This window comes from Thioalkalivibrio versutus, assembly GCF_001999325.1.
Classification (GTDB): domain Bacteria; phylum Pseudomonadota; class Gammaproteobacteria; order Ectothiorhodospirales; family Ectothiorhodospiraceae; genus Thioalkalivibrio; species Thioalkalivibrio versutus.
The window spans coordinates 1-56,431 of record NZ_MVAR01000023.1 but is presented as its reverse complement, the minus strand read 5'-3'; the positions used below and the strand labels follow the sequence as shown (position 1 = coordinate 56,431).

General features: G+C 67.9%; 54 protein-coding genes (1 of these 54 cut by a window edge). 30 read left to right on the top strand and 24 right to left on the bottom strand.

Translation table 11 applies throughout. The features are described 5' to 3' along the window. The 13 genes in view from msrA to def are tightly spaced (at most 42 nt apart) and all read right to left on the bottom strand, a layout consistent with a single transcriptional unit that may run on beyond the window. A protein-coding gene (gene msrA, locus B0684_RS08885; protein WP_018650571.1) for a peptide-methionine (S)-S-oxide reductase MsrA crosses the window boundary here: on the bottom strand, positions 1 to 264 show its 5' portion. The gene continues 369 nt to the left of window position 1, outside the view; the window shows 264 of its 633 coding nt (coding positions 1–264); it begins with the start codon at positions 262 to 264; the stop codon falls past the left edge of the window. An 11-nt stretch (positions 265 to 275) separates the two neighbouring features. Then, positions 276 to 1,436 (bottom strand): PQQ-dependent sugar dehydrogenase, encoded by a 1,161-nt coding sequence (locus B0684_RS08880; protein ID WP_026313099.1) that lies wholly within the window; start codon positions 1,434 to 1,436, stop codon positions 276 to 278. A 42-nt stretch (positions 1,437 to 1,478) separates the two neighbouring features. After that, complete coding sequence (locus B0684_RS08875; protein WP_018650573.1) at positions 1,479 to 2,306, bottom strand: DNA-formamidopyrimidine glycosylase family protein; 828 nt, start codon at positions 2,304 to 2,306, stop codon at positions 1,479 to 1,481. Between the two features lie 10 nt (positions 2,307 to 2,316). Continuing rightward, positions 2,317 to 3,294 (bottom strand): LpxL/LpxP family acyltransferase, encoded by a 978-nt coding sequence (locus B0684_RS08870; RefSeq protein ID WP_018650574.1) that lies wholly within the window; start codon positions 3,292 to 3,294, stop codon positions 2,317 to 2,319. Continuing rightward, a complete protein-coding gene (locus B0684_RS08865) occupies positions 3,291 to 3,650 on the bottom strand; it encodes a tetratricopeptide repeat protein (protein ID WP_018650575.1) in 360 nt (119 codons plus the stop codon). The genes B0684_RS08870 and B0684_RS08865 overlap by 4 nt, the downstream gene beginning before the upstream one ends. A 40-nt stretch (positions 3,651 to 3,690) precedes the next feature. Next, positions 3,691 to 5,145, bottom strand: coding sequence for a TrkH family potassium uptake protein (locus tag B0684_RS08860; protein WP_018650576.1), 1,455 nt, complete (start codon positions 5,143 to 5,145; stop codon positions 3,691 to 3,693). Between the two features lie 13 nt (positions 5,146 to 5,158). After that, positions 5,159 to 6,538, bottom strand: a complete 1,380-nt coding sequence (trkA, locus tag B0684_RS08855; RefSeq protein ID WP_018144642.1) for a Trk system potassium transporter TrkA — start codon at positions 6,536 to 6,538, stop codon at positions 5,159 to 5,161. 23 nt (positions 6,539 to 6,561) lie between these two features. Then, positions 6,562 to 7,941: a sigma-54-dependent transcriptional regulator gene (locus B0684_RS08850; RefSeq protein WP_018144643.1), complete on the bottom strand. Its 1,380-nt coding sequence runs from the start codon at positions 7,939 to 7,941 to the stop codon at positions 6,562 to 6,564. Further along, positions 7,938 to 10,139, bottom strand: coding sequence for an ATP-binding protein (locus tag B0684_RS08845; RefSeq protein WP_018144644.1), 2,202 nt, complete (start codon positions 10,137 to 10,139; stop codon positions 7,938 to 7,940). Before B0684_RS08845 ends, B0684_RS08850 begins: the two co-directional genes overlap by 4 nt. Then, positions 10,124 to 10,702, bottom strand: a complete 579-nt coding sequence (locus B0684_RS08840) for a DUF4390 domain-containing protein (RefSeq protein WP_018168358.1) — start codon at positions 10,700 to 10,702, stop codon at positions 10,124 to 10,126. The genes B0684_RS08845 and B0684_RS08840 overlap by 16 nt, the downstream gene beginning before the upstream one ends. Then, positions 10,702 to 12,060: a 16S rRNA (cytosine(967)-C(5))-methyltransferase RsmB gene (gene rsmB / locus B0684_RS08835; RefSeq protein ID WP_018168359.1), complete on the bottom strand. Its 1,359-nt coding sequence runs from the start codon at positions 12,058 to 12,060 to the stop codon at positions 10,702 to 10,704. Before rsmB ends, B0684_RS08840 begins: the two co-directional genes overlap by 1 nt. Beyond that, positions 12,060 to 13,025, bottom strand: coding sequence for a methionyl-tRNA formyltransferase (fmt, locus tag B0684_RS08830; RefSeq protein ID WP_018168360.1), 966 nt, complete (start codon positions 13,023 to 13,025; stop codon positions 12,060 to 12,062). Before fmt ends, rsmB begins: the two co-directional genes overlap by 1 nt. Continuing rightward, positions 13,025 to 13,558 (bottom strand): peptide deformylase, encoded by a 534-nt coding sequence (gene def / locus B0684_RS08825; RefSeq protein ID WP_018168361.1) that lies wholly within the window; start codon positions 13,556 to 13,558, stop codon positions 13,025 to 13,027. Before def ends, fmt begins: the two co-directional genes overlap by 1 nt. A gap of 142 nt (positions 13,559 to 13,700) precedes the next feature. On the opposite strand from def, the gene B0684_RS08820 reads away from it, so the two are divergent. The 16 genes from B0684_RS08820 (at position 13,701) to B0684_RS08745 (ending at position 29,089) form a co-directional block, all read left to right on the top strand. Continuing rightward, the gene (locus tag B0684_RS08820; RefSeq protein ID WP_018168362.1) at positions 13,701 to 14,867 is read left to right on the top strand and encodes a LysM peptidoglycan-binding domain-containing protein; all 1,167 of its coding nucleotides are present in this window, start codon (positions 13,701 to 13,703) and stop codon (positions 14,865 to 14,867) included. Between the two features lie 21 nt (positions 14,868 to 14,888). Next, positions 14,889 to 16,004 carry a DNA-processing protein DprA gene (gene dprA, locus B0684_RS08815; RefSeq protein WP_077277012.1) on the top strand — a complete coding sequence of 372 codons (1,116 nt, stop codon included), beginning with the start codon at positions 14,889 to 14,891 and terminating at the stop codon, positions 16,002 to 16,004. Then, a complete protein-coding gene (locus B0684_RS08810; RefSeq protein ID WP_018144651.1) occupies positions 16,001 to 16,486 on the top strand; it encodes a Smg family protein in 486 nt (161 codons plus the stop codon). The genes dprA and B0684_RS08810 overlap by 4 nt, the downstream gene beginning before the upstream one ends. Before the next feature lie 139 nt (positions 16,487 to 16,625). Then, on the top strand, positions 16,626 to 19,196 hold the full coding sequence (locus B0684_RS08805) for a DNA topoisomerase I (protein ID WP_018650578.1): 2,571 nt from the start codon (positions 16,626 to 16,628) through the stop codon (positions 19,194 to 19,196). Further along, positions 19,183 to 19,788, top strand: coding sequence for an L-threonylcarbamoyladenylate synthase type 1 TsaC (gene tsaC, locus B0684_RS08800; protein WP_018650579.1), 606 nt, complete (start codon positions 19,183 to 19,185; stop codon positions 19,786 to 19,788). Before B0684_RS08805 ends, tsaC begins: the two co-directional genes overlap by 14 nt. A gap of 16 nt (positions 19,789 to 19,804) precedes the next feature. Then, positions 19,805 to 20,734, top strand: a complete 930-nt coding sequence (gene hemF / locus B0684_RS08795) for an oxygen-dependent coproporphyrinogen oxidase (protein WP_018176250.1) — start codon at positions 19,805 to 19,807, stop codon at positions 20,732 to 20,734. 23 nt (positions 20,735 to 20,757) lie between these two features. Then, a complete protein-coding gene (gene hemB, locus B0684_RS08790) occupies positions 20,758 to 21,774 on the top strand; it encodes a porphobilinogen synthase (RefSeq protein ID WP_018650580.1) in 1,017 nt (338 codons plus the stop codon). Further along, a complete protein-coding gene (gene aroE, locus B0684_RS08785) occupies positions 21,771 to 22,619 on the top strand; it encodes a shikimate dehydrogenase (RefSeq protein WP_018176252.1) in 849 nt (282 codons plus the stop codon). The genes hemB and aroE overlap by 4 nt, the downstream gene beginning before the upstream one ends. Before the next feature lie 102 nt (positions 22,620 to 22,721). Continuing rightward, on the top strand, positions 22,722 to 23,384 hold the full coding sequence (locus B0684_RS08780) for a YiaD family glycine zipper/OmpA-like lipoprotein (RefSeq protein ID WP_018650581.1): 663 nt from the start codon (positions 22,722 to 22,724) through the stop codon (positions 23,382 to 23,384). A 189-nt stretch (positions 23,385 to 23,573) separates the two neighbouring features. Next, positions 23,574 to 24,014: a type II 3-dehydroquinate dehydratase gene (aroQ, locus tag B0684_RS08775; RefSeq protein ID WP_018176254.1), complete on the top strand. Its 441-nt coding sequence runs from the start codon at positions 23,574 to 23,576 to the stop codon at positions 24,012 to 24,014. A 9-nt stretch (positions 24,015 to 24,023) separates the two neighbouring features. Continuing rightward, complete coding sequence (gene accB, locus B0684_RS08770) at positions 24,024 to 24,476, top strand: acetyl-CoA carboxylase biotin carboxyl carrier protein (RefSeq protein WP_018650582.1); 453 nt, start codon at positions 24,024 to 24,026, stop codon at positions 24,474 to 24,476. Between the two features lie 51 nt (positions 24,477 to 24,527). After that, positions 24,528 to 25,874: an acetyl-CoA carboxylase biotin carboxylase subunit gene (accC, locus tag B0684_RS08765; protein WP_018168371.1), complete on the top strand. Its 1,347-nt coding sequence runs from the start codon at positions 24,528 to 24,530 to the stop codon at positions 25,872 to 25,874. Positions 25,875 to 25,905: 31 nt separating this feature from the next. After that, complete coding sequence (gene prmA, locus B0684_RS08760) at positions 25,906 to 26,787, top strand: 50S ribosomal protein L11 methyltransferase (protein WP_018168372.1); 882 nt, start codon at positions 25,906 to 25,908, stop codon at positions 26,785 to 26,787. 228 nt (positions 26,788 to 27,015) lie between these two features. After that, complete coding sequence (locus B0684_RS08755; protein WP_018650583.1) at positions 27,016 to 27,663, top strand: DUF3426 domain-containing protein; 648 nt, start codon at positions 27,016 to 27,018, stop codon at positions 27,661 to 27,663. A 110-nt stretch (positions 27,664 to 27,773) separates the two neighbouring features. Then, a complete protein-coding gene (dusB, locus tag B0684_RS08750; RefSeq protein ID WP_018176256.1) occupies positions 27,774 to 28,766 on the top strand; it encodes a tRNA dihydrouridine synthase DusB in 993 nt (330 codons plus the stop codon). Then, positions 28,763 to 29,089 carry a helix-turn-helix domain-containing protein gene (locus B0684_RS08745; RefSeq protein ID WP_018144664.1) on the top strand — a complete coding sequence of 109 codons (327 nt, stop codon included), beginning with the start codon at positions 28,763 to 28,765 and terminating at the stop codon, positions 29,087 to 29,089. The genes dusB and B0684_RS08745 overlap by 4 nt, the downstream gene beginning before the upstream one ends. Before the next feature lie 55 nt (positions 29,090 to 29,144). Here the strand turns inward: B0684_RS08745 and B0684_RS08740 are convergent, their stop codons facing one another. Further along, on the bottom strand, positions 29,145 to 29,906 hold the full coding sequence (locus B0684_RS08740) for an inositol monophosphatase family protein (protein ID WP_018176257.1): 762 nt from the start codon (positions 29,904 to 29,906) through the stop codon (positions 29,145 to 29,147). Between the two features lie 161 nt (positions 29,907 to 30,067). Between B0684_RS08740 and B0684_RS08735 the strand changes: the two genes are divergently transcribed. Beyond that, positions 30,068 to 30,385 (top strand): DUF2322 family protein, encoded by a 318-nt coding sequence (locus B0684_RS08735; protein ID WP_018144666.1) that lies wholly within the window; start codon positions 30,068 to 30,070, stop codon positions 30,383 to 30,385. Between the two features lie 18 nt (positions 30,386 to 30,403). On the opposite strand, the gene B0684_RS08730 is transcribed toward B0684_RS08735, so the two are convergent. From B0684_RS08730 to B0684_RS08720, 3 genes are read right to left on the bottom strand one after another with little or no spacing between them, the layout of a single operon-like run. Further along, positions 30,404 to 30,988, bottom strand: coding sequence for a histidine phosphatase family protein (locus B0684_RS08730; protein ID WP_018168376.1), 585 nt, complete (start codon positions 30,986 to 30,988; stop codon positions 30,404 to 30,406). Next, positions 30,985 to 31,542: a 1,6-anhydro-N-acetylmuramyl-L-alanine amidase AmpD gene (gene ampD, locus B0684_RS08725; protein ID WP_018168377.1), complete on the bottom strand. Its 558-nt coding sequence runs from the start codon at positions 31,540 to 31,542 to the stop codon at positions 30,985 to 30,987. Before ampD ends, B0684_RS08730 begins: the two co-directional genes overlap by 4 nt. Then, positions 31,539 to 31,922, bottom strand: a complete 384-nt coding sequence (locus B0684_RS08720; protein WP_018650584.1) for a thioredoxin family protein — start codon at positions 31,920 to 31,922, stop codon at positions 31,539 to 31,541. The genes ampD and B0684_RS08720 overlap by 4 nt, the downstream gene beginning before the upstream one ends. A gap of 86 nt (positions 31,923 to 32,008) precedes the next feature. Here B0684_RS08720 and B0684_RS08715 point away from each other — a divergent pair, with 86 nt between their 5' ends. Further along, a complete protein-coding gene (locus B0684_RS08715; RefSeq protein ID WP_018650585.1) occupies positions 32,009 to 34,060 on the top strand; it encodes a UvrD-helicase domain-containing protein in 2,052 nt (683 codons plus the stop codon). Between the two features lie 41 nt (positions 34,061 to 34,101). Here B0684_RS08715 and B0684_RS08710 read toward each other — a convergent pair whose 3' ends face one another. Then, complete coding sequence (locus B0684_RS08710) at positions 34,102 to 35,829, bottom strand: potassium/proton antiporter (RefSeq protein WP_018144672.1); 1,728 nt, start codon at positions 35,827 to 35,829, stop codon at positions 34,102 to 34,104. Positions 35,830 to 35,917: 88 nt separating this feature from the next. Here B0684_RS08710 and B0684_RS08705 point away from each other — a divergent pair, with 88 nt between their 5' ends. Continuing rightward, complete coding sequence (locus tag B0684_RS08705) at positions 35,918 to 36,877, top strand: lipid A deacylase LpxR family protein (RefSeq protein WP_018168382.1); 960 nt, start codon at positions 35,918 to 35,920, stop codon at positions 36,875 to 36,877. A gap of 10 nt (positions 36,878 to 36,887) precedes the next feature. Here the strand turns inward: B0684_RS08705 and B0684_RS08700 are convergent, their stop codons facing one another. Then, positions 36,888 to 37,862 (bottom strand): MBL fold metallo-hydrolase, encoded by a 975-nt coding sequence (locus tag B0684_RS08700; protein WP_018176260.1) that lies wholly within the window; start codon positions 37,860 to 37,862, stop codon positions 36,888 to 36,890. Between the two features lie 173 nt (positions 37,863 to 38,035). Between B0684_RS08700 and B0684_RS08695 the strand changes: the two genes are divergently transcribed. The 3 genes from B0684_RS08695 to dut all read left to right on the top strand — a co-directional run bounded on the left by B0684_RS08695 (position 38,036) and on the right by dut (position 40,620). Further along, positions 38,036 to 38,632, top strand: coding sequence for a DUF502 domain-containing protein (locus tag B0684_RS08695; RefSeq protein WP_018176261.1), 597 nt, complete (start codon positions 38,036 to 38,038; stop codon positions 38,630 to 38,632). A gap of 288 nt (positions 38,633 to 38,920) precedes the next feature. After that, entirely contained in the window at positions 38,921 to 40,138 is a 1,218-nt protein-coding gene (gene coaBC, locus B0684_RS08690; RefSeq protein ID WP_018176262.1) for a bifunctional phosphopantothenoylcysteine decarboxylase/phosphopantothenate--cysteine ligase CoaBC, read from the top strand. Positions 40,139 to 40,158: 20 nt separating this feature from the next. Next, on the top strand, positions 40,159 to 40,620 hold the full coding sequence (gene dut, locus B0684_RS08685; RefSeq protein ID WP_018176263.1) for a dUTP diphosphatase: 462 nt from the start codon (positions 40,159 to 40,161) through the stop codon (positions 40,618 to 40,620). Positions 40,621 to 40,644: 24 nt separating this feature from the next. On the opposite strand, the gene hmpA is transcribed toward dut, so the two are convergent. After that, complete coding sequence (gene hmpA / locus B0684_RS08680; protein ID WP_018176264.1) at positions 40,645 to 41,826, bottom strand: NO-inducible flavohemoprotein; 1,182 nt, start codon at positions 41,824 to 41,826, stop codon at positions 40,645 to 40,647. Between the two features lie 175 nt (positions 41,827 to 42,001). Between hmpA and argB the strand changes: the two genes are divergently transcribed. Further along, the gene (argB, locus tag B0684_RS08675; RefSeq protein WP_018168391.1) at positions 42,002 to 42,880 is read left to right on the top strand and encodes an acetylglutamate kinase; all 879 of its coding nucleotides are present in this window, start codon (positions 42,002 to 42,004) and stop codon (positions 42,878 to 42,880) included. Here argB and B0684_RS08670 read toward each other — a convergent pair. Continuing rightward, a complete protein-coding gene (locus B0684_RS08670) occupies positions 42,870 to 43,538 on the bottom strand; it encodes a DUF4124 domain-containing protein (protein ID WP_018176265.1) in 669 nt (222 codons plus the stop codon). The two genes, argB and B0684_RS08670, sit on opposite strands and share 11 nt — an antisense overlap. On the opposite strand from B0684_RS08670, the gene B0684_RS08665 reads away from it, so the two are divergent. Next, positions 43,531 to 44,292, top strand: a complete 762-nt coding sequence (locus B0684_RS08665; protein ID WP_018168393.1) for a sulfite exporter TauE/SafE family protein — start codon at positions 43,531 to 43,533, stop codon at positions 44,290 to 44,292. The genes B0684_RS08670 and B0684_RS08665 overlap by 8 nt on opposite strands. 233 nt (positions 44,293 to 44,525) lie before the next feature. Here B0684_RS08665 and B0684_RS08660 read toward each other — a convergent pair whose 3' ends face one another. Both B0684_RS08660 and B0684_RS08655 read right to left on the bottom strand, forming a co-directional pair. Further along, positions 44,526 to 46,703 (bottom strand): HAD-IIB family hydrolase, encoded by a 2,178-nt coding sequence (locus B0684_RS08660; protein ID WP_018176266.1) that lies wholly within the window; start codon positions 46,701 to 46,703, stop codon positions 44,526 to 44,528. Beyond that, positions 46,700 to 48,097, bottom strand: coding sequence for a glycoside hydrolase 100 family protein (locus B0684_RS08655; protein ID WP_018168395.1), 1,398 nt, complete (start codon positions 48,095 to 48,097; stop codon positions 46,700 to 46,702). The genes B0684_RS08660 and B0684_RS08655 overlap by 4 nt, the downstream gene beginning before the upstream one ends. Positions 48,098 to 48,213: 116 nt before the next feature. Here B0684_RS08655 and B0684_RS08650 point away from each other — a divergent pair, with 116 nt between their 5' ends. The 4 genes from B0684_RS08650 to B0684_RS08635 are packed head-to-tail and all read left to right on the top strand — an operon-like array spanning position 48,214 to position 53,539. Further along, positions 48,214 to 48,855, top strand: a complete 642-nt coding sequence (locus B0684_RS08650) for a TetR/AcrR family transcriptional regulator (RefSeq protein WP_018176267.1) — start codon at positions 48,214 to 48,216, stop codon at positions 48,853 to 48,855. A 16-nt stretch (positions 48,856 to 48,871) separates the two neighbouring features. After that, positions 48,872 to 49,306: a cytochrome c gene (locus B0684_RS08645; RefSeq protein WP_018168397.1), complete on the top strand. Its 435-nt coding sequence runs from the start codon at positions 48,872 to 48,874 to the stop codon at positions 49,304 to 49,306. A 7-nt stretch (positions 49,307 to 49,313) separates the two neighbouring features. Then, a complete protein-coding gene (locus tag B0684_RS08640) occupies positions 49,314 to 50,453 on the top strand; it encodes an efflux RND transporter periplasmic adaptor subunit (RefSeq protein ID WP_019572052.1) in 1,140 nt (379 codons plus the stop codon). Then, positions 50,450 to 53,539, top strand: coding sequence for an efflux RND transporter permease subunit (locus B0684_RS08635; RefSeq protein ID WP_018650586.1), 3,090 nt, complete (start codon positions 50,450 to 50,452; stop codon positions 53,537 to 53,539). Before B0684_RS08640 ends, B0684_RS08635 begins: the two co-directional genes overlap by 4 nt. 13 nt (positions 53,540 to 53,552) lie before the next feature. On the opposite strand, the gene B0684_RS08630 is transcribed toward B0684_RS08635, so the two are convergent. Further along, on the bottom strand, positions 53,553 to 54,632 hold the full coding sequence (locus B0684_RS08630) for an EAL domain-containing protein (RefSeq protein ID WP_018168400.1): 1,080 nt from the start codon (positions 54,630 to 54,632) through the stop codon (positions 53,553 to 53,555). A 116-nt stretch (positions 54,633 to 54,748) separates the two neighbouring features. Here B0684_RS08630 and msrB point away from each other — a divergent pair, with 116 nt between their 5' ends. Beyond that, positions 54,749 to 55,147, top strand: a complete 399-nt coding sequence (msrB, locus tag B0684_RS08625; protein ID WP_018176270.1) for a peptide-methionine (R)-S-oxide reductase MsrB — start codon at positions 54,749 to 54,751, stop codon at positions 55,145 to 55,147. A gap of 54 nt (positions 55,148 to 55,201) precedes the next feature. Next, complete coding sequence (locus B0684_RS08620; protein ID WP_018176271.1) at positions 55,202 to 56,401, top strand: MFS transporter; 1,200 nt, start codon at positions 55,202 to 55,204, stop codon at positions 56,399 to 56,401. The last annotated feature ends 30 nt before the right edge of the window (positions 56,402 to 56,431 follow it).

The window sequence follows — 56,431 nt, the reverse complement described above, 5'->3', positions numbered from 1 at the left end:
GCATACCTCGCGATAGGTCGGATTCGGGGTATAGCCCCCACCGTAACCGACGCTGGTGGAGTACACCCCGTCCAGCTGCCAGAACAGGCGCTCGGCGCCCCAGAAGCAGCCCATGCCGAACTGGATCACCTGCATGCCCTCGGGGTACGGCGGTGCCAACGGGGTTCCCAGCACCATGTGGCGCCCGGGCACCGGCATCGGCTCCTCGCGCCCGGGCAAGGCCTGCTCGGGCGCAGGCATGCGCGGCTCGGAAAATGCGAACATCGGCGACTCCATCAGTCAGCCGGGGTGAGCCGGATCAGCTCCCCCGGGTTGTGGTCGGTAAGTACGTAGATTGCGCCCTCGTGCACGCGCACGTCGCGCACACGGCGATCCAGATCCGGCAGCACCTCGGACTCATTGACCAGGTCGCGCCCGTCGAAGGTCAGGCGGCGCAGCGTCTGGTGCGCCAGTCCGCCGACCAGCAGGTCACCATCCCAGTCGGCAAAGGCCGGATCGCGCAGGATCGCCATGCCGGACGGGGCAATGGAAGGCGTCCAGTGATGCAGCGGTGACTCCATCCCCTCCTTCTCGGTCAGACCCTCGCCCACCTGGCCGCCACGGTATTCCTCGCCGTGGGTAATGACCGGCCAGCCGTAGTTCAGGCCAGGTTCGATGATGTTGACCTCGTCACCCCCGCGCGGGCCATGCTCGTTCTGCCAGAAGGTGCCGGTCTCGGGGTCCATCACCATGCCCTGCGGGTTGCGCACACCCCAGGCCCAGATCTCCGGGCGGGCGTCGGGTTCATCCACCAACGGGTTGTCATCCGGCACCGAACCATCGTCATGCAGCCGGATGATGCTGCCGATATGGGTGGAGGTGTCCTGCGCATGATCGCGATCGCCGCGGTCACCCACGCTGATGTACACGTACCCGGCCTGGTCAAACACGATGCGGCTGCCGAAGTGGCGGCCGCCGCTGACACCCGGCTCGGCGGTGAACAATGTCTCCACGTCCTGCAGCTCGCCATCCTGGAAGCGCCCACGCGCCAGGCGGGTCGTCAGTCCGCTCTCCACGCTCGCCGAGTAGGTGAAGTACAGCCAGCGGTTGTCGGCGAAATTGGGGTGCAGCGCAAGATCCAGCAGCCCGCCCTGGTTGCGCGCCTGCAGGTCGTCCGGCAACCCCGGGACCAGCGCGCCCCGCCCGTCGAAGGACTCGGCGTCCTCGAACCAGCGCAGGGTGCCCGGGCGTTCGCTGATCAGTGCACCGCCGTCGGGCAGGAAGGCGATGGCCCAGGGGTGATTCAGTTCCTCGTGCAGCACGCTGACCTGCAGATCCTGCTGCCCGCCCTCCAGGCCCTCGGCCGAGACCCCGGAGGACCCGGTGCATGCCACCAGAAGGCTCACGGTCATGGGAACCACCGTTGCACGTCCCAGGATATGTTTGCGCTTGCTCATGGTTCGCTCCTTGTTCGGTCCGATGTCCATTGGTACCTGCGTTCAGGCGGCGGGTTCCCTCGGCTGGCAGACAGGGCACCAGTACGTCGAGCGGCCGTGTTCGCCCAGCAGGGCAGATTCGACCGGTGCGCCGCACTGCCGGCAGGGCTCGCCACGGCGGCCATAGACGTTCAGGAACGCTCCCTCCTCCGCGCGCTCGCGGGTGATGCGCGGACCCGGCTTCAGGTTGCGCCGCAGCAACCGCTCGGCATCGCGGTACAGCCCCGCCAGCACCCGCTGCGACACCTGCCCGAGAGGCCACAGCGGGTGACAGCCTTGCAGGAACAGCACCTCTGACTTGTAGATGTTTCCGATGCCCGCCGCCAGCGACTGATCCAGCAGCACATCCAGGATCGGGCGCGCCGGGTCCGCGACGGTCCGCACCCGTATGACCACGGCATCCAGGTCGATCGCCGGGTCCAGCAGATCAGGGCCGACACGGGCATCCAGACGCGGGACATCCGCCGCCCCCGCCGTGCGCGGGCGCCACTGCAGCTCGCGAGGATGAAAACAGACCAGCACCCGCTCCGGGAGGCTGAGGACGGCCCAGGCACTGGAGGCCGGCTTGTGCCAGGCGACACCCGGGGCGTACTGATGCCAGGTCCCGTACATGCCCAGGTGGGTGCGCAACTGCCACGGCCGGCCATCCGCAGCTGCAAGATCCAGCAACAAGTGCTTGCCCCGGGCCTGCACGGTCCCGGCGGTCATCGCGCCATGCTCGAGCAACGGATCGCCGCGCCGGGTGCGGGTCGCTACCGCAGTCAGCGTTGCGCCCTCCAGTACCGGCCGCAACGCGGCGGCCAGCTTGTGGATCGTGTCGCCCTCGGGCATGAGGGCGGGATCAGCGCTCGCGCGCGGGGTACAGGCGCGGCTCGCCCTCGGGCCGGGTGCGGAACAGGCGCATGGACCACAGGTACTGCGCCGGGGCCTGCTCGATGCCACGCTCGATGGCGGCGTTCATCTGCCGCGCATCGACGGCATCATCCCCCGAGGGATAGTCTTCCAGGGGCGGCCACAGGCGCATCACGTACTGGTCCGCCGCCGCGTCATACCAGGCGAAGCTGGGCAGGACCGCCGCCTTCGACATGCGCGCCAGACGCGCCAGCGCGGTCAGCGTGGCCTTCTGCACACCGAAGAAATCCACGAATACCGCGCCCTCGGCGCCTAGGTCCTCGTCCGGCAGGTAATAGAAGAAGCGACCGCGCTTGAGCTGGCGAATGGCCGGGCGCAGGCCCTGGTCGCGGGCGAAGATATCGCCGGAATAGCGCGTGCGGCTGCGGTGGTTGATCCACTCCAGCACCGGGTTCTTCATCGGCTTGGCGAAGGACACGCCGTCGAACATCTGACTCATGCGCACACCGCCGTAATCCAGCCCCAGGGAATGCGGCGCCAGGATGATCACTGGCGTCCCGCCGGAGCGCAGGCGCTCGTAGTGCTCCAGACCCTCGATGCGAATGCGGGCGGCGTGCTGGCCGGGCTTGCCGAACCACAGCAACCCGTAGTCCAGCGCCGTCTGCGCCTGGTAGCGGTAATAGGCCTCCAGGCGCTGGGCGCGCTCCGCGGCGCTCATCGCCGGGAAGCACAGCTCCAGGTTGCGCTCGACCACCGCCCGACTGCGCCCGGCCAGCCGGCGAATCAGCCGGCCCAGCCCGCCGGCGAGACCGCGCACGGCCGGGCGCGGCAACTCCTGCAGCACCCAGGCCAGGCCCAGCAACAGCCAGCTGCCCCAGTAACGCGGGGCGAAGTGCGCGGCGGTCAGCGGGGCCTGGTAGGCACCAGCGTCCTCGCGCCGCCCGGTTTCGTCGTCGACAGCGCTCATGCGCCCCCGGTACCGTCGCCGGGCCCGTCCGTGGCGGCCTGCTGCTTGCGGGCGCGCTTGGCGTAGACCTCCATCTCCTTCGCGGCCTGCAGATCACCCTTCTCGGTGGCCACGCGGATACCGCGCTCGCAGGTGGACAGGGCCGACTCGGGGCGCTCCAGCTCCACCAGCGTCTTCGCCAGCAGCTTCCAGGCCGCGGAATAACCGCCGTCCAGATCCAGCGCCCGCTGCAGATGGGGCACTGCGGCCTCCAGCTGGCCATCGGTCGCCAGGGCATTGCCCAGCGAGAAACGCAGCATGGCGGAATCCTGACCGCCATCGAGCATATTCTGGAAGCGTTCGATCATGTCGCTCATGGGGTACCTCCCTCGGCGCGTGCCGATACGTACAGTCAGGCTAACGCCGCCAGAAGGCGGGCGACAGAAGCACCAGCACGGTAAAGATTTCCAGGCGCCCCATCAGCATCGCAACCACCAGGACCCACTTGCTGAAGTCGTTGATGGAGGCATAGTTCGCGCCCACCTCGCCCAGACCGGGACCCAGGTTGTTCAGCGAAGCGGCCACTGCCGAGAACGAGGTGACCTGATCCAGACCGGTCACCATCAGCAACAGCATCATCACAACGAACACCATCACGTAGGCCGCCAGGAAGCCCCACACCGCCTGCACGACGCGATCCGGGGCCTCCTTCCCGTTGACCTTCACGGCGATCCGCGCGTGCGGGTGGATCAGACGCTTGATCTCGCGCAGCCCCTGCTTCACCAGCAGCAGCACGCGGATGACCTTCATGCCGCCGCCGGTGGAACCGGTACTGGCCCCGATGAACGAGAGGAAGATCAGCAGCACTGGCAGAAAGCCTGGCCACAGGTAGAAGCTGTCGGTGGCATAGCCCGTCGTGGTCGCAATGGACACCACGTGGAAGATGCCCTTGCGCAGAGCCTCCGCAGGGTCACCGACGAAGCCGGTCCAGAGCATGAAGGTCACCACGATCACGCTGGCCACGGCCAGCAGCAGCAGGTAGGTCCGCAGTTCCTCGTCGTGACGATAGGGGGCAACGGTGGCGCGATGGATCACCAGGAAGTGCAGGGCGAAGTTCATCCCCGCGATGATCATGAAGACGATGGCAACGCTCTCGATCAGGGCACTGTCGAAGTGGCCGATGCTGGCGTCATAGGTCGAGAAGCCGCCGATCGCGATGGTCGAGAAGGCATGTGCGACCGCATCGAAGGCATCCATGCCGGCGGCCCAGTAGGCCAGCGCGCAGGCCACGGTCAGGCCCAGGTAGATGTACCAGAGGTTGCGCGCGGTCTCGGCGATACGCGGCGTCAGCTTGTTGTCGCGGATCGGCCCCGGGGTCTCGGCCTTGAACAGCTGCATGCCGCCCACGCCCAGAAGCGGCAGGATGGCCACCGCCAGCACGATGATCCCCATACCGCCCATCCACTGCAGCTGCTGGCGATACCACAGCAGCGCCCGCGGCAGATCATCCAGCCCGGTCAGCACCGTGGCGCCGGTCGTGGTCAGCCCGGACATCGACTCGAAGGCGGCATCGGTGAAGGACACGTGCAGGTTCGGATCGAGGTACAGCGGTGTCGCCCCGGCGATCCCCAGTCCCAGCCAGAACAGCACCACCAGGATGAAGCCGTCGCGCGCCTGCAGGTCCTGGCGCATGCGGTACAGCGGCGCCCACAGCAGACCGCCCATCAGCAACAGGAGGGCGAAGGCCTGCAGGAACACATACGCGGTGGACTCCCCGTACAGAAAGCCGATGGCCGCCGGCGGCAGCATCGCCAGACTGAACAGCGTCAGCAGGACACCCAGCAGCCGGGCCGTGGAGGCGAGATGGAGCATCCGCGCGCTCCGCCTAGAAGAACAGCGCCGTGGGCTGGAACAGGCGCTGCACCTGCTTCACCTTGCGCCGATCGGTCACGAACAGAATCACGTGGTCGCCGGCCTCGATGACCGTGTCGCGATGGGGGATGATGACCTCCTCGCCCCGCACCACCGCTCCGACGCGAGTGCCCTCGGGAAAGTCGATCTCGTCGATCCGGCGGCTGACCACCTGCGACGTCCGGGCATCGCCGTTGACCACGGTCTCGATCGCCTCGGCCGCACCGCGGCGCAGGGCATGCACGGTGGCGGTTCCGCCCTCGCGCACCCGCGCCAGCAGCGCACCGATGGTCGCCTGCTGTGGCGAGATCGCGACATCGATGGTCCCGCTTTGCAGCAGGTCCACGTAACTCGGCCGATTGATCAGCGACATCACCTTGCGCACGCCCCAGCGCTTGGCCAGCATCCCGGCGAAGATGTTCGCCTGGTCGTCGTTGGTGACCGCGCAGAACACGTCGCTGTGCTCGACGTTGATGGATTCGAGGAAGCGGTCATCCGAGCTGTCCCCGTGCAGCACCAGGACATTGCTGGGTAGCGTCCGCGCCAGATGATCGGCACGTTCGGAATCGCGTTCGATCACCTTGACCCGGTAGCGCTTGCTGAGCGTCTCGGCCAGGCGCTCGCCGATGTTGCCGCCACCGGCCACCATGATTCGCTTGTAGGGCTTTTCCAGCTTGCGCAGCTCCGAGGTCACCGCGCGGATGTTCTTCTTCGCCGCGACGAAGAACACCTCGTCATCGGCCTCGATCACCGTGGAACCATCCGGCTGGATCGAGCGATCCTTGCGGAAGATCGCGGCCACCCGGGTCTGGATGCCCGGCATGTCGTTTTGCAGATTCTTCAGCTCGTGCCCGACCAGCGGGCCCCCGTAGTAGGCGCGCACCCCCACCAGCGAAACTCGGCCCTCGGCGAATTCCAGCACCTGGAGCGAACCGGGGTGCTCGATCAGGCGCTGGATGTGGCTGGTCACGATGGCCTCGGGCGAGATCAGCATGTCCACCGGCATCGCGTCCTGGGCGAACAGCGCCGGGGTCTCGTGGTAGTCGCGGGCCCGCACCCGGGCGATCTTGGTCTCGATATTGAACAGCGTGGAGGCCACCTGGCAGGCGACCATGTTGGTCTCGTCCGAGTTGGTGACCGCGATCAGCATGGACGCGTCCTGCGCACCGGCTGCCTCCAGCACCGAGGGGTGCGCGGCAAAGCCGTGCACGGTCTTGATGTCGAAACGATCCTCCAGCTCCGCCAGCATCTCGGCGCGGTAATCGACCACCGTAATGTCGATCCCGTCGGCGCTCAGCGCCTCCGCCAGCGACTGCCCGACCTGCCCGGCCCCGAGGATGATGATGTGCTTCATGCGTCTCCCGTCCCGGAGCAGGTTCAGCTATCGGTTTTCACGCGCTTGGGGTCGATCCCCAGCGCCTTGAACTTGCGGTACAGGTGCGTGCGCTCCAGCCCCACCCGTTCCGCCAGGCGCGTCATGTTGCCCTCGGAGCGCTCCAGCTGTTGCTGCAGGTATTCGCGCTCGAACTGTTCGCGCGCCTCGCGCAGCGGCAGATCGGGGATGGCGACCGTCCCCTCGCCGCCCTCCTCGGCGCGCTGCGGCTGCCCGCTGAGGGTACGCTCCACCTCGTCGCGGGTGATCTCGTCGCCCGAGCCCAGGATCATCAGCCGCTGCACCAGGTTGCGCAGTTCGCGCACGTTGCCCGGCCAGTGGTACTGCTGCAGCCGTTCCAGGGCCGGACGCTGGAAGGCGCGCGGCGGCAGCCCCTCCTGCTGGTGCAGGTGGCGCATATGACACTCCAGCAGTTCCGGGATGTCTTCGGGGTGCTCGCGCAGGGGCGGGATGGTCAGTGGCAGGACATTCAACCGGTAGTACAGGTCCTCGCGGAAGTGGCCCTGCTTGACCGCCTCGGCCAGGTCGTACTGACTCCCTGCGATCACGCGCACGTTCACGCTGATGGGCTGGTTGCCGCCGATGCGGGTGATGCGCTGGGTATCCAGCGCATGCAGCAACCGCCCCTGGGTCTGCAGATCCATCTCCGCGACCTCGTCCAGGAACAGCACGCCACCCGCCGCCTGCTCCAGCAGGCCATAGCGCACATGTTCTCCCTGCTCGCTGCCGAACAGCTCGGCGATCGCCTCCTCGCCCGAGAGCGACCCCACCGAGACCACGATGAACGGGCTCTCGCGGCGCGCGCTGCGCGCATGCAGCAGCCGCGCGAAGGTCTGCTTGCCAACGCCTGGCTCGCCGGTGATCAGCACCCAGGTATCGTGCTGCGCCATGCGCTGCACCTGGTCGCGCAGGTTCACCATGGTGGCGCTGTCGCCCACCGGGTCGGCCACCGTACCGGCGTGGCGCTTCAGGCCCACGTTCTCGCGCTGCAGGCGTGCGGCCTCCAGGGCATTGTTCAGGGTGATCAACAGCTTGTCGATGGACAACGGCTTCTCGATGAAGTCGTAGGCGCCCAGGCGCGTGGCATCCACAGCGGTCTCGACGTTGCCGTGACCGGAGATCATCACCACCGGGCAGGGCAGCCCCTCGTCATCGCCCCACTCCTTGAGCAGGGAGATCCCGTCACCGTCCGGCATCCAGACATCCAGCAGGATCAGGTCCGGGCGGCGACTGCGACGCTGTGCCTTGGCCTCGGCCACGGAGCCGGCGAGTGCTACCTGATAGCCCTCGTCCTCCAGCACATCCTGCAGCAACATGCGGATGTCCGGCTCGTCGTCGACCACGAGTATGTAGGCTTCGCTCATTCGGGCTCCTCGTGAACCACCGGACCATGCTCCACCGGGATGCGGATGCGGAAGACCGCCCCGCCCGGCCCGGACTCTGCATTATGGCACTCAATCATGCCGCCATGCTCCTCCACGATCTTCTGCGCGACGGCCAGACCGAGACCGGTTCCACGCGGCTTGTCGGTGGTGTAGGGCTCGAAGATGCGCTCGAGGAACTCCGGCTTGATGCCCGGGCCGGTGTCGATCACACGCAATTCGATATGCGGCCCGGCCGAGTCGTCGAGATACGCCGTGGCGACATGCACCTCCATGTCCTCGTGGCCCTCGCCCGCCTCCAGGGCGTTCTTGATCAGGTTGTGCAGCAACTGGCGCAGACGCCCGGCGTCGCCATGGATTCGCGGCAGGGACGCATCCAGCGTGACATCGACGCGCGAGCGCCCGTCCTGGTCCAGGTACAACTCGCAGACGTCCCGGATCAGCTGGTTCAGATCCACCGACGCGCGCTCCAGCTGCGGGGCCTGGGCATAGTCGCGGAAGGCGTTGACCAGGGTCTTCATCGCCTCCACCTGCTGCACGATGGTACCGGTGGCGCGATCCAGCACCTCGCGATCCGCCCCCTCCAGCACCTTGCCCAGACGCCGCGACAGGCGCTCGGCGGACAGCTGGATCGGGGTCAGCGGGTTCTTGATCTCGTGCGCCAGGCGGCGCGCCACCTCGCCCCAGGCGGCGTCACGCTGGGCCTTCAGGAACTCGGTCATGTCGTCGAACACGATCGCGTGCAGACCGCGGCTGGACCCCGAAGTCGGCAGCCACACGGCACGGGTCATCAGCACCTTGCGCCCGCTACGGGTGAACACCACCACCTGGCGCGACCATTCTTCTTCCTGGCGCACCAGGGCATCGCTGATCGCCTCGAAAAACTGCGCCACCAGCGGGCACTCGGCGCCCACCTCCGACATCACCCGGGTGCGCGCCCGCTGCAGGTCGCACTCCAGGATCTCGCTGGCCGCGGCGTTCGCGGTACGCAGGCGCAGGCTGCCATCCAGCGCCAGCACGCCGGAGCGCAAGTGTTGCAGCACGCTCTCCAGATAGGCGCGCTCGGCGTCCAGCAGGCGGCGGTTGCGTTCCGCCTCGTCGCGCGCCTCGTTCAGGGTGCGCGTCATGGTATTGAACGACTGCACCAGGAAACCCAGCTCGTCGGCGCGCTGCACCGCCAGGCGGGTGCTGTAGTCGCCCTGGGCGACCATGCGTGTGCCCTGCACCAGGTCGGAGATCGGGCGCACCATGCGCCGCGCCACCAGCAGCCCGGCCCAGAGCGCGGCCATCAGCGAGATCGCCAGCGCCAGTGAGAGGGTGAACACAAAGCCCTGGATCATCGGCCCGCGCAGGTAGGCGAATTCGCGATAGTCGGCGAAGGCGTCCTGCACCCGTAGCGACAACGCGCTCATGCGCGGGTCCACGGGATAGATACCCTGCAGGATACGGTTCTCCGAGCCCGGGCGGCGGCTGCTGGTGGTGGCCACCACGCGGATGATCAGCGAGCCGTCGGGCTGCGGCTCCAGCCGCGAATACGGCTGTTCCGGGCGTACCCGCATCAGAATGTCGGACCCGGGCGGGGTCGGCAGACGACGGATTGGGCTGTCGGTACTGGAGGCGATGATGCGGTTGTTGGAGCCGACCAGGGTCAGCTCCTGCGCCCCGACCTGGCGGCGATAGTCGTTCAGGGCCAGCGGCACCAGCCCCTCCGAGACCCCCTCGAGATCGCTCATCAGCTCCTGGGTCTCGTTCGCCAGCTGGCGCACCCGCAGATCCAGCGACGAGCGCGACAGCTCCAGCGCATCCTCCAGCGCCGACTCCACGCGCACGTCGAACCAGGAATCCACGCCCTCGTTCAGGAACTTGAAGGAGAAGTAATAGACAACGGACACCGGCAGGACCGCCACCAGCATGAACACCGCAACCAGGCGCAGGGTCAGCCGGCTGCCGGGGACCCCGCGGCGATACTGGATCGCCATGCGCGCGACCTGATAGATGATCAGCCCGCCCAGCGCCACCAGCACGGCGACGTGGAACACCAGCAGCCACAGAAACAGCTGCTCGAAGCGCGCCTGGTTCTGGGCGGCATCGCCCATCACCACCAGCGAGGTCAGCAGCAGCACGAACAGGAGCCCGATGCCGAACAGCCCCCACGGGAAGCCCCTCAGTCCAGCGACCATCGCCGCCACTCCTGTCGTGTCGTCAGATCACCGCGCAACCCGGCATCCAGCTGCAGGGGCAGAGGCAGCGCCGAGTACACCAGCATCAGGCGCGCCGCCAGGTCGAACTCCCCGGGATTCGGGCGCGCCGAAGCGGGAATGCCGTCCAGGCGCAGCCGGCCCAGCCGCCGGGCGACCTGGTCCAGGGCATCCCCCAGGGTCGGTTTCAGATCCATGCGCTCGTCGGTCACCGCGGTTACCAGGTAGTGCCGGTTCAGCGCAAAGTATTGCAGCTGGACCCGGCGGGTCTCGCTCGCCAGGGTGTCGCGCCCCACCCGGCGACCGCGCTCCAGACGGGTTTCCGCCTCGAACTCCAGGGTCACTCCGTTGGCCAGGGCAGCTTCCAGCACGGCGGGCAGACGCATGTCGATATCGAGACGCACCAGCACGGTGGTGTCGTCCAGCCACAGGTGATTGGCGCCGCGGATCTCCACCGCCGCGGCCGGCACAGGCAGCGCCAGCAGAGCAAACAGGCAGCACAGCGCCACGAAGGGCCCGCGCCACGGGGAGGCGCCGCTCGGCATCAGGGGGCCCGCTTCTCCAGGAGCGCATAGTAGAAGCCGTCACCGCCCTCGAGCCCCAGCGGCAGCGACACGCCGACCTCGCGCGGCCGGCCTCCGGGGATCCCCGCATCGCCATTCACGGGAAGTACCTGCGCATCCGCGGTCGCGGCCACGAACGGGGCCACAACGGCCTCGTTTTCCGGCGACAGCAGCGAGCAGGTGGCATACAGCAGCCGCCCGCCCGGGCGCAGCAGCTGCCAGGCGCCGGCCAGCAGGCGGGCCTGCTCCGCCGCCAGACGCGGGATGTCCTCGGCTCGGCGCAGGGTCTTGATATCCGGATGACGCCGGATCACGCCGGTGGCAGAACAAGGCACGTCCAGCAGGATCGCGTCGAAGGCCTGGCCGTCCCACCAGTCGTCGGCGGCCTCCAGGTCGGCGGCGACCAGCCGGGCGTCGAAGCCCAGCCGGTCGAGATTCTCGCGCACCTGCTCCAGGCGTTCCGGGTCGTTGTCCAGCGCGGTGAGGTCCAGTTGGCCACCGGCGCGCTCCAGAAGGTGCCCGGTCTTGCCGCCCGGGGCCGCACAGGCATCCAGCACCCGCTCGCCCGGCTGCGGATCCAGCAGGTGCCCGGCCCATTGCGCCGAGGCGTCCTGGACCGACAGCGCCCCGTCGGCAAACCCCGGCAGCGCCCCGACGTCGACCGGATTCTCCAGGGTCAGCGCGCTGGCGAGCACCGGGTGCGGCCGCGCCGGCGTCCCCGCAGCGGCCAGCGCCTCCAGCGCCGCCTCGCGGCTGCCGCGCTGCAGGTTCACCCGCAGGGTCATCGGCGCCGGCAGCGTCGAGGCCTCCAGCAACGCCTCCCAGTCCTCGGGCCAGGCGTCGCGAATCGCCTCCAGCAGCCACGCCGGAACCGCATAGCGCAGGCCCGGCTCCGCCTCGATCCGGGCGGCCAGCGCATCCTGCTCGCGCAGGGCACGGCGCAGAACCGCGTTGATCAGCCCCACCGCGCCGGGTCGATGGATCTCGCGCGCCAGCTCGGCCGTCTCGCGCACCGCCGCATGATCCCGCGTACCGAAATGCAGCACCTCGGCCAGGCCCTGCGCCAGCAGCACGCCGATCACGGCATCCTTCTTGCGCAGCGGTCGCTCGAGAAACCCGCCGACCAGCCCCTCCAGCTGCGGATACCAGCGCAGGGTGGTGTAGGCCAGGGCCTGCACCCAGGCGGCATCGCGCGACGCGAGCCCCTCGGTCACCAGCTCCACCGCCCGGGTCAGCGACTGCCCCTGCAGCACCACGCGCTCGACCGCCTCCAGCGCACGCTGACGCGGCGAACGCGAATCCACCCGCGAGGGCACCACACGCTTTTGCTTGCCTGCCATCAGACCGCCCCCGTCAGGGTCTGGCCAACCAGATCGGCATTACGAGCCCAGTCGGCCGCCGCGACCGGGCGACGTCCCGGCAGCTGCACCGTTTGCAGCCGCAGGATGCCGTCGCCCGTGGCCACGTCGACGCCGTCCACCCCAGTATTTCGAATCGTCCCCGGCGCCGCATCGGCCGGTTCGGCAAGAGGGGTCGCGTTAAACACCCGCACCACCTGCCCCTGCCAGCCGGTCTGGGCCACCGGCCAGGGGTTGAAGGCACGTACCTGGCGATCCAGGGCGACGGCCGGTTGCGACCAGTCCATCCAGGCCTCCTGTTTCTCCAGCTTGCGGGCATACGTGGCCTGCTCGTCATCTTGTGGCCAGGGCGCGGACTCGCCCGCGGCAATCGCCGGGAGCTGCTCGACCAGCAGTTCGGCGCCTTCACGGGCGAGAACGTCGTGCAGGCTTCCAGTGGTGGTCTCCGGTGTAATCGTCACACCCCGGCAGGCATGCACCGGGCCGGTATCCAGCCCCGGGGCCATCTGCATCAGGCAGACCCCGGTCTCGGCATCCCCCGCGAGGATGGCACGGTGAATCGGCGCCGCGCCGCGCCAGCGCGGCAGCAACGAGGCGTGGATATTGAGCCCCCCCAGCGGCGGGATCGCGAGCACCGCGCGCGGCAGGATCAGCCCGTAGGCCGCCACGATCAGGATATCCGGGCGCCAGGCCGCGAGCGCCGCCTGGGCCTCAGGGGTTTTGAGACTCTCCGGCTGCACCACCGGCAGCCCCGCGGCCTCGGCGACCTGCTTGACCGGCCCGGGGCGCAGCTTGCGCCCGCGCCCCGCCGGGCGGTCCGGCTGGGTGTAGACCGCGACCGGCGCATGCCCGCTCTCGATCAGGGCCTTCAGCGCCGGGACTGCAAAATCGGGCGTCCCGGCATAGACGATGCGCAGGGAGTCGACGTCCGTGTCCGCCACCCCCATCAGACCGCGGGGACCGCGGCCTTGTCACCCGCCCCGGTGCGGACGCCCTGCTTCTCCAGCTTCTTGCGAATGCGGCTGCGCTTCAGGCTGGACAGGTAATCGACGAACAGCTTGCCGTCGAGGTGGTCGATCTCGTGCTGGATGCACACCGCGAGCAGCCCGTCGATGTCCAGCTCGAAGGGCTGGCCATCGCGCCCCAGGGCGCGCACGCGGATGCGGTCGGCACGCTGCACCTTTTCGTAGAAACCGGGCACGGACAGGCAGCCCTCGTCCATCTCCTCCTCGCCGGAGGTTTCCAGGATCTCGGGGTTGATCAAGGCATGCGGCGCGCTCTGATCATCGGAGACATCCGCCACCAGCACTCGCTTTTGCACGTTGATCTGGGTGGCCGCCAGGCCAATGCCCGGGGCCTCGTACATGGTCTCGAACATGTCGTCCACCAGGGTACGGATCTCGTCATCCACCTCGGCGACCGGCTCGGCCCTCAGGCGTAGCCGGGGATCGGGGAAGTGCAGGATTTCACGCTTGGCCATGAAAAAACCTCAAACTTTGTACTGTACAGACGTCGCAATTCTGCTAACGTTGGACCGCAATATCCGCGGAGTTGCGTCATCCGACTGGGGCCGGGCCACAGGAAGGCTCGGGGAGCGCGCGGACCTGACAGGGGACACTAAAATGTACAAGACCAGGGCCACCACGACCTTCGTTCTGCCGGGCATTCTCTTCAGTGTAACGCTGTTGCTGAGCGCCTGCGCGGCCACGCCAGAGAATGGCAGCGCCGAAACGGCTGTATCCGACACCAGCGAAACGCAAGCTGCCGCCCGCGAGTCGCGCAACGCACTGGAACGACGCAGCTCCGCCGAGGCCGAGGCCGAGCCGGAGATCCGCGAATCCGCGCCGGAACGCTACGTCGTCAAGAAGGGCGACACGCTCTGGGATATCTCCGCGATGTTCCTGCAGGACCCCTGGTACTGGCCGGAGATCTGGCTGGTCAACCCCGAGATTGAGAACCCCCACCTGATCTATCCGGGTGACGTGCTGAGCATTCATTACGTGGATGGCCAGCCGCGCATCATGGTCGACGGCGGCCCGCGCGTGCGCCCGACCCATCGCCTGTCGCCCGAGGCCCGGGTGGTGGAGCGCGACGAGGACATCTCCCCCATCTCCACCCTGCAGTCGTTCATGTTCCGGCCGCAGGTGCTGGACGAAGAGACCCTGGAGAACGCGCCGTATGTCCTCGCCTCGCAGGACGAGCGCGTGATCTTCGGCCCCGGCGACCGCGTCTACGTGCGCAACGCCGAAGACACCGAACAGTACGAGCTCTACCACATCGTGCGCCACGACGGCATGCTGATCGACCCGGATACCGGCGAGGAGCTGGGCGTCGCGACCCTGCCGGTGGGCGAGGCGGAGATCATCGAGCCGGGCAACGTCGCCCGCGCCGATATCCGCAAGGGCGAACGCGAGGCCATCCGTGGCGACCGCCTGGTGCCGTATGCCGAAGAGCAGGACCGGCTGTTCGACATTGGCCGCGCGCCGGCCGGCGCCGAGGGCACGATCATCTCGCTGTTCGACGCCATCAGCCAGATCGGCCAGTTGCAGGCCGCCATCATCAACCGCGGCGAGCGCGACGGCATCGAGAACGGTCACGTCTTCGCGGCCTTCACCGCCGGACGCGAGGTGCGCGACCCGATCAGTGATCGCGCCAACGACGTGGTCACCCTGCCGGAAGAAGAAGTCGGCACCGTAATGGTCTTCCAGACCTTCGAGAAGGTCTCCTACGTGCTGGTAACCGAGGCCGAACGCACCCTGCGCGAGGGTGACAAGGTTCGCGCCCCCTGACCGGACTTGCGGCCCGGCTTCATGCGTGATGCCGAAACGGCGGCCGCTCCGCACCAGGACTGGCTACGCCTGATCAACACCCCCGGCCTCGGCCCGCGGCGCATGCTGCAACTGGTCGAGGCCTTCGGCACTCCGGGCAACGCCCTCGACGCCCCCACCGCCGAATGGCAGCGCGCGGGCATCGACCTCCGGCTGGACGATGCCGCGCGCCAGGCCCGCGACAAAGGGGCCGAAGCCGACCGGGCCTGGCTCGATGCCGATCCCCGGCATCACCTCCTGTGCCTCGACGACCCCGCCTATCCGCCCCTGCTGGCCGAGCTCCCCGACCCACCGCCAGTGCTGTACCTGAACGGCAACCCGGAACTGCTGCGCGCCCCGCAAGTGGGGATCGTCGGCAGCCGCGAGGCGACCCCGCAGGGCGAGCGCCTGGCCACGGCCGGGCTCACGGTCACCAGCGGCCTGGCGCGCGGCATCGACGGCGCGGCCCACGAGGGCGCCCTGGCCGCACCCGGCGGGCGCACCATCGCGGTGGTCGCCACCGGGCCCGACCGCATCTACCCCGCCCAGCATCGCCGGCTCGCCCATCGCATCGCGGACCATGGCCTGGTCGTCTCGTTATGGCCCACCGATACCCGGCCACTGGCGCGGAACTTCCCGCAGCGCAACCGGGTGATCAGCGGGCTTTCGCTGGCCACCCTGGTCGTCGAGGCGGCCCTGAAGAGCGGTTCGCTGATCACCGCGCGGCTGGCCGCCGAGCAGGGGCGCCAGGTCTATGCGGTCCCGGGCTCGGTACTCAGCCCCGCCAGCCGGGGCTGCCACCAACTGATCCGCGACGGCGCCCAACTGGTGGAGTCGGCCGACGAGATCCTCGACGACCTCGCGGACTGGCTAGGCGTGGCGCCCAACACCCCAGTTGTTCCGGCGGAACCCACCAGCGAACCGCTGGACCCGGAGCAGGAACGCGTGCTGAACGCGATGGGTTTCGACCCGGTCCCACTGGAAACCCTGCGCGAGCGCACCAAATTGACCATCGAACAGCTTTCATCCATGCTGGTTTTGCTTGAACTCCATGGCCGCGTGGCCGCCCTCGACCACGGGCGCTTCCAGCGCCTCGACGCAGGATCCCCCGAATCATGAACGAGAACGTGCTGGATGTGCTCATGTATCTCTTTGAGCACACCATCGACGAGGAATCCGACGAGGAGCCGGACCGCTCGGAACTGGAGCGCCACCTGGTGGAGGCCGGTTTCGCCCGGCGCGAGATCGATCGCGCCCTCGGCTGGCTGGACCGCCTGATGAGCGAGGCCCCGTTGGCAGGCCGCGGCGGGGACGGTGCCGCCCAGCGGATCTACGCCCCCGAGGAGCGCAAGCGCCTGGACACCGAGTCTCACGGCTTCCTGCTGCACCTGGAGCAGAACGGCCTGCTGACGGCCGGCACCCGCGAGCTGGTGCTGGATCGCGTCATGGAGCTGGATGCCGAGGAGATCGACCTCGACCAGCTGCGCTGGGTGGTGTTGATGGTGCTGTTCAACCAGCCCGACGACGCGATCGCCTATTCCCGCCTGGAAGAGGTCATGCGCGACGACTCGGGCCCCAGTGCCGTGGATTATCTGCACTGATCACCGTCTTTCGATGGTTACGCGGTAGCCACGGGCGTTTTCCTCATCTAGTCTTTAGCGCCCGTGAACCCGGTTGCATGCTTGCAACCGCCACCGCCCCGACACGGAACCCGCTGCCACGGAGACGGTCCCGAGCCACATGAGCAAGCACCTCGTCATTGTAGAGTCCCCCGCCAAGGGCAAGACCATCGAGAAGTACCTGGGTCCCGACTACCAGGTCCTCGCCTCGTATGGCCACGTACGCGATCTCGTACCCAAGGAGGGCGCGGTGGATCCGGAAGACGGCTTCCGGATGAAGTACGACATCATCGAGCGCAGCGAGAAACAGATCGAGGCGATCGCCAAGGCGCTGAAGAAGTCCGACGACCTGATCCTCGCGACTGACCCCGACCGTGAAGGCGAGGCGATCTCCTGGCACCTCCACGAGGTCCTGCGCGAACGCGGCCTGCTGGAAAACCGCGACGTGCACCGGGTGGTGTTCCACGAGATCACCAAGAAGGCGATCCAGGAAGCGATCGAGCACCCGCGCGACCTGGCCCAGCCGCTGATCGACGCCCAGCAGGCGCGCCGCGCGCTGGACTACCTGGTCGGCTTCAACCTCTCGCCGCTGTTGTGGCGCAAGATCAAGCGCGGCCTGTCCGCCGGGCGCGTGCAGAGTCCGGCCCTGCGCATGATTGCCGAGCGCGAGAACGAGATCGAGGCCTTCGTCGCACGCGAGTACTGGACGCTCGACGCCCTGACCGAGCGTCAGGGCCAGTCATTCACCGCGCGCCTGACCCACCTGGACGGCAACAAGCTGGACCAGTTCGACCTCAACAGCACCGAACTGGCGCACGACGCCCAGAAACGCCTGACCGACGCCGCCAGCGGCGAGCTCCGGGTCGCCAAGGTCGAGAAGAAGCAGCGCCGCCGCAACCCGGCCGCGCCGTTCACCACCTCGACCCTGCAGCAGGAGGCCTCGCGCAAGCTCGGCTTCACCGCCAGCCGCACCATGCGCACCGCCCAGCAGCTCTACGAAGGGATCGATCTGGGCTCCGGCGCGATCGGCCTGATCACCTACATGCGTACCGACTCGGTGGCCCTGGCCGGCGAGGCGATCGGCGAAATCCGCGGTCTGATCGAGGAGCGCTACGGGGCCAACAATGTCCCCGACAGCCCGCGCCAGTACAAGACCAAGTCCAAGAACGCGCAGGAGGCCCACGAGGCCATCCGCCCGACCTCCGTGCGCCACGTGCCGAACGAGATACGCGATCGCCTAAGCAGCGACCAGGCACGCCTGTACGACCTGATCTGGAAGCGCACCGTCGCCTGCCAAATGATCCACGCGACCTTCGACACCGTCGCTGCTGACCTGGTCCCGGGCGAGACCCAGCACCAGTTCCGCGCTACCGGCTCCACCCTGGTCGACCCCGGCTTCATCGCGGTCTACCAGGAGGGCCGCGACGACACGCAGGACGACGACGAGGACAAGCGCCTGCCGGAAATGGCCGAGGGCGACAGCGTCAAACTGAACGAAGTCACCGCCGACCAGCACTTCACCGAGCCGCCGCCGCGCTACACCGAGGCCAGCCTGGTGAAGACGCTGGAGGAATACGGGATCGGCCGCCCCTCTACCTACGCCAGCATCATCTCCACCCTGCAGTCGCGCGAGTACGTAGAGATGGATGGCAAGCGCTTCATCCCGACCGACACCGGCCGGATCGTGAACAGCTTCCTGACCCAGCACTTCGACCGCTACGTGGACTATGACTTCACCGCGAAGCTGGAAGACGAGCTGGATGCCATCTCGCGCGGCGAGAAGGACTGGGTCCCGGTGCTGGAAGCGTTCTGGGGCGACTTCCGCGACCGGGTGAAGGAAAAAGAAGAGAACGTGACCCGCGCCGAGGCCGTGCAATCGCGCGAGCTGGGCCCCGACCCGCAAAGCGGGCGCCCGGTCAGCGTACGCCTGGGCCGGTTCGGACCGATCGTGCAGATCGGCACCAAGGACGACGAGGAGAAGCCGCGCTTCGCCGGCCTGCTGCCCGGGCAGAAGATGGACAAGGTCACCCTCGAGGAGGCGCTGGAGCTGTTCAAGCTGCCGCGCGATCTCGGCGAGACCCCCGAGGGCGAACCGGTGATGGTCAACATCGGCCGCTTTGGCCCGTACGTGAAGTACGGCTCCAAGTACGCGTCGCTGGGCCCGGACGACGATGTCTGGAGCATCGAGCTGCCACGCGCGCTGGAGGTCGTCGCCGAGAAGAAGAAAAAGGACGCCGAACGCTTCATCAAGAGCTTCGACGCGGAAGGCATCCAGGTCCTGAACGGGCGCTACGGCCCCTACGTGACCGACGGCAACAAGAACGCCAAGATCCCGAAAGAGACCGACCCCAAGTCCCTGACGCTGGAACAGTGCCAGGAACTGATCGCCGCCGCCCCGGAACGCAAGGGCCGCGGACGCAAGGGGGCGACCAAGTCCACGGGCAAGACCGCTGCCAAGTCCTCTAGCAAGACCGAGGGCAAGACCGCCAGCAAGACGTCGGCCAAGTCGACCGCCAAGTCGACATCCGCGAAAAAACCGGCGACCAAGAAGAAGGCCACCGCCAGCAAGACGGGCGCGAAGAAGACCACCGCCAAGAAGACCCCGGCGAAGAAGTCGTCTACTGCGAAGTCCGCCGGCGCTGGCGACAACCGCCTGAGTGCCGAGCCCTCCGGCGATCGTGGATCGGAATAACGCCCCGCTGCTGACCGCCGAGATCGATCCCGTCGCGCACCACGTGCGCGACGGCGGGGTGATCGCCTACCCCACCGAGGCGGTCTTCGGCCTTGGCTGCCGCCCGGACGCGCCGGAGGCCATCGAACGCATCCTGACACTGAAGGGTCGACCGGCGGCCAAGGGGCTGATCGTGGTCAGCGACCGGCTCGACCGCCTTGCCCCCTGGCTGGCCCCGCTGCCCGCCGACCGCCAGGCCGAGATCGACGCGAGCTGGCCCGGCCCCACAACCTGGCTGCTACCCGTAACCCCTGACTGCCCCATCCTACTGCGTGGCGAACACGACAGCCTGGCCGTGCGCGTAACCGCCCATCCAGCCACACGTGCGCTGTGCGCCGCCGCCGACAACGCGCTGGTCTCGACCAGCGCGAACCGCGCCGGCGCGGAGCCCTGCCGCACCTGGGATTGCGTTACCTCACAACTCGGGGCGGGCATCGATGCGATCCTGCAGGCAGAATGTGGCGGGCGCGACGCCCCCAGCGCGATCCGCGACGCCCGCACCGGGGCCTGGCTCCGGGGTGGACCGGAACCCGACGCGAACACCCACCACTGATCAACCGGGACGCAGCATGAGCCAGGACAACGTCTCCATCGAGCACGTAATCGACTACCTGCAGGGCCTGCAGGACCGCATCTGCCAGGGCCTCGAGGGCCTGGACGGCCGGGCCTGCTTCGAGGAGGACGCTTGGGAGCGCCCCGCTGGCGGCGGCGGGCGTACCCGCGTGCTGCGCGAAGGCGCGGTGTTCGAGCAGGCCGGGGTGAATTTCTCCCACGTGATGGGCGACAACCTCCCGGCCTCGGCCACCGCCCACCGTCCGGAGATGGCCGGGCGCTCGTTCCAGGCCACCGGCGTGTCCCTGGTGATCCACCCGCACAACCCCTTTGTTCCGACCTCGCACGCCAACGTGCGCTTCTTCATCGCCGAGAAGCCCGGCGAGGACCCCATCTGGTGGTTCGGCGGCGGCTTCGACCTGACGCCCTACTACGGCTTCGACGAGGACTGCATCCACTGGCACCGTACCGCCGAGGCCGCCTGCCGCCCGTTCGGCGAGCACCTCTACCCGGCGCACAAGAAGTGGTGCGACGAGTACTTCCACCTCAAGCACCGCGACGAACCGCGCGGCGTGGGCGGGCTGTTCTTCGACGACTTCAGCGAGGGCGGCTTCGAGCATGCCTTCGGCTACATGCAGAGCGTGGGCAACGCCTACCTCGACGCCTACGCCCCGATCGTCGAGCGCCGCCGCGCCACCGACTTTGGCGAGCGCGAGCGCCAGTTCCAGCTCTACCGCCGCGGGCGCTATGTCGAGTTCAACCTGGTCTACGACCGCGGTACCCTGTTCGGCCTGCAGTCGGGCGGGCGCACCGAGTCGATCCTGATGTCGCTGCCGCCGCTGGTACGCTGGGAGTACAACTACCAGCCGGCGCCCGGCACGCCCGAGGCCGAACTGTACGAACGCTATCTGAAGCCGCGCGACTGGCTCGCCGAGACTGCCGGCTGACTCCAAACACGCAAGGACCTGGCATGACCGCACCGATCGCCCCCTATCCCGCCGGCCGCCCGCGCCGAATGCGCCGCGACGGCTTCTCCCGCCGCCTGATGCGCGAACACCACCTGCGCGCGGACGACCTGATCCTGCCGGTATTCGTCACCGAGGGCGAGGGCGTGCGCGAGGCGGTGCCGTCGATGCCTGGCGTGGAACGCGTCTCCATCGACCAGCTGCTGGAAGAGGCGGCCGCCGCCGTGCGCCTGGGCATCCCGGCACTGGCGCTGTTTCCGGTGGTTCCGGGCGAGAAGAAGAGCCTGGATGCGGCCGAGGCGTGGAACCCCGAGGGCCTCGCCCAGCGCGCGGTGCGCGCACTGAAGGCGGCGCACCCGGATCTCGGCGTGATCACCGACGTCGCCCTGGACCCGTTCACCACCCACGGTCAGGACGGCATCATCGACGACGACGGCTACGTAGTGAACGACATCACCACCAAGGCCCTGGTGAAGCAGGCGCTGTCGCACGCAGCGGCCGGTGCCGACGTGGTGGCCCCCTCCGACATGATGGACGGGCGCATCGGCGCGATCCGCGGCGCCCTGGAGGACGGCGGGCACGTGCACACGCGCATCCTCGCCTACTCCGCGAAATACGCCTCCGCCTTCTACGGCCCGTTCCGCGACGCGGTGGGCTCGGCCGGCAACCTCGGCAAGGGCGGCAAGGAGACCTACCAGATGGACCCGGCCAACGGCGACGAGGCCCTGCACGAGGTCGCGCTGGATCTCGCCGAGGGGGCCGACATGGTGATGGTCAAACCGGGCATGCCGTACCTCGACGTGGTGCGCCGCATCCGCGACGAATTCCGGCGCCCGACCTTCGTCTACCACGTCTCCGGCGAGTACGCGATGCTCAAGGCCGCCGCCGAGCGCGGCTGGCTGGACGAGCGTGCCTGCGTGCTGGAGGCCCTGACCGGCATGAAGCGCGCCGGGGCCGACGGCATCCTCACCTACTATGCGCGCACCGTGGCCGAATGGCTGGCGGAGGACGCGGCGCGATGAGAGAGCCGCGTCCGGATCGCTACGCGGTGGTGGGCAACCCCATTCACCACTCGCTGTCCCCGCGCATCCACACCCTGTTCGCCGAACAGACCGGGCAACACCTCGTGTACGAAGCCCGCCAGGGCACCCCCGGGCAGTTCGCCGAGGAGGTCAACGCCTGGTTCGCCGAGGGGCTCAAGGGCCTCAACGTGACCGTTCCATTCAAGGAAGAGGCCTTCGCCCTGGCCCGGGTGCTGAGCGACCGGGCGCGCCATGCCGGGGCAGTCAACACCCTGTGGCGGGACGGCGACCACCGGATCCACGGCGACAACACCGACGGCGTCGGATTCTGTCGGGATCTCGACCGCCTCGGCTTCGACGTGCGCAATCGCCAGGTCCTGATCCTGGGGGCCGGAGGCGCCACCCGCGGCCTGCTGCAGCCGCTGCTGGAAGGCGCACCAGAGGTGCTGATCATCGCCAACCGCACCGTGGCCCGCGCCGAGGGGCTGGTGGATGCCTTCCGGGATATCGCCCCGGCCACCCGGCTCTCCGCCTGCGGCCTGGACGCCCTGCCGCAGGGTCCGTTCGACCTGGTGGTTAACGCCACCGCCACCGGTCTCGGCGACGATGCACTGGCGCTCCCCGAGCACCTCGTCCACGCGGACAGCCTGGCCTATGACCTGGTCTACGGCGCCGGCGCCAAGCGCTTCCTGGACTGGGCCGCCGGCGCGGGCTGTGTACGCGGCAGCGACGGCCTCGGCATGCTGGTGGAACAGGCGGCCGAGGCCTTCTCCATCTGGCGCGGGGTGCACCCCGAGACGGATCCCATTCTGCGTCAACTGCGTCACGAAATCGCTCCCGAATAGCCCACCCACAACCCGGGTTCATGGACGGTTCACGCGCCACAGCGCAAGCTGAACCTATTGCCCCGTATCCGCACGGGGCCAGCGAATACTGGGAGATTCATCATGCAACGCATTCTCGCCCTGGCCGTCACCAGCGCCCTGGTACTGGTGGTGGGCTGCACCACCACGGATCCGTACACCGGGGAAGAACGCGTCTCCCGAGCCACCATCGGGGCCGGCATCGGGGCCGCCACCGGTGCGGTGCTCGGTAGCGTCACCAGCAGTCGCAACCGCACCCAGCGCGCCATGATTGGCGCCGGCATCGGGGCCCTAGCCGGTGGCGCCATCGGCAACTACATGGACCGCCAGGAGGATGCCCTGCGCGAACAGCTGCGCGGCACCGGCGTGAGCGTGACCCGCGATGGCGACAACATCATCCTCAACATGCCGAGCAACATCACCTTCGATTTCGATCGCAGCGAGATCAAGCCGCAGTTCCATGACGTCCTCGACTCGGTCGCACTGGTGCTGGAGGAGTTCGATCAGACCGGGATCGAGATCGCCGGTCACACCGACAGCACCGGCCGGGTGGAATACAACATGGACCTCTCCGAGCGCCGTGCCGAGAGCGTGGGTCAGGCCCTGATCCGCCGTGGCGTGCAGCCGGTGCGGGTGCACACCATCGGCCTCGGGCCGCACCAGCCGGTCGCTACCAACGACACCGATGCGGGCCGCGAACAGAACCGCCGCGTCGAACTCACCCTGTTCCCGCTCACCGCCGACTAAACTGCACGTTCCGGCCCACCACCCCGGCGCTAGCCGAGGCCGGGCCGACCCCATTCTGGCGACGTCTCCAGCGCCTCGCGCTGGACACTCCTACCCTTCCTGCGGCAGAATCCCGATCATTCGCTGCATCGTGATTTTTCGGTGCAATCGCGTCCATTCTCGACAGGATCGCTACCGATTCCCCCTGCCATGGCGTCCATACTGCTGCTCAACGGCCCCAACCTGAACCTGCTGGGACAGCGGGAGCCGGAGCGCTACGGCGTACAGACCCTGGCGGACATCGAGACCGACCTTAAAGCCCGGGCGGAACAGGCCGGCGCAACCCTCGACTGCTTCCAGAGCAATCACGAAGGCGACCTGATCGACCGCATCCACGCCGCCGCCGGCGAGGGCGTGGAGCACATCCTGATCAATCCGGGCGGCCTGACCCACACCAGTGTCAGCCTGCGCGATGCCCTGCTGGGCGTCGCCATCCCGTTCTACGAGATCCATATCAGCAACATCCACGCCCGCGAGCCCTTCCGCCAGACCTCGCGCCTGAGCGATGTCGCCGCCGGCCTGGTCAGTGGCTTCGGCGTCATTGGCTACCGGCTGGCGCTGGATGCGGCTCTTGCAGCTATCAAGGACTAAGAGGCTTCCATGGACATTCGCAAGGTCAAGAAACTGATCGACCTGCTCGACGAGAGCGGCATCCACGAGATCGAGATCCACGAAGGCGAGGAGTCGGTGCGCATCACCCGCTCCGCCAGTGGGACGCCCATGGCCGCCGCCCCGGCCCCATTGCCCCCAGCGGCGCCCGCCGCGGCGGCCCCGACCGCAGCCCCGGCGGGCGCGACGGAGGCCGCACCGGAAATGGACGGTCATCGGGTCACCGCACCCATGGTCGGCACCTTCTACCGGGCGCCGAGCCCGGGCTCCAAGCCGTTCGTCGAGGTCGGCCAGACGGTGGAGGCCGGCGAGACCCTCTGCATCATCGAGGCCATGAAGATGCTCAACCCGATCGAGGCCGACCAGGGCGGCACCATCCGCGACATCCTGGTCGAGAACGGCAACCCGGTGGAATACGGGCAGCCGCTGTTCATCATCGGATGAACCCATCCGCCGGGCCTCACACCCCCGGCTTCGCTGGAAACAGGTTCGAGCATGTTTGAGAAAATTCTGATCGCCAACCGCGGCGAGATCGCCCTGCGGGTCCTGCGTGCCTGCCGCGAAATGGGCATTGCCACCGTCGCCGCCCACTCCAGCGCCGACCGCGACCTGAAGCACGTTCGCCTGGCGGACGAGTCGGTCTGCATCGGCCCCGCGGCCTCGGGCGAGAGCTACCTGAACATTCCCGCGCTGATCGCGGCCGCCGAGGTCACCGACGCCGGAGCGATCCACCCGGGCTACGGCTTCCTGTCGGAAAACGCGGACTTCGCCGAACGAGTGGAGTCTTCGGGCTTCGCCTTCATCGGTCCGCGCGCCGAGACCATCCGTCTGATGGGCGACAAGGTCTCCGCGAAGCAGTCGATGCTGGAGGCCAACGTGCCCTGCGTCCCCGGCTCCGGCGGCGCCCTGGGCGACGACGCGGACACCAACCTGGCGCTGGCGCGCGAGATCGGTTACCCGGTCATCATCAAGGCCGCCGCCGGCGGGGGCGGGCGCGGCATGCGTGTGGTACACACCGAGGGCGCGCTGCTGAACGCCATATCGCTGACCCGCAACGAGGCGCAGCAGGGGTTCGGCAATGACGCCCTGTACATGGAGAAGTACCTGGAACACCCGCGCCACGTGGAGTTCCAGATCCTCGCCGACAGCCACGGCAACGCCGTCTGCCTGGGCGAACGTGACTGCTCCATGCAGCGACGCCACCAGAAGGTCATCGAGGAGGCACCGGCCCCTGGCATTACCGATGACCAGCGCCAGGCCATGGCCGAACGTCTGATCCGCGCCTGTCAGGAGATCGGCTACCGCGGCGCCGGGACCTTCGAGTTCCTGTACGAGAACGGGGGCTTCTATTTCATCGAGATGAACACCCGGCTGCAGGTCGAGCACACCGTCACCGAGCAGGTCACCGGCATCGATCTGGTGCGCGAACAGATCCGCATCGCCGCCGGGGAACCCCTGGGCTACACGCAGGACGACGTGCGCATCACCGGTCACGCGATCGAGTGCCGCATCAATGCGGAAGACCCCCGTACCTTCATGCCCAGCCCCGGCACCATCCAGCAATACCACGCGCCGGGCGGACCGGGCATCCGCATGGATACCCACATCTACAACGGCTACATGGTGCCGCCGTACTACGACTCCATGATCGGCAAGCTGATCGCCCACGGCAACAGCCGCGAGATCGCGCTGGCGCGCATGCGCGGCGCCCTGGGCGAGATCGTGGTGGACGGCATCCAGACCAACGTCGCGCTGCACCACGACCTGATGATCGACGCGAACTTCCAGCGCGGCGAGACCGATATCCACTATCTCGAGAAGAAGCTCAAGGCACAGGCCTGACCCTTCCCCCTCGCGCCACGAGCCTGATGCCATGAGCCTTGCCGAACTTGAATGCCAGATCAGCCCGGAACAAGCCGAGCCGCTGGAGGACACCCTGTTCGAACTGGGTGCCGTCAGCGTCGAGCTGTTCGACGCCGCAGACGAACCCCTCTTCGAGCCGCCCCTGGGCACCCATCCCCTGTGGTCCACCGTGCGCCTGAAGGCGGTGTTCCCGGACACCACCCAGGCGGACCTCGCCGCCGCCGCGCTGGCGCGCCAAGCGCAGGCCCCGGAGGCGATCCAGGTCCAGGCGATCGAGGACCAGGACTGGGTCCGCGCCGGGCTGGACGGTCTTGGCGCCATCCATTGCGGCGGCGCACTCTGGATCGTGCCCTCCTGGGAGGATGAACCGGCGATCGAGGAAGGCACCTTCGTGCGCCTGGACCCCGGCCTTGCCTTCGGGACCGGCAATCACCCGACCACCGCGATGTGCCTGGCCGCCCTGGCCCAGCAGCCACCGCGCGATCAAGAGGTCCTCGACTACGGCTGCGGCTCTGGCATCCTCGCGATCGCCGCCCTGAAGCTGGGCGCACGCCATGCACTGGGCATCGACATCGATGAACAGGCCGTGCAAGCCACCCGCAGCAATGCCGACTCCAACGCCATCCCGCCCGCACAGCTGGAGACGGGGCTGACCGATCACCCTGTGCCCGACGCGGCCTATGACCTGGTGCTGGCCAACATCCTCGCCAAGCCGCTGATCGATCTGGCACCGGAGTTGGCTCGGGCGGCGAAACCGGGCGCACGCATCCTGCTCGCCGGGCTGCTCGAACGCCAGGCAGACGAAGTCATCGCGGCCTACTCTGACACCTTCGATATCGGCGTCGAGGACTGCCGCGAAGGCTGGGCCCTGCTCGGCGGCCGCCGGCGCTAGGGAGACGCTGAGTCATGGACGCGCCCGGCCGAGTCGATCGCTCTCAACGGCAAGGCGCCGCAAGCACAGGATCGCCCGGCTGCAGCAACGCGCCGCAAGCCCATCAGCAGGCCCCATCGGGCGAATCCTCGCGACACCTGACGCCCAGCCCGTAGGATGCTGGCCCGCTGCCCCCAATGCGGCGTCACCCACGCCCTCGCCCGCGGGGCCAAGCTCCGCCAGAGGCGAGTGCACTGCTCCAATTGCGATGCCGAGTTCGATCTGTTCCCGGCACTGGAGATCGGCGGCGCGGGCGAACGCGTGCTGGGCCAAGGGCTCCTCCCGGCACGGCAGGCGCCCCTCCACGCCATCGAGCGGGCCCCGGGCGCTGCAATCCCCCTCAACATCGAACGCCACGCAAGCCCCCTGGGCTCGGCAGACGCAACACGCCGGCGCTCCTGGCCGGGGATCGTGCTGGCCGCCGCCCTGATGCTGCTGCTGGGCGCGCAACTACTGGCAATCCCGCCCGTGGCACCGGACCGGAGTCCCCAGCTGGACCAGGCCCGGGCACAAGTGTGCGCGGCCCTCCCCTGCCCGACCTGGCACCCGCGGCGCGCCCCTGGCCAAGTCCGCACCTCGGCGCCCGATTTCTTCACCACCAGCGATGGCACTCTGCACCTGCAATTCGTGCTCGAGAGCCCGATCCGGCAGGCCTGGCCGATCCTCGATATCCGCCTGACCGACCAGCTTGGGACGCCCCATGGCACCCTCCGGCTAACCCCCGACGACTACACCGACACCCACGCACCGATGAATGCCCACTCCCCCCATTCCGTGCGTCTGGCCGTTGCCAGTCCTCATGGCCACATCACCGGCATCGAAATCCAGCCCCGGTAATTCCCGGGTCCAAGCTCGCGCGCATTCACATGGTTTCGCGATCGACCGCACCGGAAACCGCGCAGGTTAGCTGCTAGACTGACCCGCTTGCTCCCGACCCGATAGCCCCGATGCAGCTCGGAACTCACCACTTCCCCGACCCTGTCGTGTTTCTGGCGCCGATGGCCGGGGTCAGCGACCGTCCGTTTCGGTTACTGGCCCGCCGCCTGGGGGCCAGCGCGGCGGTATCCGAGATGGTGACCTCCGACACCCGACTATGGACCAGCGACAAGAGCCGCCACCGCCTGGATCATCGCCAGGAGCCGCGCCCGCGCATCGTACAGTTGCTGGGTAACGAACCCGAGGCCCTGGCCGAGGCTGCGCGCGAGAACGTGCGCCGCGGTGCCGACGTGATTGATCTGAACCTCGGCTGTCCGGCCAAGAAGGTCTGCAGCAAGGCCGCCGGATCGGCGCTACTGGGCGAGCCGGAACGGGTGCGCGAACTGCTCCAGGCGCTCACCACCGCGGTCACGGTCCCGGTGACCCTGAAGATGCGCCTGGGCCTCGACCGCGAACGGATCAACGGCGAGACCATCGCGGCCATTGCCGAGGACTGCGGCATCGCGATGCTGACCGTGCATGGCCGCACGCGGGCCGATGCCTATCGCGGAGAGACGGACTACGCCGCCATCGCGCGCATCGTCCGGGCCGTTTCCATCCCCGTGCTCGCCAATGGCGACATCACCGGCCCCGAAAAGGCCCTGCAGGTACTGGATACGACCCGTGCGGCGGGCGTGATGATCGGGCGTGCCGCCCAGGGCCAGCCCTGGCTCCCGGGCCAGATCCGGGCCGCGCTGGCGGGCGAACCGATACCGCCGGCACCCGGGCGCGCCGCCCGCCTGGCCCTGATCGAGGAGCACATTGGCGAATTGCACGCCCAATACGGCGAACCGCAGGGCGTGCGCATCGCGCGCAAGCACCTGGGCTGGTATCTTCAGGGCCTGGGTCTCGACGAGGCCCGCACCCGGGCGGCCCGGGCTGATCTTCTCGCCGCCCCCACGGCCAGCGAACAACTGTGGCGCCTTCGGGCCCACCTGACGGGAATCGCAAGCGAGGCTGCATGAGCATGAACATGCCACTCGAACAGGACCCAGAGGTCCACGAGACGCCGGTTGCAGGCGTCCTCCCGTCCGACTGTGTGCTGGCCGAGTCCGTGCGCCATGCACTGGACCAGTACTTCGAGACCCTGGATGGGCAGAGCAGCCACGATCTCTACGCGCTGGTGATGAACGAGGTGGAGCGCCCCCTCCTGGCCAGCGTGCTGGAGCGCTGCGGGGGCAACCAGAGCCGCGCGGCGGCCCTGCTCGGGCTCAACCGCGCCACCCTGCGCAAGAAGCTGCGCACCCACGGACTGGTGGGAACCAACGGGAACGGCGCCGGAGAATAACCCCCGGCGCCGGCAACCCCATGCGCCCCGATCGGGGCGCATGGGAAGGCGCTGACTAGCCCTTCCAGCCCAAGCGGGTCAGGGCCGTACGATGCAGTTCCGGGGTGGCCGCGGCCAGGACATTCGCGGTCTGCAGGTCCAGTTCGCCGCCAGAGAGGTTGGTGAACACGCCCCCCGCCTCGCGCACGATCACCGCCAGTGCGGCGATATCCAGGATATTCACGTCCGACTCGACGATCAGGTCGATGCTGCCGCGCGCCAGCAGGTGGTAGTGGTAGAAGTCGCCGTAGCCACGGGTGCGGTTCACCTCGGCCGTGATGCCGCCCAGTGCCTTCCAGCCTTCAGCATTCTGCGCCAGGGACTTGAGGTTACCGGTGGACAGGGAGGCCCGCCCCAGATCGGTGGTCTTCTCGACCGCGATCGGGTCGCCATTCAGGAACGCGCCCTGGCCCTTTTCCGCCCAGGCCCGCTCGCCGAACTGGATGCCATTGGACAGCCCCAGGATCAGGTCGCCCTTGTACATCAGCGCGATCTGGGTGGAGAAGAACGGGTAGCGACGCACGAAGCTCTTGGTGCCGTCGATCGGGTCAATCAGCCAGACATAGTCGGAATCCATGTCCGACTGCCCGGTCTCCTCGCCGTAGAAACCGTGATCCGGGAAGTGCTCGCGGATCACCTGGCGGATCGCCTGTTCGCTCTCCACGTCGGCCCGGGTCACCGGGGTATCGTCGGGTTTGGTTTCGACGTCGACACCCGCCTCGTAATAGTGGCGGATTACCTTCTCGGCGGCATCGGCGGCGGCCTGGGCGGCCTCCATGAACGCGCTTCGCGACATGTTCGTGTCCCCTCGACAAAAGCCGCTATCTTAGCATGTGGCGCCTTCGTCGCTGACCCGGCGCGACCCTGCCGCCTTCGCGGGTTGGTTGTCGCCACCGGGTCATGCCCCGATAATGCCGCCATTATTTCGAGGAGCCCGACATGTCCAAGAAGCTGCCCGACGTCAGCAATATCGAACGCCTGGAATTGTTTGGCGAAGACTACAACCCCACCGCGACCATCGAAAACGTGGAAGGCCAGAGCCTGTCGCTGCAGATCTACTATCAGCTGGCGCTGGACTTCGGCGGCATCGGCCCCAAGGCGGCCAACTCGGGGCTGCTGATGTACGGCAACCACGCCGATGACGCCCGCGCCAACCCCGGCAAGCACCCGAACATCGATCGTCTGATCGACGTGCTGAACAACGACTTCTACCTGTCGGTGAAGGCCGTCCCCAAACGCAGCAACCAGGCCGGGTAGACCGGAGCGGCGTCCGACTCAAACCCGGTTGGCGTGGATCAGGCGCCAGCCCCGGGTCGGGTGCCGGTGCAGGCGGGTGCGGCTGGCATAGTCGCATTCCAACTGGAACAGCCGCGCGTCCGGCACCCCCATCACCCAGCCCACCAGGGCGCGGATCACCCCGGCGTGCACGACCAGCAGCACGCGCTCGGCCTCCAGGGGCCGCAACGCCGCCTCGAAGCCGGTCTCCACCCGCCGCCGAAAGTCCGCCAGCGGCTCGGCCCCTGCCGGCCGCGCGTGGACTGGGTCGGCGTAGAAGGCGCGGTACTCTTCCGGCCGGTCACGCTGAAGCTCAACCCGGGTCCGCCCCTCCCAGTCGCCGAAGCCCACCTCGCGCAGATCCGGCGCCAGGGACAGCGGTAAATCCTGTCCGGCGGCGAAGCGTTCAGCGAAGGCGCGGCAACGCTGCATCGGCGAACTGACCACGTACTGCCAGCCGGCCTCGCCTTTCACCGCCTGCTCCATCTGGGCCCACCCGCGCGGGCTCAGCGGATCGTCGCAGCCATGACCGCGATAGCGCTGACCGCCCTCCGGCTCCCCGTGGCGCAACAAATCCACGATCATGCCGTCACCGCCTGTAATTCCCGCCGCAGGCGCGTCCAGTCGAAGCAGGGCCCGGGGTCCGTCTTGCGCCCCGGCGCGATGTCGCTGTGACCCACCAGCCCATCCGCGCCAATACCGGGGTAGCGTGCCCGGAGCCAGCCCACCAACCGCGCCAGTTCGGCGTACTGCGCCGGGGTGAACGGATCCTCGTCGGTCCCCTCGAGTTCGATCCCGATGGAGAAATCGTTGCAGCGCTCGCGTCCGCACCACTGCGACGCCCCTGCATGCCAGGCACGGCGGGAGAACGGCACGAACTGGGTGGCCCACCCGTCGCGGTTAATCAGCACATGGGCGGAGACATGCAACGCCGCGATCTCGGCAAAGTAGGGATGGGCCTGCGGATCCAGCCGGTTCTGGAAGAGCTCGGCGATATGCGGTCCGCCGAACTCGCCGGGCGGAAGACTGATCGCATGCACCACAATCAACTCCGGGTCCTGTCCCGGCGGGCGGGCATCCTGGTTCGGGCTTTCCACCACGCGCGCGGGCGGCCACCAGTCGATGTCGCTCGAGGTCATGGTGCCTCCTCGGGTGGGCGCGCGAGGCAGGCGGTCAGCGCCTCGCGCAGCAGGGGCAACCGGGGCGGGGCCTCCAGGCGACCGTGGTAGGCGCCCGCCTGGAACACGAACAGCGCCGGCAGATGGAAGACCTCGAATTCGCGCACCAGGGCGGTATCCGTCTCGGCGTCCACCACGAACAAGGCAGGCGCATCCGCGGCCGCCTGCCACTCCGCCAGGACCCGACCCATCACCTTGCAGGCGCCGCAGCCCCGACGGGTGAACAGAATGACCGCCGGGCCTGGCACATCCATCAGGCGCTGATGAAAATCGAACTGGGTCAGGCGCACGAGCGAACCTTCCGGTCCGGCCGACGCTGCGGTGCCCGACGCATCGGTCAATGGCTTATCCTCACCGTTACTGTCTTTATGAATGCTGAATCGTGGGTTAGTTTACGCGCCCCGTTGCGAAGGAATCGACCTGCCCGGTGTCCGAACTGAACCCCCAACAACAGGCCGCCGTGACCACCACGGACCACCCACTGCTGGTGCTGGCCGGAGCGGGGTCGGGCAAGACGCGCGTAATCACCGAGAAGATCGCACACCTGATCGAGCAGCGCGGCCTGGCCGCGCGCCAGATCGTGGCCATCACCTTCACCAACAAGGCGGCGCGCGAGATGCGCGAGCGGGTGCAGGGCCGCCTGTCGCGCGAGCAGGCACGCGGGCTCAACGTCTCCACCTTCCACACCTTCGGGCTCAACTTCCTGCGCCGCGAACTGCAGGCGGCCGGGCTGCGTGCCGGCTTTTCCATTCTTGATCCGGGCGACTGCCGGCAGTTGCTGCGGGAGATCACCTACCGCGACGACACCGGCTCCGAGGTGGACGCACTGGTCGGCCACATCAGCCGCTGGAAGAACGACCTGATGACGCCGGCGGAGGCGCTGCACGAGGCGGGTCAGATGACCGATGCCCCGGAGGCGATCGCCGCCGCCAACCTCTACCCGCGCTATGAGGACGCCCTGCGCGCCTACAACGCGGTGGACTTCGACGACCTGATCAAACGCCCGGTGGACTGCCTGCGCGACGACCCGGAGTTGCGCAACCGCTGGCAGGACCGTATCCGCCACCTGCTGGTGGACGAGTACCAGGACACCAACTCCGCGCAGTACCAACTGGTGCGCCTGCTGGTTGGCGTCAGCGATGGACTGACGGTGGTGGGCGACGACGATCAGTCGATCTACGCCTGGCGTGGGGCACGCCCGGAGAACCTCGTGCGCCTACAGGACGACTTCCCGCGCCTGGAGGTGATCAAGCTGGAGCAGAACTACCGCTCCACCAACCGCATCCTGCACACGGCGAACGCGCTGATCGCGAACAACCCGCACGTGTTCGAGAAGCGCTTGTGGAGTGCGCTCGGCGAGGGCGAGAAGATTGAGGTCATCGGCTGCTCCGACGCCGACACCGAGGCCGCACGCGTGGTCTCCGAGCTGATGCGCCGGCGTTTCCGTCACAATGCGGGCTGGGGGGATTTCGCGATCCTCTACCGCAGCAACCACCAGTCCAGGCTGTTCGAGAAGCTCCTGCGCGAGCAGGGCATCCCCTACCGCCTGAGCGGCGGCCAGTCGTTCTTCGAGAAGGCCGAGATCAAGGACCTGGTTGCCTACCTGCGCCTGCTCGCCAACCCGGACGACAACACCGCGTTCCTGCGCGTGGTCAACGTCCCGCGCCGCGAGATCGGGCCAGCCACCCTGGAAAAGCTCGGCCACTACGCCAACCAGCGCGGCACCTCCCTGTTGCAGGCCGCCCGCGGCGCCGGTCTTTCCGAATACATGGATGCCCGCGCCCAGGCCCGGCTGGAGCGCTTTACTGACTGGATTGACGGCTTCCAGCGCCGCGGCGCGGAAGAGTCCCCGGACGTCCTGCTACGCGCCCTGGTCGAAGACATCGACTACGAATCCTGGCTGTTGGAGAACAGCCCCAACCCGCGCGCAGCGACCCGGCGCATGGACAACGTGCGCGAATTCATCGACTGGGTCGGGCGCATGGGCGGAGCGAACACCACGGCCGAATACGGTGATGACGAGGCCGAGGACACCCGCAGCATGGGTCTTGCCGACATCGTCAATCGCATCAGCCTGATGGACATCCTCGACCGCAACCGGGATTCCCAGGACGGCAACGAGTCGGTACAGCTGCTGACCCTGCACACCGCCAAGGGCCTGGAGTTTCCGCATGTCTGCCTGGTCGGCTTCGAGGAGGAATTGCTGCCACACCGCGTCAGCGTCGAAGACGACTCCATCGAGGAGGAGCGCCGCCTGGCCTATGTCGGCCTGACCCGCGCCCAGCAAACCCTCCTGATCACCTACGCCCAAAGCCGAAGCCGCTACGGCGAAAGCATCGATTGCGAGCCCTCGCGCTTTCTCGACGAACTCCCCGGGGAGCATCTCGACTGGCCCGACGCCAAGCCGCCGGACCCCGAGACCCAGCAGCTCACCGCCCGCGCCCACCTCGCCGGCCTGAAGGCCATGCTGGAAAAATAGGGCCCCTTAGAGATTCAGGCCTCGCACCGCCGGACTTACACTCAAGAAGGCTTCAGCAGCTTCAGGCCGACGCGGGTGATGCGGGCGCCGTCCATCTCGCGGATGACCAGGCGCATCGGGCCGAGATCGACGGCATCGCCGACGACCGGTTCGGCCTGGAGCTCGCGACGCAGATAGACCTCCAGGGTTTCACCCTGGCGTTCGGGCGGGACCGGGGCGCCATAGGCCATGCCGACTGCGCCCAACTGGGCGTCGCCGTTGAGCGCGAATTCGCCGAACACGCTGCGCTCGGTGAGGCGTTCCGGCACCTCGTCCTTGGGCACGAACAGGCGGTCGAGGTCATGCAGATCCGCGGGCGTGACCATGATGTAGAGATGGTCGCCGGCGTGCAGATCCAGCAGCTCCAGGGTCTCGAGCAATTTGCCCTTGCGCAGATGCGCCACCACCCGTGCGCTGCCCGGCAAGCGGAAGTTCGACCAGGCCTCGCGCACCACCGGGGTGGTCTCCGCCAGACGGTAGCCGACCAGCTCCATCTCCTGCTGCCCCGGGATGTCGAGCTCGGTGCGCTGCACCCGCGCGGTGGTGGGGGGCAACTCCAGCCCCAGCCAGCGCGCCGAGGTCGCGACGGTCCAGCCCTGCACCAGCAGCGAGATCAGCACGACGAAGAACACCACGTGGAAGAAGTAGCCAGCCAGTTCCAGCCCGGCCAGCAAGGGGAACAGCGCGAGGATAATCGGCACCGCCCCGCGCAGACCAACCCAGGAGATGAACACCTGCTCGCGCCAGGGAAAGCGGAATGGGTAGAGGCAAATCCACACCGCCAGCGGCCGCGCGATCAGGATCAGCACGGCGGCGACCAGGCCGGCGTCCAGCGCCACCGGCGGGAGCTCGGACGGGGCGACGATCATGCCCAGCATCAGGAACATGCCGATCTGCGCCAGCGAGGCGATGCCGTCGTGGAAGCGCTTGATGTTCTGCGAGGCCTCCAGCGGTCGGTTGCCGAGCAGCAGCCCCGCCAGGTACACGGCGAGGAACCCGGAACCGCCGACCAGCCCGGTGAGCCCGAAGATGGCCAGTGCCCCGGCCATGGCAAACAGCGGATAAAGCCCGGCCGCCATCGGCACCCGGTTGATCAGCGCGAGCAGGGCAAAGCCGCCACCCACCCCGAGCAACGCGCCCAGGCCCATCTGCTGGACGAACTCCACCAGCACCACCAGACCGAACTGCTGTTCCGGCATCAGCAGCAGTTCGATCAGCACAATGGTGAGGAAGATCGCCATCGGGTCGTTGGAGCCGGACTCGATTTCGAGCGTGGCGCCGACCCGGCTCTTCAGCTCCAGCCCACGCGAGCGCAGCAGGGAGAACACCGCCGCCGCATCGGTGGACCCGACAATCGCCCCGAGCAGCAGCCCCTCCAGCCAGGACAGTCCCAGCCACCACACGGCGAACGCCCCGGTCAGCCCCGAGGTGACGATGACCCCGAGTGTGGCCAGCCCCAGCGCCGGCTTCAGCCCGATGCGGAAATTGCGCGCCGGTGTGCGCATCCCGCCGTCGAACAGGATGATCGCCAGCGCCGCCGAGCCGATCAGATAGGCAACGGTGATATTCTCGAACACCAGACCGCCCGGGCCTTCCGGGCCCAGCAGCATCCCGATGACCAGGAACACCAGCAACAGGGGCACACCCAGCCGCGAGGTGATCACGCTCGAAAGGATGCTCCCCAGCAGCACGATCGCGGCCAGGAAGATGATCTGGTTGGAGAGGTCCATGCGCCAATCATACCGGAACACCCCCGCATCCCGACGGCGCTCCACCCGCTGGAGAGAGGCTGGCCTGCTGGCCACGGCACTCCTGTGCGTGGCGGTCGCCAGCCCAACCAGCCTGGCCGGGAGCGGCGTCGATGCCTTGCACTTCGAATTCGAGAACGACCTGTTCGGGGGCGAGGATCGCTACTACACCAACGGGGTTCGCATCGGCTGGACGCGCAGCGAGGAACGCGTGCCACCGTGGCTGCGGACTGTGGCGGACAGCCTGCCGTTCTTCATCCGTCGCGAGGAGCCCGAACGCCTGAAGGCGGCGATCCACCTGGGTCAGAACATGTACACCCCGGAGGATATCGAGCGCACGACGCCGGACCCGGATGATCGCCCCTACGCCGGCTGGCTGTACCTGAATTTCAGCATGGCCGCGGAACACGACAACCGCCTGGACCGCCTGCAGGTCACGCTGGGCACGGTCGGCCCGGCCTCCCTGGCCGAACGCACCCAGAGGGAGGTCCACAGCTGGTCCAGCGCACCGGAGCCAAAAGGATGGGATCACCAGATCGGCAATGAACCGACGCTGATGCTGGCCTACGAACGCCAGCTGCGCGGCCGGTCACACCGCACGCCAAACGGCTGGGGCGCCGACCTGACCCCGCACTGGGGCGCGGCTGCCGGAACCCCCTTCACCTTCGCGAATGCCGGTGCCATCGTGCGCGCGGGGCGCAACCTGCCGGGCGATTACGGCCCGCCCCGGATCCGCCCGGCCCTGTCCGGCACCCACACCTTCGAGACCACCGCGCGCGTCGGCGGCTATGCGTTTGCCGGTATCGACACGCGGCTGATGCTCTACGACCTGTTCCTGGACGGCCCAGTCTTTCGTGACGGGCCCTCGGTGGACAAACACCCCGTGGTGGGCGAACTCACCGCCGGGGTCGTGTTTCATGTAGGCGGGGTGCGCCTGGGCTACACCCATGTCTGGCGCTCGCGCGAGTTCAGCGGGCAGGCCAAGGGCGCGGCCGAGTTCGGCTCGCTGCACGCCACCTGGCAGTTCTGAACACAGGGATTCAGAACACCGCGGCCTCGACATCCGGGTACGTGGTAGCCACCGACCGGTCGATCTTGTCGTCGAAGCCGGGGTAGTGATCGATCAGGTCACCCATGCGCTCGCGCACCAGCGGCACGGTCTCGAAAGCGGCCAGCCCCTGTTCCACACCTTCCTCGATCCCCTCCCAAAGCGTGACCAGATAACGCTGCAGCCGGGCCAGCGTCTGCGCATCCTCCAGCCGACCGTGGCCGGGTACGACCACCGCCGGCTCCAGCGCGATCAGCTCGTCCAGCAGGTCGATCCATTGCGCGACATCGCCATCCCAGACCGACGGCGCACGATCGCTGTAGACCACGTCCCCGGCCAGCAGGACCCGCGTCTGCGGCAGCCAGATGCTCAGATCGCCCGGCGAATGGGCACCCCCGGAGGGAAGAATCACCACCTCGGTGCCGCCAAGGTCACGGGTGATACGCTCGTCCACCGCAACATTCGGCAACAGCGGCGTGGTGTCACCGGTCGCGCCCTCGGTCATCTCGCGGAAATTCTCGACCCAGCCTTCGGCCTCCGTCTCCATACGCGCGGTCGCGGCGGAACCGGCCATGATCTCCGGGTCGGAATCGGCGAAGGCGTGGTTGCCCAGCCAGTGATCCCCGTGGCTGTGGCTGTTCACGATCCAGCGCACCGGCTGACCCGTGACCTCGGCAATCGCCTCGCGCAGCGCCACACCCATGGTCTCGGAGGAGCCCGTGTCGAATACCAGCACGCCGTCGTCGGCCACCACGAACGCCATGTTCGCGTTCCAGCCGAGGTTCTCGCGACTGGGGAGATCCCGCGCCGGCGTCATCACCGCATAGACGCCCGGCGCCACCGCCTCGGGCGTCATCGCGTAGTCCTCGGGCGCGGCCGCGTCCGACTCCCCCGCGATGGAGGCCTGCGGTAGGGCAACCGCCGAGACTACCAGCGCCAGCACACCCAACCCGGTCCATCCGCTCATCGTCCGCTCCTTCTATCGGCAAAAATGTATCGGCAAAAATGCCGCTCAAACCCATTTCATAGACTGCACCCGATCACGGAAGTGCCGCCCCGAGCAGTCGTGACCGGCAGCCGACCGTGCTGCGGACACGAATGCGTTAGCATTCCGGAGATCCCCCCTGCACGGAGCCTGCTGTGCGCCGAATCTCCCGCACCTTCCTGACCGGCCTGGCCGCGATCCTCCCGGCCGCGATCACGCTGGCCCTGCTGTGGTGGCTGGGCAGCACCGCCGAGGATGTCCTCGGGGGCCTGCTGCAGGCCGTCCTGCCGGATCTGCTCTACTTCCCGGGCATGGGGATCCTGGCCGGCATCGGCCTGATCTTCGGCCTCGGGGTGTTGCTGCAGGCCTATGTCGTGCGCTGGCTGTTCGACTGGCTGGAGGGCCTGATGCAGCGCATCCCCGTGATCAAGACGATCCACGGCACCGTGCGCGACGTCACCAACCTGCTCTCCGGCGACATCCATCAGCGCTTCGGGAAGGCCGTGCTCGTCACGTTCCCCGGCACCGACTTCAAACTGGTCGGCTTTGTCACCCGCGAGGACTTCGAGGGCCTGCCGGACAACCTGGGGGGGCCGGAGACGCTCGCGGTCTACATGCCCATGAGCTACCAGATCGGCGGCTACACCCTGATGCTGCCGCGCGAGCGGGTCGAGCCGCTGGACCTGCCGCTGGAGGATGCGATGCGCTACGCCCTGACCGCCGGCGTCTCCGCGCGCCAGGACAAAGGCTAAGGAGACGCTGATCAATTCGCACGTCCGCGTTGGTGCCCCATTTTTTCCGAGACAAGGCGCGGTGCGCAGTGCCGTAGTCACTCTACGGTCAAGCGGCGCAACGCAGAATCGGGGAAAATGGGGCGCCAACCCCTTGAGGGCTCGGCCGATTTTGCCCGCTGACGGCGTTGCGGCTCGCTTATGTAGCTCGGCTACACTTCGCTCGCCGCGCCTTGTCATCGAGCAAAATCGACTCGAGCGCGAACGTGCGAATTAATCAGCGTCTCCTTAAGGGGTAGAATCCGGCGCATGACGGAACACGACACCCAGCCCCGGATACTGGTCGGCGTCAGCGGCGGCATCGCCGCCTACAAGGCCTGCGAGCTGGTGCGCGAGCTCAAGCGCGCCGGCTGCGCGGTGCGCGTGGTGATGACCGCGGGTGCCCGCGCCTTCGTGACCCCGCTGACCTTCCAGGCCCTGTCCGGCGCGCCGGTGCGCACCGAACTGCTGGATGCCGAGGCCGAATCCGGCATGGACCATATCGCCCTGGCGCGCTGGGCCGATCGCATCGTGGTCGCCCCCGCGAGCGCCAACCTGATCGCCCGCTACGCCCAGGGCCTGGCGGACGACCTGCTGAGTACCCTGCTGCTGGCCACCACCGCGCCGGTCACCCTGGCGCCGGCGATGAACCACCGCATGTGGGCACACCCGGCCACGCAGGCCAACATTGCGACCCTGGTCGAACGCGGCGTGACCCTGATCGGACCCGACAGCGGCGACCAGGCCTGCGGCGAGCAGGGCGAAGGCCGCCTGCGCGAGCCGGCCGCGATCGCGCGCGAACTGCTGCAGCCAGCAGACGCCCCGCTAGCCGGTCGCCAGGTGCTGATCACCGCCGGCCCCACCTTCGAACCCATCGACCCCGTGCGCTTCATCGGCAACCGCAGCTCCGGGCGCATGGGCTTCGCCCTGGCCGCGGCCGCGCGTGATGCCGGGGCACGCGTGACCCTGGTGCATGGCCCCACCGCACAGGCCGTGCCCGCCGGCGTCGAGGGCGTTGCCACCGAAACCGCCGCCACCATGCACGCCGCGGTGATGGAACGCCTGCCCGCGACCGACATCCTGATCGCGGCGGCGGCCGTGGCCGACTACCGCCCGGCCAAACCACAGGCCCAGAAGATCAAGAAATCCGACCCCACGATGCATCTGGCCCTGGAACGCACCCAGGACATCCTCGCCGACGCCGCGCGCCAGGCGGCCACGCTCCCCCGGCGCCCGTTCCTGGTGGGCTTCGCGGCCGAGACCGAGGACCTGCGCGAGCACGCCGAGACCAAGCGCCGAAACAAGGGGCTCGACCTGATCGCGGCCAATCGCGTCGGCGAAGGCCTCGCCTTCGGCACCGCCGACAACGAGCTGCTGTGCCTGTGGGAGGGCGGCGAGCGCACGCTGCCGAACCAGCCCAAGGCCCAACTGGCGCGCGCGCTGATCGACCTGGTCATCGAGCGCCTGAACCCACGCGAAACAGATTAGTCATTGCCAAGGAACCCCGAATGCCCGTCCCCGAGATTGACCTGAAGATCCTCGACCCACGCATGGGCGCGGACTTCCCGCTGCCCGCCCCGGCCACCGACGGCTCTGCCGGCGTGGACCTGCGGGCAATGATCGAGGCCCCGCTGACGCTGGAGCCGGGCACGGCCGAGCTGATCCCCACCGGGCTGTCGATCCACATCGAGGATCCGGGCTATGCCGGGATGATCCTTCCGCGCTCCGGGCTCGGGCACAAGCACGGCCTGGTGCTGGGGAATCTCGTGGGCCTGATCGACGCCGACTACCAGGGCCCGCTGATGGTCTCCTGCTGGAACCGGGGCGCGAGCGCCTACACACTCGAGATCGGCGAGCGCCTGGCGCAGCTCGTCATCGTCCCGGTCATCCAGCCGAAATTCCGCGTGGTCGAGGACTTCGAAGAGACCACCCGCGGCGCGGGCGGCTTCGGGTCTTCGGGCCGGGGCTGACCCCGGCCCGGCACCCCAACCGCATCAGGTCTCCAGCGCGGAGGCGGGCCCGAAGAACTCGTAGTTCACCCGGTCGTCCGGGATACCCAGCCCGCGCAGGTGGGCGCGCACCTGCTGCATGAAGGGCTTCGGTCCCAGGAAATAGACATCCACCTCGCGGCTGTCGGGCAGCCACTCGGCGAGCTGCTCCCGGGTCAGGAAGCCTTCCGCGTGCGGCTGGTCGCCGGCACGCGGTTCGCTGTAGCAATAACGACGCGTCAGACCGGACACCTGTTCTGCCTGACGTTCCACCCAGTCGTGGAACGCGTGCACGCCACCGTGTCGCGCACAGTGGAGAAAGTGCACCTCGCGACCGTCGGCCAGCGCCGCCTCGGTCATCGCCACCGCCGGCGTAATCCCGACTCCCGCGGTCACGAAGGCCACGGGGCGATCCGACGCCCGCAGCACGAAATCGCCGGCCGGCGGGAAGACATCCAGCACGTCGCCCTCCTGAACCCGGTCATGCAGGAACGTCGAGGCGACACCGCCCGGCTCGCGCTTGACGCTGATGCGCAGGGTCTTGCCGTTCGCCGCCGCCGACAGGGAATAGTTCCGCCGTACCTCCTTGCCGTCGATCAGCAGGCGCAGCCCGAGGTATTGCCCTGGCTGGTGCGGCGGAACGGGCTGACCGTCCACCGGCTGCAGATAGAACGAGGTGATCTCCTCGCTCTCGGGGAACTTGCGCTCCACACGAAAGGCGCGGGCACCACGCCAGCCGCCGGGTTGCTGTTCGTGCGCGGTGTACACGCCCTCTTCGGCCTCGATCAGGATGTCGGCCAGTTGCTGATAGGCCGCGCCCCAGGCCTCCAGCACCGCATCGGTCGCGACCTCCTCGCCCAGCACCTCGCGCATGGCCTGCAACAAGCAGGTGCCGACAATCGGGTAATGCTCGGGCTGCACCTGCAACGACACGTGCTTGTTGACGATCTGGCCCACCAGCGGGCCCAGGGCCTCCAGTCGGTCGATGTGCCGTGCATAGTTCAGGACCGCATTGGCAAGGGCCCGTGCCTGCTCGCCACTGGCCTGATGCGCCTGGTTGAACAGCGGCTGCACCTCCGGGTAGTCGCGCAGCATGATCTCGTAGAAGTGACGGGTGAGGGCTTCGCCGCCGGATTCCAGCAGCGGCACGGTTTGCTGGATGATCGCCTTCTGTTCGGTCGAGAGCATGGGACACCTTCATTTGTTGTATGTGGTGCGCAGCTTTATACCCGCCACGGCGTCACCGGTCAAACCATGCATATCGAATCGACCTTCAAGGAGACGCTGACCATGACCGCCCCGACGCACCCGCAAGGCGGGGTGCTAAACTGCGCGGCTGCGAAACCCGACAACCGGACCCGCCATGGATACCCAGACGGCCCATTCCGTTGCCCACGTACTGATTGAAGCGCTGCCCTATATCCAGCGCTTCGCAGGCAAGACCATCGTGATCAAGTACGGCGGCAACGCCATGACCGAGGACCACCTGAAGGCCTCGTTCGCGCGTGACATCGTTCTGCTCAAGCAGGTCGGCGTGAATCCAGTGGTCGTGCATGGCGGCGGACCGCAGATCGGCGAACTGCTGAAACGCCTGGGCAAGGAGACGGAATTCGTCAACGGCCTGCGCGTGACCGACCGCGAGACCATGGACGTGGTGCAGATGGTGCTCGGCGGGCTGGTGAACCAGGAGATCGTGTCGCTGATCAACCGCTTCGGCGGCCGGGCCGTCGGCCTGACCGGCAAGGACGGGCAGATGATCCGCGCGACCCCGTTGCGCGACTACGGCGCGGCCGAGGGCGAACCCAGCGTCGACCTGGGCCATGTCGGCCAGGTGGAAGGCGTGGACCCGAGCATTGTCCACACCCTGGATCAGAGCGACTTCATCCCGGTCATCGCCCCGATCGGCTTCGACCGCGACGGCAAGGCCTACAACATCAATGCCGACACCGCGGCCGAGAAGCTCGCCGTGGTGCTGGATGCGGAGAAGCTGTTCCTGCTGACCAACACCCCGGGTGTGCTCGACGGCAGCGGGGCGCTGCTACCGCGCCTGGCCGCGCCGGAGGTGGATGCCATGATCCGCGACGGCACCATCCACGGCGGCATGATCCCGAAGATCCGCTGCGCCCTGGATGCCGTGCGCAGTGGCGTGAACGCCACCCACATCGTGGACGGCCGAGTGGAACACGCGGTACTGCTGGAGCTACTGACCGACCAGGGTGTGGGGACGTTGATCAGTCGTTAACGCGGCCATTCAGCACCAGTTGCTGAAAGTCGCGGCGGTCCAGATCCAGGCGCTCGTGGATCGCGGACAGGCGCTCACGCTGCCCCCGACGGTACTGGCGCTCGCGAGCAATGCGCGCGTCCAGCTCGTCCAGCTCCGCCCGGTAACGATCCGCCAGCGGGGAGTTTTCATTGGCGCCGTCCAGCTGCCGGCGGATGCGCTCGCGTTCACGCAGCAGGGTCCTTTCCTGGGCCTCGCTGCGCAGGACGTTGCCACCAATCGAACGCTCGCGGCGCTCGCGCAGCTCCTCGATCTCCTCCAGCGAGGTGTAAGCCCGGCGCAACTGGTGCTCGCGCGCAACTCGATCCTGTCGCGCGCGCTGCGTCGCCTCCAGGTTGCGTTCCGCCTGCTCGCGCTCGGCCGCGGCCTGCGCCCGCTCCTCGGCGCTCATCGGGGCCGGCAGGATCTCGCGCATGCGCCCCTCGGAGTCGTAGATGCGGCGTTCGCGCTGGCTGGTCTCGGGCTGCGGGGTGCTGGAATAGTGTACGGTCCCGTTATCATCCACCCAGCGGTAGATATCCGCCTGGACCGGGACCGCGAGCCCCAGCAACAACGCACCGGCCAGCGCCGGGCGAAAAACCCCTGACCGCTGCCCGTTCCACACACCCCAAATGACCATTTTCGAACACCTCGGACTCGTCTTCATCGCCATCGTGGCCAACGGGTTCTCCGCGTTGGCCGGTGGCGGGGCGGGCCTTTTGCAATTGCCCGCCCTGATTTTTCTGGGCCTTCCCTACCCCGTGGCACTGGCCACCCATAAAATCGCATCCGTGGCTCTGGGTGCCGGTGCCGGCCTGCGCCACGTCAAGAAAAGCACATTCGCGCCCAGGCGCCTAGCCATTATCCTGCTGGCCGGTCTGCCTGGGGTGTTAATCGGTGCCTGGCTGGTGTTGGGGATCCCGCCGCGGGCCGGCGAAATCGCCCTGGGCCTGCTGACCATCGGCCTCGGCTGGTACTCCTGGCGCCGCCCGCAGCTCGGGCAGGTGGTGCGCGAGATCGGCTTTTCCTGGAGCCACGCCCTGATCGGCGCGGCCGGTCTGTTCCTGATCGGCATCCTGAACGGCTCGCTGGCCTCGGGCACGGGGCTGATGGTCACCCTGTGGCTGGTGCGCTGGTACGGCATGAACTATACCCAGGCGGTCGCCTACACCATGGTCCTGGTCGGCCTGGTCTGGAACGGGGCGGGCGCCCTGATGCTCGGGACGCTCGGGACGGTGCAGTGGGACTGGCTGCCGGCACTGCTGGTGGGCAGTTTTGTTGGCGGATATCTGGGCGCCTGGGCGGCCCAGCACTACGGCAACCGCCTGGTCAAACGCGCCTTCGAGGTCGTCACCGTCCTCACCGGGATCGCCCTGCTGCTGCCCGTGCCCTGACGCCCTGCCTCACCAGGGCAATCCACCATGAAGCACACGAAGGCACGAAAGGGGAACATGCCCTTCGTGCAGGAAGGGCATGGCCTGGAAGTGATTGGCCGTCCCCGCAAATCCGCAGAGCGAAATGGGTTTGGCGGCAACATCCACTCACTCCGCGATCTTCGATCCCTCCGTGGCGCAACGGCCTTGGCCCTTCTTCGGGCCTTCACGCGCTCGGCGCTAGCAAACGCGGGCTATTCTTCGGCGTCGCCCGGGCTTTCGCAGCGGTTGAGGAGGTCGAAATGCTCGATCCCTTCGAGGAGGCCCCGCGCGTGCGTGGCCCCGGCGAAGAAGATGCGCTGGAAGCCGCGCAGGCTCTCCAGCTCTGGCTGGTGGTTGCCCACCACCGTCCCCAGCAGGCGCCCGCGCAGCATGTCCTCGTCGTTGCCAGAATCGCCGGCGACCAGCACGTGCTCCAGCGGGATGCCCCACTTGTCGGAGAGATAGCGCACCGCCAGGCCCTTGGAGGCGCGCACCGGCAGCAGGTCGAGGAACCGGTCGTGCGAGTAGATCACCCGGGCGTGCAGGTCCTCGCGGTACAGCCGGGTCTCCACCGCCTTCGCATCCAGACTGCCGGGCGGCTCGACGAAAAAGCTGACCTTGAATGCGCGCTGGTCCACATCCGGCTGAAGGACCAGATTTTTCTCCTGCTGCAGACATTCGCGCAGCCGGTCCGGCTCCCAGCGATGACTGATATGGCGCGCCCAGCCACGATCCTCGGTCTGCTTGGTGCCGTAATGAATCTCGCTGCCCACCGAGGTGATCCAGACGTCCGGGGTGGGCACGCCATGCTCCTCGAGGATCGCCGCGGCCGAATCGATGCGCCGTCCCGTGGCCACGCCGAAGGCGACACGCTTGCGATTGCGCTTGAGCCAGGCGACGAAGGCACGAGTGGCCTTGTCATCGCCCAGCAGGGTGTTGTCGATGTCGGTGATCACGGCGCGATCCATCTGCGCCAGATGACCGGAGACCCGGCGCTCGTGGTGGCGCTCCTGGCGCACCTCGCGGGTCAGCGACTTCACCAGCTTGACGTATTTCTCGGCGTGGCCGTCCCAGGAATAGTGCTGGCGCACGCCCTTGAGCCCGGCGCGCGAGTAACGCTGCCAGCGCGGACGATCCGCGAGGATGGCCTGGATCGCGTCGGCGATGCCCTCCGGATCCAGCGGATCGATCAACTGTCCGTTGTGGCAGCGCGAGATGATCTCCTCCGGTCCGCCGTCGTTGGTGGCCACGATGGGGGCGCCGCTGGCCGCGGCCTCGATCAGGGTCAGGCCGAAGGGCTCGGTCAGCGCCGGGTTCACGAATACGCCCTTGCTGGAGGCCACCAGGCGGTAGAGATCCGGCACGTCGTCGGAGTCGTGGTGCTTCGGGTAGGCCACCAGGCCATGCAGGTCGTGGCGATCGATCCGCAGGAGCAGATCGGTCATGACGTCGCGCGCGCCCTTGTCGAGGTCGGCGATGTCGTCACGGTTACCGGCAACGATCAGCAGGTTCGCGTTCTCGCGCAGCCAGTCATTCCCGGCGTAGGCCTCCAACAGGCCGCGGATGTTCTTGCGCTCGTCGGCGCGCGACAGGGCCATGATCAGCGGGCGGTCAGGGGTTTCCAGGAAGCGCCGGACCGCGGCCCAGATCGGCGGCTTGCGCTGACCCCGCTTCGGCGGATGGAAGCGCGTCAGGTCGGTGCCCGGCGGAATCACCTCCATGCGCTCCGGCTGATAGTTGTCGTAGGTCGCGTACTGTTCGCCAATCTCCTGGCGGGTACTGGCAATCACGCGGTGGGCATGAGCCAGCGCCTCCTCCTCCGCATGAATGCGGGTGGAGATGTTGTAGCGCGCCTCGATGTCGGCGTCCGACATCCCGCTCTCGCGCAGGCGTTCGCGCTTGACCCGCCCTAGCGAGTGGCCGGTCTGCAGCATCGGTGCGCCCAGCAGGTTCGACAGCTGCACCGCGACATGCCCGGCATCGGCGTAATGCCCGTGGATCACGTCCGGCCGCAGCCCCACCCGCCGGATATGCCCCAGGGCGTTGTCGGCGAAGCAGTCCAGATAGGGCCAGAGCTTCTCCTTGCGCAGGTAGCGCCGCGGGCCGCAGTCCAGACGCACGATATGGGCCCCGTCGCCCAGGTCTTCTTCCGGTTCGGCGTAGTCGGCGGATACCTTGCTGTCGACCACCCGCCGGGTCAGCAGGTCAACCCGGCCGACCTGCGGGTGGCGGGCCAGCGCGCGCGCGAGCTCGACCACGTAGAGCGTCTGCCCGCCGGTGTCGGCGTCGCGACCCAGCTCCAGCTCCCGTCCGCGGATCAGGCCGTGGACACTGATCAGGACGAGATAAAGGCCTTCACCGTCGCGTGACTTGCTCTGGGTCTTTTTCATGGCACCTCGGGTTCCGGGCTGTCGAACAGGCTGAGGGTCTCGGGGTTGTCGATCAGGCCCTGCGAAACAAGCACCGCGGTCGCCGACCAGGTCTGGCGATAGTTGGCGCGCCGGCCGACCAGACGACCATGGCGCCCGTCGTAGTACTCCGGCCAGTTATCGCGATACAGGCGCTCGGCCGCGACCGCATGCACGCTACGCGCGAGATCCGGCCGCCCGACGCGCAGGGCCGCGCCGGTGAACGCCCACAACAGTGCCGGCCAGTTGCCGCCGTTGTGGTAGGACCACGGGGTATTCTTGGGATCGGACCCGGTCAACAGGCGCCACTCCTCGCCCACCATCGCCGGATAGCAGATCTTGACCGGCATGGTCCCGATCAGGTCCTCGAAGCGCTGCTCGAAGGTCTGCATGATCGAACGCGACTGGTGCTCGTCGGCCAGCCCGAACAGGACCGCCAGCAGGTTGCCGAAACTGAAGAAGCGAAAGTCCATGCGTCCGGGGCCGAGGTTGCCGACCAGGTACCCGCTCTCCGAAGGGATCCAGTCCACCAGCCAGTCGGGGATGCTCTCGGGATAGATGTTCAGCGAGTTCTCGGACTCGTGGCCGAAGTGCTCGGTGCGATAGCGATGGATATCGTTCAGCCGCTCGAGATCCAGCCAGTAGTAATTGCGAATGTAATCGGACAGCTGCCGCGTACGAATCGCGGACTGCTCGCACAAGAGCTCCGAGTCCTTGTCGCAGGGTTCGAGCATCGCCAGCGAGGCCTTCAGCATCCCGTAGAACAGGGCCTGGATCTCCAGCGGGTGGCCGAACACCCCCATGCGCCGATCGATCATGAAGCTGCCGTCCGGCACCAGCAGGGTCGGGAAGACCTCGAAACGGTCCTGCAGGCAGATGCTCAGGATCAAGCGGATGCCGCGCTGCACATCGGCACTCTTGATGAAATCGGTATCGCCGGTGCGGTTCTGGTAGGCCCGCAGCAGCAGCACCCACCACATCATCGAGTCGACCGGCGCCACACGCCCGATCGCGCGATCGCCGAAGTCCGCCGCCAGGGACTCGCGCCCGTTCTCGTCGGTGAACACGCGGAAGCTCGCCGGCATCACCCGCGGCAGGCGGCGATGGCCCTCGATCTCTTCCTGGGTATCGCGGATCTGCAGGATCAGCGCGAGGAAGTCGCGCACCACCTCGGGCTCGTCGTTCAGCAGATAGACCAGCCCCGAGGGCACGAAGTCGCGGATGAAGCAGTCGGCATAGTTTTCCGCAGGCGCCCGCTCGTCCAGGCTGGCCACCGTGCCCACCGTGCGCCCGCGATAGCGCACCTCGGCATCGTGCAGCAGCTGGTAGGCGGATTCGAGCGTCGGATTGCGGGCGTCGGGCGGGAGCTGATTCATAAACACCGAGTCTATGGAAACCCGTGCGTTTGTGCACGCACCCCAGCCACTTGCCACCCCCCCCATAAACTTCATACGATCTGCATCATAAAGAGCGAAAGCGATTACTTACTTGCATGCAACGAAAATCCGGCGACGAACGGCGCGAAGAGATCGTTCAGGCCCTACTCGACCTGACAGCCGAACGCGGGGCACGGGACGTCTCCACCCAGGCCATTGCCGATCGGGTGGGCATCGCCCAGCCCACGATCTTCCGGCATTTCCCAACCCGCGACGCGATCTTCCGCGCGGCGCTGGAGTCCATCGGCCGCAGGCTCCTGGACGTACTCACACCGATGCTGTCCGGACGCGGCTCGGCAGACGTCCGCCTGCGCAACCTCCTGACCCGACAATTGCGATTCATCAGTCGGCGCAAGGGGCTGCCGCGCCTGATCTTCTCCGAACGCCTGCACCTGGAAGACCCCGAGTTGAAGGCCGTGGTCCGCGACATCATCGACCGTTACACCTCCCGGCTGGAGGAACTGCTCCGGGAAGGCGTCACCCAGGGATGCTTTCGCCAGGACATGGAAACCGCCGAAACCGCCCGCCTGATCGTGGCGATGATCCAGGGGCTGGTCATGCGCTGGTCACTCTCCGATTTCGAGTTTCCGCTCGACCAGCAGGGCGACGTGCTGTGGCGACTGCTGGAGCCTGCATTGCGAGCACCGCAGGACCAACCGACTCAGGCACCCGGCCCGCACCCGAACACATTCGACTAACCCGAGGAGACTGGATATGTCCTTCACCCGTGCCACCCTGGTCGTCGCCGTTCTCGCCATGCCCCTGGCTAGCACTGCGTCGGCCGATACCTTCCAGTCCGTGATGCAGGGGCTCACGGACGACATGAACCGGGTCCAGTCCGCGTTGTTCGTCGAGGACTTCACTGCCATCACCGAGGCAGCCGAGGCGATCGCAGATCATCCGAAGCCCTCGCTCGGCGAACGTCGCCGTGTCCTGTCGGCAGTAGGGTCCCGGGTCAGCGAGTTCCGTGCGCTGGATCAACGAGTGCACGGTGCCGCCGAAGGGCTTGCCGACGCGGCGCGTGACCAGGATCTGGACAAGTCCATCCGCTACCACGGCAGGCTCGTAAATGCCTGCATCGCCTGCCACAGCGCATTCCGGGACGAGGTGGTCAGCGCCCTGTCGCCGGAAGACGCCCCAAAACGCTGAGCACAACATGAACGCACCCCGGACTCCATCCGGTCGTCGCGGTCTTCGGCGGACCCTGGGCCTCCTCGCGCTGGGCGGGGTGGTGCTGGTGACGGTCTGGAGCGCTGCGGACCGGCTGTCGGAGCGGTTTTCGCCCGAGGCCGCACGCACCGTGCCACCGCCGGCCGTCACCACGATCGCCGCGGAACCTACCGGAGTCACACTCTATAGCCCTGCGTACCGAGGCAGCATCGAGACCCATGACGAGACCACCATTTCGGCCCGGGTCACGGCCCAGGTACTGGAAAGCCCCCTGAATGCCGGGGACCGGGTCGAGGCGGATGGCGTCCTGGTGCGTATGGATACCGACGAGACCCGCCTGGAGGTCCGGCAGCGAGAGGCCGCCGATCAGCGCCTGGACGGAGAACGTGCAACCGCCCGGCGCAACCTCGATCGCCAGCAGGACCTCTTTTCCCGGGGTCTGATTCCGGAAAGCGAACTCGACGACGCTCGCCAGCGCGTCGCCACACTGGAGGCCCAGCTCCGCGAAAATCGGTCGGCGCTGGAACTGACCCGCAAACGCCTGGAATACACGACGGAACGGGCCCCTTTCGCCGCTCAGGTGCGGCGCACCCATGTCCGCCCCGGCGACCTGGCGGTTTCGGGGCAGCCCCTGATCGAGCTGGTCGGCCTCGAGGGCCTGCATGCGGTCCTGCGCGTGCCGGAGCGCGACAGCCTGCTGCTCCAACCCGGTCTGGCCGTGGAGCTGACCATCCCCGCCCTGGAACACACCGTGACGACCCGGCTGGACCGGGTCCACCCCACACTGGATGCCGGCCGGCGCAGCGGGAGCTTCGAGACACGCCTGCCCGACCCGCCGGAGGCGTTGCGCCCCGGCATGGCCGTACAGGCCCGGGTCGTCCTGGACCATCTGGACCCGGTCATCCGGGTACCGGCACATGCGGTCCGGAGCGACGCCGATCACCAATGGGTCTATCGGCTGGAAGACGGACACGCATACCGCACGGAGGTGGTGACACGGTCGTTGCCGAATGGAGAACAGGCGATTCTCGAGGGCATCAACCCGGGTGACCGCATTATCGTGACCCCGGATCGGCGGGTCCGCGACGGGGGGCCCGTGCAGGCCGTGGACGACAGCGACCGATGACCTGGGTCGAAGGCCTCCTGCGGTACCGGCACACGGTGCTGGCCCTTCTGGCGGCCGCCTTGATCCTGGGCCTGCAGGCGCGCTTCGATTTGCCCGTCCAGCTCTTTCCCGACACCGATCCGCCGACTGTCACGGTCATCACTGCATACCCCGGCATGGCGGCCCTGGACGTCGACCGCGAACTCACACGCCTGCTGGAGGAGGAGTTTGCCAGCCTCGACGGCGTCACCCGGATCAGCTCCTCCAGCCAGACCGGGCTGTCCGTGGCGCGCGTGGAATTCGACTACGGCATCACCAGCGCCCTGGCTGCAGTGGACGTCCAGAACGCCGTCGGACGGTTGCGTCCCGACCTGCCCGCCACCATCGAAGAACCGCAGATCCTGGAGTTCTCCACCGCCGACAAGCCGATCATCACCATCGCCCTGACCAGCGACACATTGCCGCTCCACGCGATCCGCGAACAGGCCGATAACGCCGTCCGCGAAACCCTGGAGTGGATCCCCGGTGTCGCCGCGATCGACGTGGTCGGGGGGCACAAGAGCGAGTTGCATGTTGCCCTCGACCCCGAGCGCGCCGAGGCCCTGGGGATCGACATGTCCCGGGTACTGGAGGCCCTCGACGACTGGAATCTCATGGCGCCGGGCGGACGCGTCCGCATCGGTGAACTCGAGAGCGTCGTGCGGTTCGATGCGCCATTGCGAAGCGAGGCCGATGCGCGCGGGCTCATCCTGGAGGCGGACGGCGATTCCCGGGTGCGCCTGGGTGATATCGCCCGTATCCGTCTGGAGCCCGGTGAGCCGCGCTCGGCCTACCGTCATGACGGCCGGGCGGCCATTGCCGTGCAGGTGCTGCGCCGGGACGATGCCAACACGGTGGAGGTGGCCGCGCGGGTCCGCGAGGCGCTGGGACCCCTGCGCGACGTCACGCCCGAGCTGGACATCGTCGTCGCCGACGATGATTCGGTGTTCACCGAGAAGGTCATCGCCGACATGACACAGACCGTGATGATCGCCATCGCCCTGACGATGGTGATCGTCCTGCTGTTTCTCGCCGACCTCCGTCAGGCCGGGATCATCGCCCTCTCGATTCCGGCGGCGTTCCTGGCGACCTTCGGCCTGATGCAACTGGCCGGCCTGGATCTGAACATGGTCACCATGTCGGCGCTGATCCTGGCCATCGGCCTGCTGGTCGACGACGGCATCGTGATCCTCGAGAACATCCACCGCCACCTGGACGAAGAGGGCCAGCCCCCGCGCCAGGCGGCCATCGAGGGGGTCGGCGAGGTCTTCGGCGCCAAGCTGGGCGGGACACTGACCACCCTCGGCGTACTGCTGCCTCTCACGTTCATGGGCGGCTTTGTCGGCGAGCTGTTCCGTCCGCTGGCGCTGACCCTGGCGTTCGCCCTCGGCGCGTCGTTCGTGATGGCCGTCACCCTGATCCCGCTGCTGGCCACCTACTGGCTGCGCCCTGCAACGTCGACCACCACCCCGCGCTGGAGGGAGACCCTGGAGGCGCCGGCGCGAGGGGTCCGCAACCTCTATCTGGACGTCCTTGCCCTGGCACTGCATCGTCCGCTGGCGACGCTGGTGGTGGCGGTCGTACTCCTGGCACTCAGCCTGGGCATGCTCCGCATGACCGGAAGCGAGATGCTGCCGCGTTTCGACTCGGGCAGCTTCCAGGTTCTGGTCGACATGGCGCCGGGAACCCGGCTCGACACCACTCTGACAACCCTGGAACCCGTCGAGCGGTATCTGGCCGAACATGAATACGTCGTGGATGTCAGCAGCCAGTTCGGCCACGAAGCCGGCGCCCGCTCGATGGGCGACCGCGGCGCCATGGGCGTCAACCAGGCCGAGATCACGGTGACGCTGGTGCCGCGGACGCAACGTTCCCTCACACAGTGGGAGATCATGGACGACGTGCGCCAGCGCCTGGAGGCCACCCCGGGCGTGACCCTCGCCGTGCCCCGGGAACTCGGCGGCACCGCGCGCTCGTCAACCGCCGCCCCGATCATCGCCCGGATCAGTGGCGAGCAGGCGCAAACCCTGGACCGCACGGCGAGCGAGCTGCTGGACCATCTTGCCGGCATCCCCGGCATTACCGACCTGTACAAGGACTGGGCCCTCGACACCCCCGAGGTGCGGATCCGGGTCGACCATGACCGCGCGGCCGAGCTCGGCCTCACCGGCACCGCGATCGCCCGCGCGGTGCACCAGGCCATGGACGGCGCCGTGGCCACACGCTTCCGCCAGCCGCCGAAGCGGGATCTGGACGTGGTCGTGCGCTACCAGGTATCGGACCGCCGCTATCCGGAAGACCTGGAGGGCATCCTGCTGCCCACCCGCGAGGGCCCGATCGCCCTGAGCGAGGTCGCAAGCCTTGAACACACCCTGGGTCCGCGCATCGTCACGCGGGAAAACGGACAGCGGACCCTGGACATCCTCGGCTTCCATCTGGGGCGTCCACTGTCCGAGGTGGTGGCCGACGTCCAGCAGCGCCTGGACACCTTCGCCGCCCCGGATGGCTACCCGGCGACGCTGGCCGGCGAGCAGGCAGACTTCGACGAGGCGCGTGGCCACATGATGCGGGCGCTGCTGCTGGCCGCCCTGGCCGTCTACCTGCTGCTGGTCGTGCAGTTCCGCAGCTTCGCCCACCCCGTCATCATCATGGCCGCCATTCCGTTGCAGTTCATCGGCGTAGTCGCTGCACTGCTGATCGCCGGAAAGTACGTATCCATGCCGGCGCTGCTCGGGATCGTCCTGCTGATCGGCATCGTCGTGAACAACAGCATCATCCTGCTCGACCTGGCCCGGCGCCGACTGGCCGAGGGCCGGGACATTTACGCCGCCGTCACCGAGGCGGTGGAAACCCGCATGCGTCCGATCATGATGACCGCCCTGTCCACCATCGCCGGGATGCTGCCGCTGGCCCTGGAGATGGCCGTCGGGGCCGAACGTTTCTCGCCGATTGCCACGGTGATCATCGGCGGCATCCTGGCTGCGACCGTTCTGACGCTGGTGGTGATTCCGGCCCTGTTTGTGCTTCTGCAGCGATTCGGACCCATGACCGCCAACGCCCGGGGGTAGAACGGATGGGTAGTCAGGACTCCGGGTGGTTCGGCAGCGGCGGCTCCGCGGCCGGGCGCGCGAACAGGTAGCCCTGACAGAGATCCACGCGCTCCTTCAGCCAGCGCCATTCCTCCACGGTCTCGACGCCCTCGGCCACGACCCGGATATCGAGATCCCGCGCCAGCTCGATGATCTTTTCGAGGATCTTCTGCTGGTAGATGTCCTGGTCGATCCCGCTGACCAGTTCGCGGTCGATCTTCACGAAATCCGGGCGCAGTTGCGACAGCATGTTGAGCGATGCGTACCCCGCCCCCAGGTCGTCCAGGGCGACCTGGAACCCGGCGCGGCGATAGCGCTCGACGATCCGCGACAGGTGCTCCATGTCGTTGACCTGGTCGCTCTCGATCACCTCGAAAACGAAGCCGGCGGGCCCCGGCTGGCCTGGCACGCGTGACATGATCTCGCGCACGGTCGTTTCCAGGCAGAAGGCCGGGTCATAAATCGCGGTCGGGTTGAAGTTGATGAACAGATGGCTACGGACCCCGCGCTCACTGGCGCGACGGATGGCATTGATCCGGGCGGAACGATCCAGATGGAACAGGAGCTCGGCATTGCGCGCCGTCTTGAACAGGTCCAGCGGCGGGATGATGTCACCGCCCGGCGTGGAGGCGCGCACCAGGGCCTCGTAGGCAAAGACCTCGGTGGGGTTCGCGGCATGCACAATCGGCTGGAAGTGGAAGTCCAGGGTGTCGTTGGCCAGGATCGCGGAGAGATCGCGCGCGTTGTGCCGCGCAATCAGCGTGGACAGCAGGTGGGTGTCCTGCAGATGCGCCAGCCCGAAGTCCTCGCCTTCCGGCACGAAGGTCGCGCGGCAACCGGCCTGCTCGGAGCTGCTCAGGGCCTGCTCCAGCCGCACCAGCATCTCGCCCAGCCCGCCGGCACCCTTGACCGGCAGGGCCAGGATGCCCGAGCTCGGCTCTGCGCAGGGCAATTGCTCGTCCACCATGCGTTGGCGCAGGGCCGCGCGGGTGTGCGCCAGCACCGGTGCCAGGTAAAGAGTGCCGGAGGCCGCCGGCAGCAGATCGATACGTTCGCAATCGGGACAACCCACGACCACCTCCAGCGGTCCAGTCTTTGGCCACCCGGCCGAGAACCGGGGATAATTTTCCCGGTCCACCGGAAGACCCATTCTCGATTCGCAAACAATAGCATCAACCCGGAGATTGCATGAGCTCATCCCAACGCCCGACCGACGCCGAACTGCGCGACCGCCTGACACCGGAGCAGTATCACATCGCCCTCGAGGGCGGGACCGAGCGGCCATTCACCGGCGCCTACAACGACCATAAGGCGGACGGCCTCTATCACTGCGCCGCCTGCGGCGCGCCGCTGTTCGACTCCGCAGCCAAGTTCGACTCCGGCAGCGGCTGGCCCAGCTACACCGCCCCCGTGTCCGCTGCCGCCGTCGACGAACACCGCGACCGCGCGCTGGGCATGGAGCGCACCGAGGTCCGCTGTGCCGCCTGCGACTCCCACCTGGGCCACGTCTTCCCCGATGGCCCGGCGCCCACCGGATTGCGCTACTGCATCAACTCGGCGGTGCTCGAGTTCCATCCGCGCCGCTGACCCAGTTACCCGAACCGGGCCATGAGGCCCGGGCCCAATGCCGAAAGGAATCTCATGTCCGGCCAGACCACCCCGCGCGAGCGCGCGAATGTCCTGATCCTTGCCCTCGGCCAGGCCCTGTTCCTGATCGCCGCGGTGACCGTGATGACCCTGAGCGGCGTGGTCGGCGAGCGCCTGGCCAGCGACCCGTCGCTGGCCACCCTGCCGGTCGCCGCCATGATGATCGGGACCCTGGTCATCACCCTGCCGGCATCCCTGTTCATGAAACGCTTCGGGCGGCGCACAGGCTTCCTGCTGGGGGCGGGCGTCGGCGGCTTCGGCGGGGCGGCAATCGCCGCGGTCGGGGTATTCGCCGAGGCCTTCTGGATTTTCGTGCTCGGCAATCTCCTGCTGGGCGCCTACCAGGCCTTCGCGATGTACTACCGTTTCGCCGCGGCGGATGTCGCCAGCGACGCCTTCCGCCCGCGCGCCATCTCCCTGGTCATGGCCGGGGGCGTGGCCGCAGCCTTCCTCGGCCCGTGGAACGCCCACCATGCCCAGGCCCTGCTGCCACAGACGCCGGAAGCCGGTCCCTACCTTCTGCTCGGGGCACTCGCCCTGCTGGCCATGCTGCTGCTGGCCTGGCTACGCGTACCAACACCGCCGGCAGCAGAACGTGCCATATCCCGTCCCCTGCGCGAGATCATGCCCCGGGGCCGGTTCGTCGTTGCGCTGACAACGGCCGCCCTGGGCTACGCGGTGATGATCCTGCTGATGACCGCAACCCCGCTGGCCATGCGCCAGGCCGGCTTCGACATGGGCCAGGTCGCCCTGGTGATGCAGTGGCACGTGCTCGGGATGTTCGCCCCATCCTTCGTCACCGGCCATCTGATCACGCGATTCGGGCTTACGCGCGTGCTGGCGCTGGGCAACGCGCTGGTGCTTTTCAGTGTCGCCATCGCCGCGCATGGCGAGACGCTGGCGCACTTCTGGCTGGCGTTGTTCCTGCTGGGGGTCGGCTGGAACTTTCTGTTCATCGGCGGCAGCACCCTGCTCACCACGACCCATACGGCCGGCGAAAAGGGCAAGGTCCAGGGCGTGAACGACCTGACGGTGTTCACCCTGGTCGCCGCCGGTTCGTTGCTGGCCGGTGCGCTACTGCGACCGCTGGGCTGGGATGGCCTGAACCTGGCGATGCTGCCAGTGATCGCGGTACTGACCGTCGCCATCCTCTGGCTCTGGCGCGACGACGCCCGCGCCCCACCACGCGCCTGACGCCCCATTCCCGCCGGCCACGCTCGGCCT

Excerpts from the sequence above, each read along its gene's own strand:
- B0684_RS08880 (WP_026313099.1), bottom strand. The coding sequence starts at position 1,436 with ATGAGCAAGCGCAAACATATCCTGGGACGTGCAACGGTGGTTCCCATG.
- B0684_RS08875 (WP_018650573.1), bottom strand. The coding sequence starts at position 2,306 with ATGCCCGAGGGCGACACGATCCACAAGCTGGCCGCCGCGTTGCGGCCG.
- B0684_RS08870 (WP_018650574.1), bottom strand. The coding sequence starts at position 3,294 with ATGAGCGCTGTCGACGACGAAACCGGGCGGCGCGAGGACGCTGGTGCC.
- B0684_RS08865 (WP_018650575.1), bottom strand. The coding sequence starts at position 3,650 with ATGAGCGACATGATCGAACGCTTCCAGAATATGCTCGATGGCGGTCAG.
- B0684_RS08860 (WP_018650576.1), bottom strand. The coding sequence starts at position 5,145 with ATGCTCCATCTCGCCTCCACGGCCCGGCTGCTGGGTGTCCTGCTGACG.
- trkA (WP_018144642.1), bottom strand. The coding sequence starts at position 6,538 with ATGAAGCACATCATCATCCTCGGGGCCGGGCAGGTCGGGCAGTCGCTG.
- B0684_RS08850 (WP_018144643.1), bottom strand. The coding sequence starts at position 7,941 with ATGAGCGAAGCCTACATACTCGTGGTCGACGACGAGCCGGACATCCGC.
- B0684_RS08845 (WP_018144644.1), bottom strand. The coding sequence starts at position 10,139 with ATGGTCGCTGGACTGAGGGGCTTCCCGTGGGGGCTGTTCGGCATCGGG.
- B0684_RS08840 (WP_018168358.1), bottom strand. The coding sequence starts at position 10,702 with ATGCCGAGCGGCGCCTCCCCGTGGCGCGGGCCCTTCGTGGCGCTGTGC.
- rsmB (WP_018168359.1), bottom strand. The coding sequence starts at position 12,060 with ATGGCAGGCAAGCAAAAGCGTGTGGTGCCCTCGCGGGTGGATTCGCGT.
- fmt (WP_018168360.1), bottom strand. The coding sequence starts at position 13,025 with ATGGGGGTGGCGGACACGGACGTCGACTCCCTGCGCATCGTCTATGCC.
- def (WP_018168361.1), bottom strand. The coding sequence starts at position 13,558 with ATGGCCAAGCGTGAAATCCTGCACTTCCCCGATCCCCGGCTACGCCTG.
- B0684_RS08820 (WP_018168362.1), top strand. The coding sequence starts at position 13,701 with ATGTACAAGACCAGGGCCACCACGACCTTCGTTCTGCCGGGCATTCTC.
- dprA (WP_077277012.1), top strand. The coding sequence starts at position 14,889 with ATGCGTGATGCCGAAACGGCGGCCGCTCCGCACCAGGACTGGCTACGC.
- B0684_RS08810 (WP_018144651.1), top strand. The coding sequence starts at position 16,001 with ATGAACGAGAACGTGCTGGATGTGCTCATGTATCTCTTTGAGCACACC.
- B0684_RS08805 (WP_018650578.1), top strand. The coding sequence starts at position 16,626 with ATGAGCAAGCACCTCGTCATTGTAGAGTCCCCCGCCAAGGGCAAGACC.
- hemF (WP_018176250.1), top strand. The coding sequence starts at position 19,805 with ATGAGCCAGGACAACGTCTCCATCGAGCACGTAATCGACTACCTGCAG.
- hemB (WP_018650580.1), top strand. The coding sequence starts at position 20,758 with ATGACCGCACCGATCGCCCCCTATCCCGCCGGCCGCCCGCGCCGAATG.
- aroE (WP_018176252.1), top strand. The coding sequence starts at position 21,771 with ATGAGAGAGCCGCGTCCGGATCGCTACGCGGTGGTGGGCAACCCCATT.
- B0684_RS08780 (WP_018650581.1), top strand. The coding sequence starts at position 22,722 with ATGCAACGCATTCTCGCCCTGGCCGTCACCAGCGCCCTGGTACTGGTG.
- aroQ (WP_018176254.1), top strand. The coding sequence starts at position 23,574 with ATGGCGTCCATACTGCTGCTCAACGGCCCCAACCTGAACCTGCTGGGA.
- accB (WP_018650582.1), top strand. The coding sequence starts at position 24,024 with ATGGACATTCGCAAGGTCAAGAAACTGATCGACCTGCTCGACGAGAGC.
- accC (WP_018168371.1), top strand. The coding sequence starts at position 24,528 with ATGTTTGAGAAAATTCTGATCGCCAACCGCGGCGAGATCGCCCTGCGG.
- prmA (WP_018168372.1), top strand. The coding sequence starts at position 25,906 with ATGAGCCTTGCCGAACTTGAATGCCAGATCAGCCCGGAACAAGCCGAG.
- dusB (WP_018176256.1), top strand. The coding sequence starts at position 27,774 with ATGCAGCTCGGAACTCACCACTTCCCCGACCCTGTCGTGTTTCTGGCG.
- B0684_RS08745 (WP_018144664.1), top strand. The coding sequence starts at position 28,763 with ATGAGCATGAACATGCCACTCGAACAGGACCCAGAGGTCCACGAGACG.
- B0684_RS08740 (WP_018176257.1), bottom strand. The coding sequence starts at position 29,906 with ATGGAGGCCGCCCAGGCCGCCGCCGATGCCGCCGAGAAGGTAATCCGC.
- B0684_RS08735 (WP_018144666.1), top strand. The coding sequence starts at position 30,068 with ATGTCCAAGAAGCTGCCCGACGTCAGCAATATCGAACGCCTGGAATTG.
- B0684_RS08730 (WP_018168376.1), bottom strand. The coding sequence starts at position 30,988 with ATGATCGTGGATTTGTTGCGCCACGGGGAGCCGGAGGGCGGTCAGCGC.
- ampD (WP_018168377.1), bottom strand. The coding sequence starts at position 31,542 with ATGACCTCGAGCGACATCGACTGGTGGCCGCCCGCGCGCGTGGTGGAA.
- B0684_RS08710 (WP_018144672.1), bottom strand. The coding sequence starts at position 35,829 with ATGGACCTCTCCAACCAGATCATCTTCCTGGCCGCGATCGTGCTGCTG.
- B0684_RS08700 (WP_018176260.1), bottom strand. The coding sequence starts at position 37,862 with ATGAGCGGATGGACCGGGTTGGGTGTGCTGGCGCTGGTAGTCTCGGCG.
- coaBC (WP_018176262.1), top strand. The coding sequence starts at position 38,921 with ATGACGGAACACGACACCCAGCCCCGGATACTGGTCGGCGTCAGCGGC.
- dut (WP_018176263.1), top strand. The coding sequence starts at position 40,159 with ATGCCCGTCCCCGAGATTGACCTGAAGATCCTCGACCCACGCATGGGC.
- hmpA (WP_018176264.1), bottom strand. The coding sequence starts at position 41,826 with ATGCTCTCGACCGAACAGAAGGCGATCATCCAGCAAACCGTGCCGCTG.
- argB (WP_018168391.1), top strand. The coding sequence starts at position 42,002 with ATGGATACCCAGACGGCCCATTCCGTTGCCCACGTACTGATTGAAGCG.
- B0684_RS08665 (WP_018168393.1), top strand. The coding sequence starts at position 43,531 with ATGACCATTTTCGAACACCTCGGACTCGTCTTCATCGCCATCGTGGCC.
- B0684_RS08670 (WP_018176265.1), bottom strand. The coding sequence starts at position 43,538 with ATGGTCATTTGGGGTGTGTGGAACGGGCAGCGGTCAGGGGTTTTTCGC.
- B0684_RS08660 (WP_018176266.1), bottom strand. The coding sequence starts at position 46,703 with ATGAAAAAGACCCAGAGCAAGTCACGCGACGGTGAAGGCCTTTATCTC.
- B0684_RS08655 (WP_018168395.1), bottom strand. The coding sequence starts at position 48,097 with ATGAATCAGCTCCCGCCCGACGCCCGCAATCCGACGCTCGAATCCGCC.
- B0684_RS08650 (WP_018176267.1), top strand. The coding sequence starts at position 48,214 with ATGCAACGAAAATCCGGCGACGAACGGCGCGAAGAGATCGTTCAGGCC.
- B0684_RS08645 (WP_018168397.1), top strand. The coding sequence starts at position 48,872 with ATGTCCTTCACCCGTGCCACCCTGGTCGTCGCCGTTCTCGCCATGCCC.
- B0684_RS08640 (WP_019572052.1), top strand. The coding sequence starts at position 49,314 with ATGAACGCACCCCGGACTCCATCCGGTCGTCGCGGTCTTCGGCGGACC.
- B0684_RS08635 (WP_018650586.1), top strand. The coding sequence starts at position 50,450 with ATGACCTGGGTCGAAGGCCTCCTGCGGTACCGGCACACGGTGCTGGCC.
- msrB (WP_018176270.1), top strand. The coding sequence starts at position 54,749 with ATGAGCTCATCCCAACGCCCGACCGACGCCGAACTGCGCGACCGCCTG.
- B0684_RS08620 (WP_018176271.1), top strand. The coding sequence starts at position 55,202 with ATGTCCGGCCAGACCACCCCGCGCGAGCGCGCGAATGTCCTGATCCTT.